55 protein-coding genes and 2 pseudogenes (1 of these 57 cut by a window edge) are annotated in these 44,520 nt (G+C 37.0%); 20 read left to right on the top strand and 37 right to left on the bottom strand.

The genetic code is table 11. The features are described from left to right. Nucleotides 1-114: 114 nt before the first annotated feature. The 3 genes and pseudogenes from IQ226_RS04705 to IQ226_RS04695 form a co-directional block, all read right to left on the bottom strand. A complete protein-coding gene (locus IQ226_RS04705) occupies nucleotides 115-3,219 on the bottom strand; it encodes a TIR domain-containing protein (protein ID WP_193892691.1) in 3,105 nt (1,034 codons plus the stop codon). Beyond that, nucleotides 3,212-3,721: a hypothetical protein gene (locus tag IQ226_RS04700; protein WP_193892689.1), complete on the bottom strand. Its 510-nt coding sequence runs from the start codon at nucleotides 3,719-3,721 to the stop codon at nucleotides 3,212-3,214. Before IQ226_RS04700 ends, IQ226_RS04705 begins: the two co-directional genes overlap by 8 nt. A 433-nt stretch (nucleotides 3,722-4,154) precedes the next feature. Next, nucleotides 4,155-4,289, bottom strand: a pseudogene (locus IQ226_RS04695) (HAD family hydrolase); the annotation flags it as partial. A 562-nt stretch (nucleotides 4,290-4,851) separates the two neighbouring features. Here IQ226_RS04695 and uvrB point away from each other — a divergent pair. Both uvrB and IQ226_RS04685 read left to right on the top strand, forming a co-directional pair. Beyond that, nucleotides 4,852-6,849, top strand: coding sequence for an excinuclease ABC subunit UvrB (gene uvrB / locus IQ226_RS04690; protein WP_370567081.1), 1,998 nt, complete (start codon nucleotides 4,852-4,854; stop codon nucleotides 6,847-6,849). 87 nt (nucleotides 6,850-6,936) lie between these two features. After that, entirely contained in the window at nucleotides 6,937-7,497 is a 561-nt protein-coding gene (locus IQ226_RS04685) for a Uma2 family endonuclease (RefSeq protein ID WP_193892685.1), read from the top strand. A gap of 46 nt (nucleotides 7,498-7,543) precedes the next feature. Here the strand turns inward: IQ226_RS04685 and IQ226_RS04680 are convergent, their stop codons facing one another. The 11 genes from IQ226_RS04680 to IQ226_RS04630 form a co-directional block, all read right to left on the bottom strand. Further along, on the bottom strand, nucleotides 7,544-8,173 hold the full coding sequence (locus IQ226_RS04680; protein ID WP_193892683.1) for a hypothetical protein: 630 nt from the start codon (nucleotides 8,171-8,173) through the stop codon (nucleotides 7,544-7,546). Between the two features lie 3 nt (nucleotides 8,174-8,176). Continuing rightward, nucleotides 8,177-8,524: an STAS-like domain-containing protein gene (locus tag IQ226_RS04675; protein ID WP_193892680.1), complete on the bottom strand. Its 348-nt coding sequence runs from the start codon at nucleotides 8,522-8,524 to the stop codon at nucleotides 8,177-8,179. Between the two features lie 18 nt (nucleotides 8,525-8,542). Next, entirely contained in the window at nucleotides 8,543-9,481 is a 939-nt protein-coding gene (locus IQ226_RS04670) for a hypothetical protein (protein ID WP_228039239.1), read from the bottom strand. A gap of 233 nt (nucleotides 9,482-9,714) precedes the next feature. Next, complete coding sequence (locus IQ226_RS04665; RefSeq protein WP_193892678.1) at nucleotides 9,715-9,972, bottom strand: hypothetical protein; 258 nt, start codon at nucleotides 9,970-9,972, stop codon at nucleotides 9,715-9,717. 74 nt (nucleotides 9,973-10,046) lie between these two features. Next, nucleotides 10,047-10,316 carry a hypothetical protein gene (locus IQ226_RS04660; RefSeq protein ID WP_193892676.1) on the bottom strand — a complete coding sequence of 90 codons (270 nt, stop codon included), beginning with the start codon at nucleotides 10,314-10,316 and terminating at the stop codon, nucleotides 10,047-10,049. Nucleotides 10,317-10,455: 139 nt separating this feature from the next. Then, nucleotides 10,456-11,991, bottom strand: a complete 1,536-nt coding sequence (locus IQ226_RS04655; RefSeq protein ID WP_193892674.1) for an HlyD family efflux transporter periplasmic adaptor subunit — start codon at nucleotides 11,989-11,991, stop codon at nucleotides 10,456-10,458. A gap of 65 nt (nucleotides 11,992-12,056) precedes the next feature. Further along, nucleotides 12,057-14,777 carry a peptidase domain-containing ABC transporter gene (locus IQ226_RS04650; RefSeq protein WP_193892672.1) on the bottom strand — a complete coding sequence of 907 codons (2,721 nt, stop codon included), beginning with the start codon at nucleotides 14,775-14,777 and terminating at the stop codon, nucleotides 12,057-12,059. Nucleotides 14,778-14,798: 21 nt separating this feature from the next. Further along, entirely contained in the window at nucleotides 14,799-15,395 is a 597-nt protein-coding gene (locus IQ226_RS04645; RefSeq protein ID WP_193892670.1) for a helix-turn-helix domain-containing protein, read from the bottom strand. 1,368 nt (nucleotides 15,396-16,763) lie between these two features. Then, nucleotides 16,764-17,147 carry a HetP family heterocyst commitment protein gene (locus tag IQ226_RS04640; protein WP_193892668.1) on the bottom strand — a complete coding sequence of 128 codons (384 nt, stop codon included), beginning with the start codon at nucleotides 17,145-17,147 and terminating at the stop codon, nucleotides 16,764-16,766. Nucleotides 17,148-17,618: 471 nt separating this feature from the next. Continuing rightward, complete coding sequence (locus tag IQ226_RS04635; RefSeq protein ID WP_193892666.1) at nucleotides 17,619-17,855, bottom strand: hypothetical protein; 237 nt, start codon at nucleotides 17,853-17,855, stop codon at nucleotides 17,619-17,621. Nucleotides 17,856-19,673: 1,818 nt separating this feature from the next. Then, a complete protein-coding gene (locus tag IQ226_RS04630) occupies nucleotides 19,674-22,061 on the bottom strand; it encodes a GH116 family glycosyl hydrolase (RefSeq protein ID WP_193892664.1) in 2,388 nt (795 codons plus the stop codon). Nucleotides 22,062-22,394: 333 nt separating this feature from the next. On the opposite strand from IQ226_RS04630, the gene IQ226_RS04625 reads away from it, so the two are divergent. The 6 genes from IQ226_RS04625 (at nucleotide 22,395) to IQ226_RS04600 (ending at nucleotide 25,589) form a co-directional block, all read left to right on the top strand. Beyond that, nucleotides 22,395-23,672, top strand: coding sequence for a hypothetical protein (locus IQ226_RS04625; RefSeq protein WP_228039238.1), 1,278 nt, complete (start codon nucleotides 22,395-22,397; stop codon nucleotides 23,670-23,672). A gap of 529 nt (nucleotides 23,673-24,201) precedes the next feature. Further along, nucleotides 24,202-24,489 carry a type II toxin-antitoxin system Phd/YefM family antitoxin gene (locus IQ226_RS04620; protein ID WP_193892662.1) on the top strand — a complete coding sequence of 96 codons (288 nt, stop codon included), beginning with the start codon at nucleotides 24,202-24,204 and terminating at the stop codon, nucleotides 24,487-24,489. After that, nucleotides 24,473-24,814: a type II toxin-antitoxin system RelE/ParE family toxin gene (locus IQ226_RS04615; RefSeq protein ID WP_193892659.1), complete on the top strand. Its 342-nt coding sequence runs from the start codon at nucleotides 24,473-24,475 to the stop codon at nucleotides 24,812-24,814. Before IQ226_RS04620 ends, IQ226_RS04615 begins: the two co-directional genes overlap by 17 nt. Before the next feature lie 3 nt (nucleotides 24,815-24,817). Continuing rightward, entirely contained in the window at nucleotides 24,818-25,012 is a 195-nt protein-coding gene (locus tag IQ226_RS04610) for a hypothetical protein (RefSeq protein ID WP_193892656.1), read from the top strand. 80 nt (nucleotides 25,013-25,092) lie between these two features. Further along, nucleotides 25,093-25,302, top strand: coding sequence for a BrnT family toxin (locus IQ226_RS04605; RefSeq protein ID WP_228039237.1), 210 nt, complete (start codon nucleotides 25,093-25,095; stop codon nucleotides 25,300-25,302). 86 nt (nucleotides 25,303-25,388) lie between these two features. Continuing rightward, complete coding sequence (locus IQ226_RS04600) at nucleotides 25,389-25,589, top strand: hypothetical protein (protein ID WP_193892653.1); 201 nt, start codon at nucleotides 25,389-25,391, stop codon at nucleotides 25,587-25,589. Here the strand turns inward: IQ226_RS04600 and IQ226_RS04595 are convergent. Beyond that, entirely contained in the window at nucleotides 25,564-25,737 is a 174-nt protein-coding gene (locus IQ226_RS04595; RefSeq protein WP_193892650.1) for a hypothetical protein, read from the bottom strand. The genes IQ226_RS04600 and IQ226_RS04595 overlap by 26 nt on opposite strands. A 7-nt stretch (nucleotides 25,738-25,744) precedes the next feature. Between IQ226_RS04595 and IQ226_RS04590 the strand changes: the two genes are divergently transcribed. Then, nucleotides 25,745-25,966, top strand: a complete 222-nt coding sequence (locus IQ226_RS04590) for a hypothetical protein (RefSeq protein WP_193892647.1) — start codon at nucleotides 25,745-25,747, stop codon at nucleotides 25,964-25,966. Beyond that, nucleotides 25,954-26,397: a PIN domain-containing protein gene (locus IQ226_RS04585; RefSeq protein ID WP_193892644.1), complete on the top strand. Its 444-nt coding sequence runs from the start codon at nucleotides 25,954-25,956 to the stop codon at nucleotides 26,395-26,397. The genes IQ226_RS04590 and IQ226_RS04585 overlap by 13 nt, the downstream gene beginning before the upstream one ends. Here the strand turns inward: IQ226_RS04585 and IQ226_RS04580 are convergent. Continuing rightward, nucleotides 26,382-26,573: a hypothetical protein gene (locus IQ226_RS04580; protein WP_193892641.1), complete on the bottom strand. Its 192-nt coding sequence runs from the start codon at nucleotides 26,571-26,573 to the stop codon at nucleotides 26,382-26,384. The genes IQ226_RS04585 and IQ226_RS04580 overlap by 16 nt on opposite strands. A 15-nt stretch (nucleotides 26,574-26,588) precedes the next feature. Next, nucleotides 26,589-26,801 (bottom strand): type II toxin-antitoxin system HicB family antitoxin, encoded by a 213-nt coding sequence (locus tag IQ226_RS04575; protein WP_193892638.1) that lies wholly within the window; start codon nucleotides 26,799-26,801, stop codon nucleotides 26,589-26,591. 13 nt (nucleotides 26,802-26,814) lie between these two features. Here IQ226_RS04575 and IQ226_RS04570 point away from each other — a divergent pair, with 13 nt between their 5' ends. From IQ226_RS04570 to IQ226_RS24895, 5 genes are all read left to right on the top strand, one after another. Then, nucleotides 26,815-27,003 (top strand): hypothetical protein, encoded by a 189-nt coding sequence (locus IQ226_RS04570; protein ID WP_193892634.1) that lies wholly within the window; start codon nucleotides 26,815-26,817, stop codon nucleotides 27,001-27,003. A gap of 40 nt (nucleotides 27,004-27,043) precedes the next feature. Then, nucleotides 27,044-27,259 carry a hypothetical protein gene (locus tag IQ226_RS04565; RefSeq protein ID WP_190384060.1) on the top strand — a complete coding sequence of 72 codons (216 nt, stop codon included), beginning with the start codon at nucleotides 27,044-27,046 and terminating at the stop codon, nucleotides 27,257-27,259. Then, nucleotides 27,260-27,559, top strand: coding sequence for a type II toxin-antitoxin system RelE/ParE family toxin (locus IQ226_RS04560; RefSeq protein WP_228039236.1), 300 nt, complete (start codon nucleotides 27,260-27,262; stop codon nucleotides 27,557-27,559). A 354-nt stretch (nucleotides 27,560-27,913) separates the two neighbouring features. Continuing rightward, nucleotides 27,914-28,147, top strand: a complete 234-nt coding sequence (locus IQ226_RS04555; RefSeq protein WP_027402781.1) for a hypothetical protein — start codon at nucleotides 27,914-27,916, stop codon at nucleotides 28,145-28,147. A 134-nt stretch (nucleotides 28,148-28,281) separates the two neighbouring features. Next, entirely contained in the window at nucleotides 28,282-28,425 is a 144-nt protein-coding gene (locus IQ226_RS24895) for a hypothetical protein (RefSeq protein ID WP_228039235.1), read from the top strand. A gap of 89 nt (nucleotides 28,426-28,514) precedes the next feature. Here IQ226_RS24895 and IQ226_RS04545 read toward each other — a convergent pair whose 3' ends face one another. The 6 genes from IQ226_RS04545 to IQ226_RS04520 form a co-directional block, all read right to left on the bottom strand. After that, nucleotides 28,515-29,090: a Uma2 family endonuclease gene (locus IQ226_RS04545; RefSeq protein WP_193892631.1), complete on the bottom strand. Its 576-nt coding sequence runs from the start codon at nucleotides 29,088-29,090 to the stop codon at nucleotides 28,515-28,517. Nucleotides 29,091-29,141: 51 nt separating this feature from the next. Beyond that, entirely contained in the window at nucleotides 29,142-29,477 is a 336-nt protein-coding gene (locus IQ226_RS04540) for a XisI protein (protein WP_193892628.1), read from the bottom strand. After that, entirely contained in the window at nucleotides 29,465-29,686 is a 222-nt protein-coding gene (locus tag IQ226_RS04535) for an element excision factor XisH family protein (RefSeq protein WP_228039234.1), read from the bottom strand. Before IQ226_RS04535 ends, IQ226_RS04540 begins: the two co-directional genes overlap by 13 nt. Nucleotides 29,687-29,718: 32 nt before the next feature. Continuing rightward, entirely contained in the window at nucleotides 29,719-30,135 is a 417-nt protein-coding gene (locus IQ226_RS04530) for a hypothetical protein (RefSeq protein WP_168357577.1), read from the bottom strand. Nucleotides 30,136-30,147: 12 nt separating this feature from the next. Next, entirely contained in the window at nucleotides 30,148-30,525 is a 378-nt protein-coding gene (locus IQ226_RS04525; RefSeq protein ID WP_193847906.1) for a papain fold toxin domain-containing protein, read from the bottom strand. A 68-nt stretch (nucleotides 30,526-30,593) separates the two neighbouring features. Beyond that, nucleotides 30,594-30,854 carry a hypothetical protein gene (locus IQ226_RS04520; RefSeq protein ID WP_193892626.1) on the bottom strand — a complete coding sequence of 87 codons (261 nt, stop codon included), beginning with the start codon at nucleotides 30,852-30,854 and terminating at the stop codon, nucleotides 30,594-30,596. On the opposite strand from IQ226_RS04520, the gene IQ226_RS04515 reads away from it, so the two are divergent. Further along, entirely contained in the window at nucleotides 30,845-31,180 is a 336-nt protein-coding gene (locus tag IQ226_RS04515) for a hypothetical protein (RefSeq protein WP_193892623.1), read from the top strand. The two genes, IQ226_RS04520 and IQ226_RS04515, sit on opposite strands and share 10 nt — an antisense overlap. An 89-nt stretch (nucleotides 31,181-31,269) precedes the next feature. Next, complete coding sequence (locus IQ226_RS04510; protein ID WP_190385501.1) at nucleotides 31,270-32,067, top strand: hypothetical protein; 798 nt, start codon at nucleotides 31,270-31,272, stop codon at nucleotides 32,065-32,067. A 13-nt stretch (nucleotides 32,068-32,080) separates the two neighbouring features. On the opposite strand, the gene IQ226_RS04505 is transcribed toward IQ226_RS04510, so the two are convergent. The 13 genes from IQ226_RS04505 to IQ226_RS04445 form a co-directional block, all read right to left on the bottom strand. Beyond that, the gene (locus IQ226_RS04505) at nucleotides 32,081-33,256 is read right to left on the bottom strand and encodes a DNA cytosine methyltransferase (RefSeq protein WP_193892621.1); all 1,176 of its coding nucleotides are present in this window, start codon (nucleotides 33,254-33,256) and stop codon (nucleotides 32,081-32,083) included. Nucleotides 33,257-33,387: 131 nt separating this feature from the next. Then, entirely contained in the window at nucleotides 33,388-33,963 is a 576-nt protein-coding gene (locus IQ226_RS04500; protein ID WP_193892619.1) for a Uma2 family endonuclease, read from the bottom strand. 18 nt (nucleotides 33,964-33,981) lie between these two features. Next, on the bottom strand, nucleotides 33,982-34,281 hold the full coding sequence (locus IQ226_RS04495) for a HigA family addiction module antitoxin (RefSeq protein ID WP_193892617.1): 300 nt from the start codon (nucleotides 34,279-34,281) through the stop codon (nucleotides 33,982-33,984). Then, a complete protein-coding gene (locus tag IQ226_RS04490; protein ID WP_193892615.1) occupies nucleotides 34,274-34,522 on the bottom strand; it encodes a hypothetical protein in 249 nt (82 codons plus the stop codon). Before IQ226_RS04490 ends, IQ226_RS04495 begins: the two co-directional genes overlap by 8 nt. A gap of 417 nt (nucleotides 34,523-34,939) precedes the next feature. After that, nucleotides 34,940-35,152, bottom strand: coding sequence for a type II toxin-antitoxin system HicB family antitoxin (locus IQ226_RS04485; protein ID WP_027402776.1), 213 nt, complete (start codon nucleotides 35,150-35,152; stop codon nucleotides 34,940-34,942). Between the two features lies 1 nt (nucleotide 35,153). Then, nucleotides 35,154-35,402 (bottom strand): type II toxin-antitoxin system HicA family toxin, encoded by a 249-nt coding sequence (locus tag IQ226_RS04480; protein ID WP_193892613.1) that lies wholly within the window; start codon nucleotides 35,400-35,402, stop codon nucleotides 35,154-35,156. A gap of 135 nt (nucleotides 35,403-35,537) precedes the next feature. Continuing rightward, the gene (locus IQ226_RS04475; protein ID WP_190384061.1) at nucleotides 35,538-35,876 is read right to left on the bottom strand and encodes a type II toxin-antitoxin system HicB family antitoxin; all 339 of its coding nucleotides are present in this window, start codon (nucleotides 35,874-35,876) and stop codon (nucleotides 35,538-35,540) included. A 53-nt stretch (nucleotides 35,877-35,929) separates the two neighbouring features. Next, nucleotides 35,930-36,190: a type II toxin-antitoxin system HicA family toxin gene (locus tag IQ226_RS04470; RefSeq protein WP_039203745.1), complete on the bottom strand. Its 261-nt coding sequence runs from the start codon at nucleotides 36,188-36,190 to the stop codon at nucleotides 35,930-35,932. A gap of 50 nt (nucleotides 36,191-36,240) precedes the next feature. Then, nucleotides 36,241-36,486 carry a hypothetical protein gene (locus tag IQ226_RS04465; RefSeq protein ID WP_193892611.1) on the bottom strand — a complete coding sequence of 82 codons (246 nt, stop codon included), beginning with the start codon at nucleotides 36,484-36,486 and terminating at the stop codon, nucleotides 36,241-36,243. A 52-nt stretch (nucleotides 36,487-36,538) separates the two neighbouring features. Then, the gene (locus IQ226_RS04460) at nucleotides 36,539-36,751 is read right to left on the bottom strand and encodes a type II toxin-antitoxin system HicB family antitoxin (protein WP_027402776.1); all 213 of its coding nucleotides are present in this window, start codon (nucleotides 36,749-36,751) and stop codon (nucleotides 36,539-36,541) included. Nucleotide 36,752: 1 nt separating this feature from the next. Beyond that, a complete protein-coding gene (locus IQ226_RS04455; protein ID WP_193892607.1) occupies nucleotides 36,753-37,001 on the bottom strand; it encodes a type II toxin-antitoxin system HicA family toxin in 249 nt (82 codons plus the stop codon). Nucleotides 37,002-37,051: 50 nt separating this feature from the next. After that, the gene (locus tag IQ226_RS04450) at nucleotides 37,052-38,854 is read right to left on the bottom strand and encodes a DUF262 domain-containing protein (protein ID WP_193892604.1); all 1,803 of its coding nucleotides are present in this window, start codon (nucleotides 38,852-38,854) and stop codon (nucleotides 37,052-37,054) included. Between the two features lie 65 nt (nucleotides 38,855-38,919). Beyond that, entirely contained in the window at nucleotides 38,920-42,906 is a 3,987-nt protein-coding gene (locus tag IQ226_RS04445) for a magnesium chelatase subunit H (RefSeq protein WP_193892601.1), read from the bottom strand. Nucleotides 42,907-43,237: 331 nt separating this feature from the next. Here IQ226_RS04445 and IQ226_RS04440 point away from each other — a divergent pair, with 331 nt between their 5' ends. The 3 genes and pseudogenes from IQ226_RS04440 to IQ226_RS25545 all read left to right on the top strand — a co-directional run bounded on the left by IQ226_RS04440 (nucleotide 43,238) and on the right by IQ226_RS25545 (nucleotide 44,387). Continuing rightward, on the top strand, nucleotides 43,238-43,711 hold the full coding sequence (locus IQ226_RS04440) for a hypothetical protein (protein WP_193892598.1): 474 nt from the start codon (nucleotides 43,238-43,240) through the stop codon (nucleotides 43,709-43,711). Then, a pseudogene (locus IQ226_RS25840) lies at nucleotides 43,710-43,784 on the top strand (Uma2 family endonuclease); the annotation flags it as partial. The gene IQ226_RS04440 and the pseudogene IQ226_RS25840, both read left to right, overlap by 2 nt. A gap of 480 nt (nucleotides 43,785-44,264) precedes the next feature. Next, the gene (locus tag IQ226_RS25545; RefSeq protein ID WP_255539950.1) at nucleotides 44,265-44,387 is read left to right on the top strand and encodes a hypothetical protein; all 123 of its coding nucleotides are present in this window, start codon (nucleotides 44,265-44,267) and stop codon (nucleotides 44,385-44,387) included. 22 nt (nucleotides 44,388-44,409) lie between these two features. On the opposite strand, the gene IQ226_RS04435 is transcribed toward IQ226_RS25545, so the two are convergent. Further along, nucleotides 44,410-44,520, bottom strand: the final stretch of a protein-coding gene (locus tag IQ226_RS04435) for a hypothetical protein (RefSeq protein ID WP_193892594.1). It continues 135 nt past the right edge of the window; only the last 111 of its 246 coding nucleotides appear in the window; the start codon falls outside the window, past its right edge; the stop codon is at nucleotides 44,410-44,412.

Genomic DNA, 44,520 nt, shown 5'->3' with positions numbered 1-44,520 from the left:
CAAGCACTTAATATTTTTTGTCTTATATCAGTCGAATATGCTGCTGCCATATATCTCAATTATTTTCTTTTTTTTACATCTTTAAAGTTTACCATCTTTGTACCGCGTTTGATCTCAAACTGCTGTAATAGTCTGATCTTGTCCACAACTAATAAGTCTTTGTCCATCAGGAGTAAATACTACAGATTCTACAGCACCTTTATGTCCTTTGAGTTGCTTGATCTGTTTTAATTCATATTTATCTTCTTTCTCAGTTTTTTTTATTTCCCATAGTGTAATAATGCAATTATGCCCAGTACTAGCAACAATTGGTTTTGTGGGGTTACACGCAACAGAAAGTATTCTTTGACCTTCATTCACATAGCATAGTTTATTCATCTGGGGATTCTCATTATCAGAATTAATCTCCCATAGTATTAGTTGCCTATCAAAACCACCGCTAACCAAAAGGTATCTATTTTGTGATTCTTGTTTTTCTGAAGACAATAAACTTTGAGTGTTTGTAATAAAAGCAATACTATGAACTTGATCTTGATGACAACTCTCCTCTTCTCCCAGAACAGTCTGCTTCATCTCATTAGCTGATTTTAACTCCTGGTTATTGTCTAAAATTTCTATCAGCCTAATAGTTTTATCACGACTACTATTAGCTAAGTAACGACCATCTGGACTAAAAGCTAGGGATAACACTCGGTCGGTGTGATTCGTAAATCGGGATAATACTTCTATATTATTCAGATTTGTTAGATCCCATAGAATAACTATATTATCATTCCCTGTACTAGCTAAAATATTTTTTGTAGGATGAAAAGCAACACATCGAACGCGTTTATTATGTTTTGTGTTAAGTGGGTGGTTTGTTTGTGATCTATCTTCTGGTTTACAATTTATATATTGCCACTTGTTATCTTTGAACTGCCACTGCCACAGGCCAATAGTCTTATCTTCACTAGCACTAGCTAGAAGTGTTCCATCATGGTTGAAAGCTACAGACCAAACCCAATCAGTATGTTTGGAAGTGGGGTGAATAGGAATAGGAATATGTGTGCGATCATTGTAATTCCAAATATAGATTTTATTATCTTCACACCCACAAGCAAAAATTTGTTTGTTGCTAGAAAATGCCACCGACCAGACGCGATTAGCATATCCTCTCAAATTATCTTGACAGTTCCATTTTTTTTGGTCTTTATTCCAATCCCAGAGTTTGACAGTGCGTCCATCACCACCGCTTATTAAAAATCGAGGTTTATCAGTGTTAGGACTAAATGCAATGCTTCTGATCAAATGTGTATGACCATTGTGGTCTTGGTTTTCTGAACGAGAATTATCCAATGTGTCAATCAGTTTCCATTTGTCTCCAGTTAAATCAAACAGCAGAATTTTATGCTCACTCTTATTTTTATCCTCACTCTTATCTTTATCCTCACTTTGTTCAGGGGTATTCTTACAAATACATCCAATTGCAAGAATACTCCCATCGCAACTAAATGCTAGTGTACGTATTTCCTTAATATTTTTTTTATAGTCATATTTTTGTTTATCTTCGTCCAATAGCTCCAATTCTTCTAAGTTTGTTCTAGTGTTAGTATGGAAAATTTTCAATTCTCCATCTTCAGATCCAGTAGCTATAATTTCTTTTGTTGCATTAAACGCAATACAACGTATTAATTTTTTATGCCTCTTACGTTCTTGGTAAAATATTTGAGGATTACGTGTACTTAAATCCCAACCAATAAAATCTCCCTCTTGGCTACAACTATAAAGAATACTGTTATCAATAAAAGTCATACAAGACACATTACTGGCTGCCAAATGTATCATCTCATTCTCTTTAATTCTATAGACAGTTATTGCATTATTTCCATCTCCTCCAAATGCCAGAATATTGCTTTCAGCATCAAGGCTAAAGGCTACTGATAATACACGTCCTGTTTCACGCCATGAGTGGGTTTCCTTAAAATTGAGTTTGCCTGAAGTAAGGTTTTCAATCTCGAACAACTTAACGCTACCATCTTCTGCTGCTAATGCAAATCGTTGAGAATTAGTTCCTAAACTAAAAGCCACTGACCAAATCTGATTTCCTGCTCCCTTTTCAAAAAAGCACAGGGCCAAATTTTCTGTATTATGTACTCTAATTAATCCATGAGCATCGCCTGTAGCAAAATAATTACCATCAGCATTAAAAGCAATGGAGTGAATACATCCTAAAGGTTGAGTAAAAATACAGTTCTTCAGGTCAGAGTCATTAAAATCCACTCCTGTTAAGATAGCGTCTCGGAAGTCAACACCCCAAATATCCATTTCTGATAGATCCCGGTATTTAAAATCTTTTTCCTCGTATAATTGCAACAATAAGTTGAGAATATTTCCTGCTGTATAGTTGTTTTTCAGAAATTTATGTTTTTCCATAGTGTCTTGTTCATTGAACAATAGTTTTCTGATTATCTTAACAATTTCTCCTTTACTTTTTCCTTTTTTTTCTAGCTTATTTTTAATTTGATTCATAATGTATTTATTTATCAGTAATTCTTGAGAATTTCTATATGCAGTAAAAATAGGAATTTGACCCAATAATGGCAATATTTTATCTTTGCTTTTATCGTTATTTTCTGAAATAGCATCAACCACATTATCAATAATTTTTTCAATAGCTTCAAACCATATTGTAGCGTCGGTGTAGGGATTATCCTTTCTATCATAAATATCTTGAATTACTAAGTCTACTAACTTTTCTTTATTCGGTATTTTTCCTGGTTTTGGTTTGATCTGTTGTGCTGGAATATCTTCTGATTTTTTACCCGTTATGCCCCATTGTAATAAATCTAAAATACGTTTATTGACAATTTTATTGACTATCTCACCGTCATAAATATTTATATAATTGAATTCTTTCAAAAAAAGCATATCCGGGGGTAAGTCGGACACTTCTGGCAATAACACAGGAATTACTGGTATATTCTGTTTTAAACACATTGACAAAATTACTTTTAATTCCAGTCCTTGCCACATTCCTAATCCACTTTTTCCAATAAATATAGCGGCTGATTTACTTAATGGAATTCCTTTTTGTATTGCATCTTGAAATAAACTTCCTGGACGAATTTCTTCTCCATCTAACCACGAGGTTATACCACGCTTTTTAAGTGCTTCATAAATAACTTTAACTACAGGCTTATCTATACTATTGTGAGCTAAAAAAACATCAAATTCAGCCATTGTTCACTTCCTTTTGTTTTTCCTTGACTCCAGCAATTTCCGCTAATGCGTTGGCATATTTTTCCAAGTCTTTCCTCAGTAATTCTAACTCAGCCCGCAATTTTGTTTCTTCAGACCAATTGCGCTCATGTTCTTTCGCACTCAGATGAGGAGGACGCTGTGCTTCCCATGTTTGTAAGAGAGGATGCCACTTAGCAAGGAAAGGACGCAAACCGTTATTTAAGACTGCGATCGCAATTCCTCCCACTGATCCCACATCAGGACCTGCTTGCTTTAAAACTTCTCTTGTTATAGAGAACAAGTCGTGTAGAGATTTCAAAGCTTCCCGTAAAAGTCCTTGGTCAGTTTCCAAAGGCTCTACTGCAATGCGGGTAACAAGTTCAACATAGATTGACCATGCGGCCTTACTCTTTGTTGGGTCAGGTTCCAATTCAACAGAACCAATACCAAAGGGAAGGCTGAATGATAGTTTTTTGATTTTGAGAAACTTAAATATACGCATAAATTTATGGACGATGCTGTTTGTCATACATAGGACTTACGCAAGTGTCACACTAAAAATCTGTTATGGGGTGCGTCAGATATCAACAATCTGTTTATTTCCAGGATTTATGCAGTCTGACGTACCCTACCAATGTGCCAGTTGCGTAAGTCCTGATATATTTAAATCTAAATGATGGATGTATTTATTTATGTAAACTCTAATTCATTTTCTGAATTTATTTGAGATATAGATGTCAATATCAGTTACAGATATTCTTTTAGTACGCAAGTATATTTATCTTCAGTATAAACTACCGATTTTGGTTAATTTTGACTAAATATGTCATATTACTTAAAAATCAAACTTTAGATAGTTGACGGGTAGGACGAGAGTATCAAATTGCAGTTCTCGGTAATGAATAGGCGGAACTGCTTGCAGCAGCGCTTCACTATCGCCCTGTAGAGTAGACTATCTTTGTCCCATATTGTTGACGATGTTGTTGCAAGCGATCGCTCAACTGCAATAATGCCTGATCATCCCCAACGAAGGTATGATCTAAATCGGTTACGAATAAGAACTTAGTCACAGTTAACTCCTGTTGTGAGGTTAATTCACAAAAAGTGTATGCTGTTTTGGCACTTAGCGCAGAATTGATGAATTTAGCCCCGTATCCTCTGCCTCAACTTGTCACAAAACTAACTAAGGCTTACCAATCAAAAATATTGATAAACTCTTTAGCAGTGATCATCGGACAAGAAAAATTATCTTTTAAACTGAGTAAATCGCGATTGCCTGTCACAAGATTCGACAAAGAAAAATACACCTGTTTTGAGACACCATCAGCCAAAACCTGAACTTTTTTGTGATAAAAATCCGCGAAACCCTTATTAATAAATGGTTTTAGCTTTATTTAGCCATCCCTAAATAGAAAAAAATTTTTTTTTGGCTTCTGGGGGGTTGACTTGTGCGGCGCGCGGTGATATTGTAGTAATGGGAATTTGTGCTTTTATAAAAATTTTATCTACACTCCATTATATGAATGTAGCACATCGCCGGCGATATTACAAGCCAATCCCTGAAAAAAAATTTCGCGCCAAACGTAAAACTGAGAAATTGTGTAGAATTGCTAGGTGTAACCTTGAAGCTAGATAATGGATTTTAATCTGCAAGCACCTTTTGTCCCCACCGGTGATCAACCACAAGCGATCGCTCAACTTTCTGCTAGTATTCAAAAAGGAAATCATTATCAAACATTACTGGGTGCGACAGGAACCGGGAAGACATTTTCCATAGCCGCGGTCATTGAGAAAGTCAGTAGACCTACCCTAGTATTAGCACATAATAAGACATTAGCCGCCCAGTTGTGTAACGAACTGCGGGAATTTTTTCCTAATAATGCAGTTGAGTATTTTGTCAGTTATTACGATTACTATCAACCGGAAGCATACATCCCTGTTACTGATACTTATATAGAGAAAACATCAGCGATTAATGAAGAAATAGATATGTTACGACATTCCGCCACCCGTTCCTTATTTGAACGCAAAGATGTGATTGTCGTCGCCTCAATTAGTTGTATTTACGGCTTAGGAATGCCTGCGGAATACCTGAAAGCCGCAATTCGGTTACAATTGGGAATGGAAATTGATCCGCGTCAAATTTTACGGGATTTAACCGCAGTTCAATATAGTCGTAATGACATCGAAATGGGTCGAGGAAAATTCCGAGTTCGGGGTGATGTTTTAGAAATTTCTCCTGCTTATGAAGATAGAATTATTCGGGTTGAATTTTTTGGAGATGAAATTGATGCTATTAGATATGTTGATCCTGTTACTGGCGAAATTCTCCATAGTTTAGAAGCAGTAAATATTTATCCTGCGCGTCACTTTGTTACCCCCAAAGAAAGAGTAGAAATAGCTTGTGAAGATATCGCCACCGAATTAAAACAGCAACAACTAACATTAGAATCAATGGGTAAATTAGTTGAAGCACAACGCATTGATCAACGCACACGTTACGATTTGGAAATGTTAAGAGAAGTGGGATATTGTAACGGCGTAGAAAATTATTCCCGTCATTTAGCAGGTAGACAAGCAGGAGAACCACCGGAATGTTTAATTGATTATTTTCCCAAAGATTGGTTATTAGTAATTGATGAATCTCATGTTACTGTTCCCCAAATTCGCGGAATGTATAACGGAGACCAAGCGAGAAAAAAAGTATTAATAGATCATGGTTTTCGACTTCCCAGTGCGGCGGATAATCGTCCTTTAAAAGCCGAAGAATTTTGGCAAAAAGTCAATCAATGTATTTTCGTTTCTGCGACTCCAGGAAATTGGGAATTAGAAATTTCTGAAGACAATATTATTGAACAAGTAATTAGACCAACGGGAGTAATTGACCCAGAAATATTTGTGCGTCCCACAGAAGGACAAATTGATGATTTATTAGGAGAAATAAAAGATCGAGTTGACCGTCAGGAAAGAACTTTAGTTACCACATTAACTAAACGCATGGCGGAAGATTTGACGGAATATTTAGAAGAGAGGGGAATTAGAATCAGATATTTGCATTCGGAAATTAATTCCATTCAACGTATCGAAATTTTACAGGATTTACGAAATGGTGCTTTTGATGTGTTAGTCGGTGTCAATTTACTGCGGGAAGGTTTAGATTTACCGGAAGTTTCTTTAGTTGCAATTATGGATGCAGATAAGGAAGGATTTTTACGGACTGAACGTTCTTTAATTCAAACTATCGGGCGTGCTGCACGTCATGTTAAAGGAAAAGCAATTTTATATGCTGATAAATTAACAGATAGTATGATTAAAGCCATTGATGAAACTGATAGAAGAAGAGGCATCCAAATGGCTTATAATAAACTACATGGAATTACACCGCAACAGATTATTAAGAAACAAACTAATTCGATTTTATCATTTTTAGATGCTTCCCGACGATTAAATGCCACCGATTTGAAAATAGTTGATGAACATTTAGATGAATTATCCTTGGAAGATATTCCAGAGTTAATTACTTTGTTAGAAAAACAGATGAAAGAAGCTGCGAAGAAGACGGAATTTGAGGAAGCGGCAAAATTGCGCGATCGCATTAAACATCTGCGGGATAAAATGTTAGGTAGGTAAGTGATAATGGGGATTTTTTCAACTAACCACAGAGGCACAGAGGACACGGAGAGAGTGAAAATTTAAACTAAATCTTTACTAAAATCTATGTTAACTAACATTCGTCAAATCACGGTTAATGAATATCACCAAATGGCGGAAATGGGTATATTTCACCCAGAAGAACGCTTAGAGTTAATATCAGGACAAATTATCAAAATGGCTGCTAAAGGAACTGCACACGAAGCTGCTATAACCCGCACACAAAGAATCTTCAATCAACGTTTAGGTAATCAAGTTTTAATTAGAACTCAGTCACCAATTAAACTTGATGATTACTCAGAACCAGAACCAGATATTGCAGTTGTTAAAACCAATGCTTTAGATTATGAAGATCATCATCCCCAACCATCAGAAATCTTTCTAATTATTGAAATTGCAGATTCTAGTCTGAAATATGATCGAGAAGTAAAAACTTCAGCTTATGCTAAATCAGGCATTATTGACTATTGGGTTTTAGACCTTAACGGGCGTAAATTATATGTATATCGTTTACCCAATGCAGAAGGTTATCAAAGCGAAAGTATTTTGGGAGAAAATTTAACAATATCACCTTTAGCTTTTCCTGATTGTCAAACTAAGATTAGGGATTTTTTGATGAAGGTTTAAAGTAATCACAAGGTAAAATTTTAGGTATATAAACTTAATTGTATGATTAACGCACTATTAATTTTTTCTGTTTAGTAGCTTCCTGAATTACATAGGAGTTGCTGGTAAAAATCTGAATACCAGGAACAACACTATAATCTAAATCATCAGTAATGATTTTAACTGTTCCTGCTCCTGCTCTACTAATTGCTTCTAGAAGTAATAAATCATAACCATCAACTGCTTGAGTTTGAAACCGTTTGAGTGCTGCATCAGTCGTAGAATCATCTACTGTTAAATCAATAGGAATTGCAATTTTTTTGATTCGTCGCCAAGTAAACTGAACTTCAGCTACAACATTGGCTCTTTCTGTTGGATAATTATGCCGATATTCCTTAATGGGTAAATATCCATTAGATTGAACATAAATCTCATATTCAGTTTTCTCAATAATATGTGCAAGTTCAGCTAAAGTTAGTCCTGAATAAGTTAACGTAGCTCCATTTAACAGAGCTAAATTAAGATAGTTAAAGTAATTTCTTCTCTTTTGTCGTTGAGCAGGTTTAGCATTAAATCCAGCGTTGGCGTAGGTTCGCCAAAACCATACGTTTGTATCTACCAAGAAAATATCGCTTTTCTGTGGAATGTCATTTCTAATATCTATCACATCAGCTAGAATGTTTAAATTAATTGGCATATATCAAATACTTTCAGCCATATCTGTCATTACAGCATCCACAGCATGACGATATTTTTCATCTGAATAATACCGTTTTGCCTTAGTCATTATATATTGTAGAACATCCCATCCATCATCATTAAGAGAAGTAAATTCTATAAGTTGATTCAGTTTCTCTGGAGAAATGTCTTTCAACAATTGACCAAACGCAAAGTTCATAAATGGAGAAGCAAAAACTTTCACCCCCGTAAAATCTAATTCTACTGGTTCGCCACGTAGTAAGCAGGGATGAATAATTTCATACAGTTTTTGACCAGGCTCCTCAGTAGTTGCTAATTCCCCAACCATATTGTAAATGTTATGTATCATATCTTTACCTCCTCTTTTCTAGAATATTCGCCTCTTAAGTTGAGAAACTATGGCTTCGCCACGTAAACTATCAGAAGCTAAACAGTAGTATTTCTCGTCACATCGAAAGGCTATATTAACCAGCGTTCCGGAGAAATTAGTACATACGTTTTCATATATAGTACCATTATCGCTTATGTTGACGTATCCGTCATTACTGAAAATCATCAAATTTCCACGATTTTTGAGTATAAATTGCTCTAAAAGGTGTAAACCTGCACCTCTATCTATGTCTTTATCATTTTTAGTGCTATTTCCTGACATAAATGCCCACTCTATGGCTTCAATAGCTGTCATTGTCGTATTTTCGGATAAAGTTCGAACACTTTCAGGAATACCAATACCAAAATCAACGACTGTTAACTGAAAAGTACCAGCTTTAGGATAGTGTTGACCGCAGCTATAAACACCGATTTGAGATTGGCTGTGTTCAAAAGCATTAAGATATATTTCTAAAACTTTTCCTGTAATAGCATCTTGTAACCTGGAACTAATATTTACCCAACCCCTACCTAACCACTGATATCTTAGATAATCACCGATTATTTGTTGGTCATATTGGTGATCACTTCTATAGGGTATAGAATTACCATCCCAAGGTTTTTGATAGTGACCAAAATCACTCAGGAATCCATTTTGAGCCAAATTCACACGAATTTCTTCTAGAAGTGTCTTCCAACGAAAAGTGACATTTCCACCCCTATATTCAAATAGACGAGCTATTCCCCCTAAAAAGGTAACACCGATGTGTCCCAGGAATCCGCAATAGTGGAAATCAATTATCAATTCCAAGCAATCTTCAGGGAGTTGCAATATATCATACCAGTCTTTCAAAAGCATCTCTACATGACGCGGATAGTCTTTTATCGTATCTACATACAAAACTGGCGGTTGGTTTTTGGTAATTACTAATGACAAAATAACTCCAAATAATTATGATTCTCTAGAATTTTGACCATTAGATGTCAATAATACTAGATTTCACAACTTCATTGGTTATTTTTGGCTAGAATAATATATTTTTCTCCCTCGCATTAAGCATCTGCGAGATAAAATGTTAGGGAGATAAACTATCAGCTATCAGCAGGAAAAAAAGAGGAAGTTTTTACTTCCTCATAAGTAAGCGTTAAAAATAATTACCTAAAAATTGTTCACAATACTAAATAGACAGCGCTTCTAGCCAGATCAAGAGTAAAAATCTTATTATCGTAAAAACTCAATGGACCACGATATGCTGTTTCTAAGTTATTTATACCATCATAAACAGTCGTTAAGGCAACATCAGCACCACGTCCACCTAAGAAGGGTAAAGGTATAATACCAGTACCTAAAATTTGTTGTATTTGCTCTGAATTTAAGTCATCCAAAAATATCTTTTCCCGTAAGTCAGAAATTATGATTGTAGCCATGATCTTATTTCCTCATCAAACAGTGAACAGTTTTGGTAAGTGTGACAAAATCGCCCTTGAATCTGCTGAAATAATTAACGATTTACCCAAGCATTAACTGTCCGAGCGTAATCTATCGTATTGAATTTATTATCATGAAAGTTACCTGCTCCTTCATAAGTGGTTGATATGGTATTTATACCATCATAAACAGTGGTTATAAAAACATTAGGACTGAGTCCTAAATAGGGATAAAATCCTCCTAAACCTCTTCCTAATAAAACACCTAATTCTGGTGGCTTTAAATCATCAACAAAGGTTAATAAATGACTAGAATATAAGTCATTTATCACTATTTTCTTCATTGCTTTATCCTCTACATCTTTAATGGGTTTAACTATTTAATTCTGACATTTATCTGTTAAGAATAATCAAAAAGTTGCATATTAACACCTTTAAAAAAAGACATAACTTATTAAATTATGTCTTCAATAATCATTTTATTTAAAGCTCTAACCCACTCTTTTGCAACTTCTTAAATGGATCTAAAATGAAGTCAATAACATGACGCTGACGAATAATTACTTCCGCACTTGCTGTTTGTCCAGGGGTGATAGGAATCCGTTTGTTACCGACTTGAATATAAGGGTTTTCCAAAGCGATATCTAATTCATAAGTTTCTATGCGGTTAGAACTATTTTCTTGAACTCTAGAGTTAGGTGAAATCCAACTAATCCGTCCTGACACAATTCCGTATTCTTGGAAAGGATAAGCATCAAATTTAATTTTGACTGGCATTCCTGCCTTGACAAAACCACTATTTTGACTAGGCATACGTGCCTTCAAGATCAAAGGAGCATTTTCGGGAGCAATTTGAGCAATCATTTGTCCAACTTGGACAACAGAACCAGATTTTTTAATAGGTAATTCAAAAATTATGCCATCAATAGGAGAGCGGATAGTTCGCTGTTTTAGTTGTAAATTTAAGGCTGTAATCTGTCCTTTCGTCTGCATCATTTCTGATTGAAGAGAAATGATTTGATTTTGCATGTCTTTAAACTGTTCTTGACTTTTTAATAAAACTAATTCTCCGCCTTGCAGAGAACTTTTATAACTACTTTCTTCTTCTTGTAACCGTAGTTTTGCTTGTTCAATATCTGAACTAACTTGATTCATTAGTGACTGATAACGACTGACTTCTTCCTTTAGTCTTAACTTTGCTGTTTGCAGATTAAATTTTGCTTCTTCTTGGGAACGTTGACTTTCTTCAGCAATTTTTTCCAATTCTACTATTTTAGTTTGAGCAATTATTCCTTCCTTTAATAGCAGACGATAACGTTTAAGTTCAGAAATATCTCGACGTAAGCGACTTGTAGCTAATCTGTAGTTAGTTTGACTAGATTGTATATTCTGTTTTGCCTGATCAATTTGAGCTAATTTTTCCAGATTTTGGAAATTATAAGCACTTTTTTTAGTCTCAAATATTTGTTGAGCCTGATTAAGTTGGGCGATTTTTTCTAATGATTGAGATTGATTTTGCTGACGTTGAATATTAATTGACATCAGGACTTGATTTTTTAATATTTCTAGTTGAGATTGGCGATTAATTAGCCCCTCTAATTTGGATTGTGCTTGTTGAAGTTCTGTTTGTAAAATCTCAGATTCCATTGCTAATAAAACTTGTCCAGCTTTAACAGTTGCACCTTCTTTAACATTAACATTAATAACACTACCAGTTACCGCACTATCTAATTTTTGTGTTGCACCTTTAGGTTCTATTCTCCCACTCGCATTACCCGTTTCATCAACTTTAGTTAACATTGCCCAAGGTAAAATAATGGCAGCAAAACTGACTAATAAATACAACATGGAACGAGTCCATGCTTTTGGTAAAGCGTCTAATAATTCCTCTGTGCCATAAAACCAATCCTTGGCTTTATCTAATATTTGGATTTGTTGATTCGGATTAAAAGTAGTAGATTCAGGTTGATGCGGCGGATTTATAGTAGTTGTTGGTTGGGTGTAAACTGACTGTGGCATAAATAATTAGATAATTTTGGTGATATATCCCCGACTTCTTCAAGAAGTCGAGGATATGGTGAAAATTAATTTGTTTGTGCTAATTGTTGTTGATTAAGATAGAAATAATGTCCTCTTTTAGTGATTAATTGTTCATGTGTACCGCTTTCTACTAAAACACCACGATCTAAGACTAAAATTAGATCAGCATGACGAACTGTGGAAAGACGGTGAGCAATAATTACACTTGTACGTCCTTGCAAGATTTTTTTGAGGTTGTTCTGAATAATCCGTTCTGATTCGGCATCAAGATGACTGGTGGCTTCATCTAATATTAAAAGTCGGGGATTTCCTAATAATGCGCGGGCAATTGCTAACCGTTGGCGTTGTCCTCCAGATAACATTCCTCCCCCTTCACCAATTTGAGTTTCATAACCCATTGGCATTCTTTTAATAAATTCATCTGCACCTGCAAGTCTGGCTGCTTCCATAATCTCTTCTAAGGAAGCTTCTGGATGAGCAATTGTGATATTTTCCCGAATTGTTCCTCCAAATAAAAAGGTATCTTGGTCAACAACTCCAATTTGCGATCGCAAGGAATGTAAGGAAATACTAGTAACATCTTGATTGTCAATCATAACTCTTCCATCTGTCGCTAGATATAAACCCAAAATTAACTTAGAAAGTGTTGTTTTTCCCGAACCACTGCGACCAACAACTGCTACAGTTTGTTCAGGCAAGATTTCAAAACTGAGATTTTCTAAAATATTAATCTCACTTTCAGGATGATAGCGAAAGGTAACATTATTAAAACTAATTCTCCCCATTAATCTGGGGAGAAATTGTCGAGGTTTCTGTTCTAGATCTTCCTCTGGCTGTGCTTCTAAGACATCATTAATTCGTTCTGTGGCGACAATTACTTCCTGTAACTGATTCCACAAAATAATTAATCTTTGGAAAGGCTGAATAATATTGCCTAATAACATATTAAAGGCAACTAATTGACCAATGGTAAGTTGATTTTGAATCACCAACCAAGCTCCAAACCATAATAATCCTGTACTTGCCAAAGATTGAATAGTAGAACTAACTAATTGCAGTTGATTACCAATTACTTGACCACTAAAGTTCTTTTTGATTAAATTATTTAGCAATTCTTCCCAACGCCAACGTACCGTTTGTTCAATAGCCATTGAGCGAATCGAAGAAATGCCAGTCAAGCTTTGAATTAAATAACTATTTTCCAGTGTTCCTGCTGTAAATACCTCCCGACTAATCCGCCGCAAAAATGGTGTAGCAAAGAATGTTAAAATTACAAATGGCGGCACAATTGCTAGTGTCATTAATGCCATTGGTGGACTATACCAAAACATTAATCCCACATAAACAAAGACCGTTAGTAAATCCAATCCAATAGAAAGAGCTTCACCAGTGAGAAAACGTTGAATTTTCTGATTTTCTTGGACACGGGAGACAATATCCCCGACATAACGGGATTCAAAAAATGCCAGCGGTAGACTAAATGTATGTTTAATAAAACCTACCATTAAGGCGACACTAATGCGGTTGGCTGTGTGATCTAGTAAATATTGTCTTAAGCCATTAATAGCAACCCGAAACAGACCAAAAATTAACAATCCAAACCCGACAGTATTTAAAGTTAACACACTGCCTTGAACAATGACTCTATCTAATAGAAGTTGCGTAAATAAAGGCGTGATTAATCCAAATATTTGAATTAAGACCGAAGCCAGAAATACTTCTAGGAGAACCTGAAAATGAGGTTTAACTAAATCCAATAACTGCCAAAATGGCGTGTTAGCTTCTGGGGTTTTTTTGAGGGAAGCTGTAGGTTGTAATAGTAAAGCGTAACCAGTCCAACCTGCGAGAAATTCCTTAGTAGTCAGCCGACGTTGACCAATGGCAGGATCGGCAATAATTACCTGTTTTTTGGTAATTTCATAGACAACAATGTAATGTTTACCTTGCCAATGAGCGATCGCAGGTAAAGGCTGTTGAGCAAATTTATCCAAACTGGCTTTTACCGGACGGGTAGCAAAACCAAGGCTTTCCGCCGCTGCACTCAAACTTCGCATAGATGCACCACTCCGGCTAATATTAGCCAGATCCCGCAGCCGATTAATACTCAGATTTTTCCCCCAATAACGACCAACCATAACTAAGCAAGCAGCACCACAATCCGCTGCACTTTGTTGTTCAAAAAAGGGATAGCGTTTAGTAAATTTCCGCCACCAATTGCCAGCAATAACAGTAGGAATAGGAAAATATTGAGAGGGTTTCTTTGTTAATGTTGGTGCGGGAACAATTGGTTGAGAAAAATTAACAACTTTGCCATTTTTTGGCAATTCAACAATCGGAATGTCTGGAGATTTAGGACTGTTAATTAACTCTGCCTTATTCAGCAAAAGATTATAAACAGGAGGAAATTCTCCCATAACCTTTTTCACCGTTTTTTCGGGAAGATAGGCAACCTTTAAATTCACAGAAGCTCTAGCAACATAACTGCTAAAATCTTGGTCTGGAAATAAAGTTAATTCCCCAAATGATGATCCTGGCGTGAGAGTATTAATTAAATTGTTGGAGCTATCAAGCAATCTTACCTTACCCGACAGCACAATATAAATTCCCGGATTGGCTGTAGTCGCTTGCCAAAATTGCTTTGCTACTGGCGGCTCAATAATTTCTAAAGCCTGGATACAATCTGTAACGACTTGATCTGATAATCCATCACCCAAGACTTGCTTAATATATGTAGCTAACTGTTCCTGAGAAAACGCTGATAGCATTTCCTAACCTCCAAAACACTATTACTTATTGGTCTGCATGAGATTAAATGACCAATGAAAACTAGGTTCAGGTAGAGAATGCAAATCACTAATTTTAATTGCCAAATCCTGATTTTCAGTAGTTATCAATGGGGAACTTTTACGTTTGGTAGACAGTCCCATTTGTTTAAGGAGGCGATTAATGTGGCGATCGCTAATTTGAATTCCCAACTCCTTCGCCAAATGTTTACTCAACCATTGCGCCGTCCAATCACTAAAAGCATAGCCATATTCACGGGGACTACAATTAACTAATTCCTTCAATCTTTCAATATATTCATCATTAACAATCTTTGGTCTACCCAATGGTCGCTGATTCCATTTATGTGCCATCCCCGCCTCAGCAATACCGATCCAGTATCTCGCCATCTCCTGAGAACAACCAATCATTTCACAAATATGAGTTTGCGACTTTCCCATATCTGCTAACAACATAATCTCAATTCGTCGCCGATATTCTGGTTGCGAATTATTTTGTAAATTTTTGAGCAACACCTTCCGCTGAAAAGGTGTTAAAAACTTACTTTCATAAGTATCGTAAATATTCACAACCTGATGTTGATGAGAATAAGATGACATAATTCTTACCAGTTGCTTTCTACTTTCAAATTCGGGCAAATTCATCTATTACATCTATTGCTAAAATCCAGATGCAAAAACTTTCACAGATATGCAATGTTTAATCTGTATGATGTTTCCTGAATATTCATTTAATTCTTAATATCTATGTAACAGGCATAGCTGTTATGTCCCCCCAATAAACAGCATTGTCTGGCAAAACACCCATAAATAAACTCCCAAGATTTAGCTTGCTAATGCCAAAAATCTACATAGGGAATGATATTACCCCTAATTGAGATGGGAGTCTATTGATAAATACTGGTATTTCAGTTAATTAATTTATGCAGTAACTCTTCAAAAATTGTAGCCTCACACTAAATAAACTTAAGCAGGATGTAATCTATCTCTTACACTATCCTAAGAATAGAAAACTCTCATCAGCAAACTTTCTTAAATATGAAATTGTTTGTCTGATAGCATGGCCTTAGTCATTTAGTTTAGATAAAAACGTGACAAAGCCTCAGTTCTTATCTTTAAATTCTGCTATATCTTCTTCTAAAATTTATATAAAAAATAAAATCTTCATCTAAACTTCATGAAAACTTTATAGAAAATTCATATTAACTTAAAGCTGATAAAAATATATCGAGTAAATTTCCGAAAATCCTCTTGTAGAATCTTATATACATAAACAAGCACGTGGAAAATTAAGTAGGTGAACACAATAAAACCAAACTGTGTAAAGAAACGTAAAATCGCTGAAAACTTGTTTAATCTTGCCTCTTGCCTTGCTATAACGACAACTCTCAACGCCAACCTACTTATGACAAATTATCAATACCTTATCCATTTTCTGCTTTGTTGGGTTAAGCGACAGCGCAAGCCAACAAATGCGTTAGGTTGAAGCATGAAGCCAAACCTACAAATCAAAGCTTTTCCAATTTAGACAAAGTATTGATGATAATTACTGTTATATCAATTGCCAGTTGACATAACAGCAAAAATTTGTAAGTAAGAGCATGATCTGACCATAATCTTTCCCTTTCCCCATCTACCTTAATAACTAAAGTTAGCCAAACCTTAGTTACAGAAAATTTGGTAGTAGAAGTTATCTAGCCATATCAATTTTATTAGGGTAATCCACCACCCCAATTGAACAGCATTCAGACTTCTTAGGAAAAAGAACCACCTTTAGTTATGGTTCATCAGTCTTAATGAAGAATTTATTTAATTAATCAGAAACTGAATGCCAATTTCTAATCTATAGGATGTTATCAGTGTGTATTTGCCATTCTGGCAGATTTTTACAACGAAGTCAGTAATTGCAGTTACTCACATTTCCAATCAATTGATCTGAGTAACAAGCAATTACGAGATTATCAGCAACTATGCCGACTTTTTTTCCCTACTGTTAGCGCGTGCTTCAGCATGATGCTTACCTCCCACTTCCATATAGGCTATATCCTTAATCTTACTTAAACAGTTAGATGCCAGATTGCCTTCGGATCTTTTCTCTGTGGTGGGTTTAGCAATTTTGAGAGTTTCATTATTTTGGGGATTGGAGCGACTCGTACGAGCATTTTCTTTGAGAATGCGGTTATAAGTCCGATAAGGGATATAGTGCATTGGATTATAGCCTACGAATCGTAACATTAAAACACAAGCCCAAGAATACTTCCCTGCTAAAATCGCTTCAACTACTTGGTCTAACTGTTCGGGATGGATTTTTGGTTCTAAGTTGTTACCACTGCCAGCAATATCTTGATTCATAATCTTAGTTATTCTTGAATTGAGTAAATTAGTCCAGTTTCTGCAAATGCGATGGTCTTCAGCCTAGCTGTTGCGGGAATGACCAGAACCTATAAATAATCAATTGGTGGCAGATGTGAAAAATAGTAACAACTTGCTGCAAAAATACGGTAATTGCGAACACGGATACCTGGATAGAACGGATTTCAGAGAACTGCATCCCTAAAACTACCCGTTGAACTGAGCTAAAAAACGCATTTGACCTGATGATTTTTTTCATAACCTGACCTGTGATTGAAAACCTGATTGTTTTTAATCAAGCCTCTGTACTACTGTGCTGTCCGTGTATACTCTGATTTTCTAGGCAGTTTTACAGTTTTCAATTAGTAATATCTATAGCTCACTCCAGATAATATGTATTAATTGCTTCTGGGCTTCAGATTTATACTTACTAATGAATCAAAGGTAAAAATTTACCAAATTTTCTGCTTTCTACCGAGAGGAATTGAGTTCGACGTAGCTTTTCGTAGATGCCGTTGTGTACTGTTGAAACTTCCAAGTGGAAATTTTTGGCTTCGCCCTAGTTACTGCTGTATAACTTCTTACCATTGCCTTTGCTGCTTCTGCTGTAAAAGCCGACAATTGCACCAGTGGAATCAGGAAAACCATTAATTTCTCAATTTCAAAAGCCACATTTTTATTTATACTATTTTTTGTCGCTAATGTCATCTGCCAAGGTGGCAAGATTTAAGTTAAATTTACTGAACTTATCTAGATATTTACTTATGTCTTGTGCAAGTTTGGGTTTTGTCCCCACTTGGCAAAAAATGAGGGGTGTTACCCCCCACTTTAATCTCAATAGCAGATGTTATCATTGTCATACAAGACAGAAACACCACTAATATGGTTGATCTAAGCTCCTGAAATATAAATAGTTTTGATCAATGGTTATATTCAAAAAAATTAAATTTTTATGAAAACAAAAGAAATGTTTAAATTTACATTTTGCTTGGATATAACTCTTGTTGTGTAAGCATTTCATTGATTTGTAATCTTGATAAATAGATATAAATATCAATTAATAAACAATCCAGAAATCAGCAAAATCTTTTCTTGTCAATACTCTAATATTGCTGGGTAATTAATTTTATCAAGATGGTTGCTTTTGGACGAAGAAGACATCCAGCTAGATGTGGATAATAAAAACTGTATCAACATGAACCTTTAGCTATTATCTTATTTGGTTACTTATAGCTATTTATTTATTAGGCAGTATGGCCATTAACTGGAATTGGTAAACTGCTAATGACATGTATACAATTTATTACTATAAGTAAGATCACAGGATATTCATCAAGCTAATTCGGTAGGAATAACTATCATTATCTATTGTCAATGTCCGGGGATTCTTGTGGTTAAAGCCGATACTCCTTGACTCAGGATTGAGTCCCTATGGCTAAGTAGTTCTTAATTAAATTGGCTAAAACGGATGTGAACTGCTGCTGTTCAGGGTTGAGTAGGAATGACCTACGCGGATGTTCTGGATAACTTCCCCAAAAATGGATAAGGTAATTGCTTGACAGATAAGAATGAGGAGGTTATAGTGTAATTCCCAAGCTGTTTAAGCTTTTAAGCGACGAGGGTATTTTGAAGGCGATAGCGCTGCTTGCAGCAGTTCGCTCTGAATCAAAATTTTTGAATATTTGCAAACTAACTGGGAACTTATCACCAATACTGCCAGTCGTAGATGTCAACAACCGCGTTTGAACCTGACCAACCTGACTAAATAGCTTGATAAAGCTCCTGCTGTCCTTGCTTTATTCAACTATCCTGCAACTACTCATATTTTTATACAATTGGAGTCTACCGATAAATTCTCGTCTGTTGTCAACTAGACTGGAGAGTTTTTTCGAGCGGGTAATTTTAATCTTTTAAGCTACCATAGCCCTAAATCAAGTGGGGAATTGGTGATTAGGCTGTTACGCAGCTAAATTTGATAAGCATAATTTACTTGAACTTTGTGGTGCACGCATCTTGCCCGCTAGAATTTACAAACTAAATGCACAACAGCTTATGTTTATGTAGGGCTTGCTGAAAAAACGTAAAACGTAAATGAATCAAAGGTTTGAGGTTGATAAGCGTTCCGAAGGGATAGACATGAAGAACACGAAGGAAGAAGAAAAGAAGATAGGTAATCTTTCACCTGGAAGGGAGTAGCTAATTGCTGACTTCTGACTTTTGACTTTTGACTTTTGACGAACGCCTTGCGGTACTAGTTCGCTAGTTAACCCTATAATACTTGAGTAGAAAATTTATCCATATTTGGTGAGAACGACTAATTTTATGTTCTGTGTGGGTTTAGAAGTTATTCTTGTGGCTAAATAAGGGAAAAAAGTGTATCTTAAGACATTTGTTTTCAGATTTAAGTTCCTCAACTTTTAACCATTACTGATTTTTTAGCGCAATTCCGGAAACAACAGGAAAATAAAATTGAATAACAATATCCCCGACTTCTCTAAGAAGTCGGGGATATAAAGAACCTTGGATTTAAGGAATTAGCAAATAAATTCCCCAAATAGCCATAGCGCGGAGATAGGTACTAGCGCGGAAAGTGCCATTAGCGGTGATAGCTTCCGGGGTGCGAAATTGTAAGCCATTGTCGTAAATTTGCTTAACTACAGCCTCAGTTAACCGCATGGCTTCATTTTTCATGTCCATTTGCACCAAGAAAGCTGCTAGACCAAAATTGATGCCTGTCCAAACTTCCAAAGGATGGGTAGAATGGGGATTTTCTGGTAAACCATTGGGAAGAACACCGTTAGCAGCGCCAAATTTACCATTTTGGAATTTGAGAAAACAGGCATCATATACTTTTGTTAAGGCGGATAAAGCGCGATCGCTGGGGACAATATCTGGTAAACTCAATAAACGAGCGTAGAATTGCCCACACAATTGGTCAGCCATAACTACCTGAGAACCACTTTCACTATCCAACCGGTAATACTCACCATTCCAAAGCTTCTCCTGATAAATTGGTTTTGATTGATTTAACCAACCTTGATAAATAGACCCTTGTACCTCTACCTCTGCGTCCTCCGTGCCTCTGTGGTTCGTTAAAATCTTAGAAATAGCAATAGCAGCCTCCAAAGCAGCTAACCACAAACCACCACAATAGGCACTGACACCTTGCAAGCGCCAATCATCGAAAGTTTGGTCAGGTGCGCCAGAATTTTCTGGTATACTGTCACCATCGAGATCAAAAGTTTTCACATAATCGAGAGTTTGGACAATAGCGTCCCAACAATCTGCTAAAAACGCAATATCATTTGCACCGGTAAGCAGAAAATCTCGATATACCTGCAAAACAAAATCACAACCTAAATCTTTCCACAGATTGCAATCTTGATAACTGGTATAATTGGTTTTTTCCCAAACGTGTTCATTGGGTGCGCCTAAATCATGGGGTGTCGCACCGGCAATTTTCCGAACTGCGTTGGGACTTTCCGATTTGATAGTCAGATAATAACCGATAATTCTAGTTCTATCATCACTTTGGGGAATAGCTCTAGCAAAGGCGCGAATTACCGACTTTTCCAATTCTGGGAATAACATCAATAATCCAAAAGAACCGTATAACCGCACATCTAGACTTTCGTACCAACGGTAATCTAAACATTCTAACACGGCAAATTGACCAACGGGATCAATTTCCGAGGACGCACTCCAGAGAGTTCCGCCGCTAGTTAAATCGTAGAGTTCGTTAAATAAAGCCATTTTGAACCAGTCAGGCAAATCTGACTTTTCTAAAATGGGGGTTTGCCAATTTTCGATGAGCGATCGCCAATTCTGATATTCTTTAAGAGCAGTAGTGGCAATTTGCCAAGCATTCTCACCATTACAACCAAAAAAGTCTGTATATCTGCGGTAATAGTTCACCCCCGCTGCAAATTCCGTAACGGGGAAATCCCAACTGAGGACAAAAGGAACTTCTAAATTTTCCCCAGGTTGCAAAGTAAAACGCACCGCAATTGCTGCACCTAAGCGAGTATTTTCATCTGCGGGAGTTTCATCTAGATAATTAGGTAAAGAACCATCTGTAGAGAAACTTTGCCAAACATCTTCACCATTACCCACAGGATTAAATCGGCAATGATGAAATATTTCCACTTGGGGATTTTTAGTAGTCGCAATACACCAAGTTCCGTCCCCTTCTTGAACAGTTTGACTATTAGAAACTTGACCTAAAACGCAGCCAAAATATTGATGATCTTCAGCTAAACAATTATAATTTCCTTGACTTTCTCCCCAGGGTGGTAGATAGTCATAAACTGGACTACCATCATCTCTAACTTTAACTTCAGGAGATTTTAAAGTATTAGTAAACCAACCCACCATATTTTCCCAAGTTAGCATAATGCTAATAGTAATTGGTGCAGTCGTGGGGTTATGTGCTTTCCACAAAAAAACCGCGACAGGATAACTTGTTTCTTGATAATTATCTGCCCAAATTGGTGAAAATTGCTCGCAGATTAATTGAGTTTTTAAGACATTTTCATAAACAAACCAACTGCGGGGATAAAGCGCGTGATATGTACCTGAGTTCTGTTCCTGAGATTGTGGATACCATTGCCAAGATTGCAGTGTATGATCTTCTGAGGGTTGGGTAGATAATGCGTAGGCTTGTCCCGATTCAAAAATACTAAATTGACAAGCGGGAACGGTTTTGAAAGTATGTTCTCCCCCGTCAATGTGCCACAGGTTAAAGTCTCCCCGTGAAGAACGTCCTATACACCCTGCACCAAAGCCACCAAGAGGTATTCCGTGCCAGGGACCATCATCAATATTACTAGGATAACGGACGGTGTAGGGTTTATCCCAGCCTAAGCCAATGGGACGTTTCCAGGTGCAGGAGGGTATTTGGGCGTGCTTTGTCATGGTTTGAGTTTTACGGGTTGACGCTATGAAGACTAGCGCGATGTGTGATTTTTCTCAAGTGAATCATGAAAATATTTTTATTTAATTACAGTTCCTAATCTTTGATTATATAACTAAATTGCGATCGCTTCGCTCACCATCGGTAACGCTTTTTTTATTTCCTTTGCGGTATTTATCCAACACACCACGCAAACGTTAAAAAACATTTCACTATATTGTCAAGATACAACACTATAAGGATAATTAACTAAGCATGGTTATGTGTTGCAATATCAAATAATATACAGGCTTATTGTATAACGCTGTTGAAGTTTTTACAACTAGGGAAAAATTATGATACCAATTCAAGTTACCTTTGCATTAGCAGATTGGGTTGCTAAAGGCTTACAAGATGGAACATTTGAACGGGTTGGGTGTGTAATTCGGGATGTAGCAAGTAAGAAAATTGTAACTTGGTTGCGAGACACTAATTCAGTTGCTCCTCCAGATCCCACCTTTCTTCCTCCGGTGATACAAGCACTTGATCCTGTTACTGGCATACTTAACTTAATTGCTTCAGGCGCGAATGTAGCAATTTCAGCTAAAGGATTTTCTGATGTGAATCAGAGTTTAGATGTTCTTGAAAATCAGATTACTTCAGTTGGGCAAACTTTACAATTTTCTCAAAGTATTTTGCAAGTATCTACTGCTGCTAGTATTCTCAATCTTGGTGTTTCAGTAATGGGTTTTGCTGTCATAGCACAGCGATTAAAAGAACTAGAACAAAGACTACAAAAAGCAGAGGAGTTATTAAACAAAGTTAACCGTAAAATTGATTTGAGCTTCTACGCAAATTTTCGTGCTGCACTAGATTTAGCTATGAATGCTTTTACCATGACTAAGGTTGAGAATAGAAGGGATAGTGCATTACAAGCTATCAATCGTTTTTTAGAAGCTGAACATATTTATACTAACTTCACAGATATAGAAATCGAAAAACAAAGCCAGATTGCGGATGAATATTTATTAACTTTATCTTTAGCTTATCTAGCCGAAGCACGATGTTATTTAGAATTAGAAGAACATGATACAGCAATTCGTAGATTTCAAGAAGGGCAAAAAGTTCTTCAATCACGTATTCATAAATATATCAATATTTTACTGACATCTAATCCAGCAGTCTATCTACATCCAGAATTTCAAGGACAAATAGACTTAAAGAGATTAGCAAAAATTTATCAATGGATAAATTCGGATTTAGATGAAAATGCTGTATTTGAAAATCAACGTAACAATCTATTTAAAATTGCCAAAGATCATACACAATGGATTGATTCATTACCACCAGCAATTTTAGATCGTGTCGAAATTCAAGGTACGTGGTTCGGTCCGAATCACGATGAATTAAAGCAAGCAGCTTTTACAAGACTTCCCCAAGTATTTGAAGTCATGGAATCAATGATTGAAACTAACAACAGATTTGAATCTTATCAAACAGAAATACAAGCAATATCTCAATTAGGAATTAGTTTTCATGAATGGCTACAATTAAAACCATCTACAGAACAAAAACCAGAAGGTGCAGAATTAATGTTTATTATTCCTTCTCAACCTTTAGAATTACCTGGTTAACCCGGATTTCTCACCAAAATCCTCAAACCCTTATAAAATCTCGATTCTGGGTTTTCACACTGCATCAAAAATCAACTCCGTGAAAAATGCCCGAAACCGTTTCTCTATAAGGATTAGATAGATTGCGATAGCGTTCGCGGTAGCGTCTCGTTCGCATAGCGTTCCGAAGAAATAGAGATAGCGCGACCTAGGAATCGCATTGTTTGTGAGAAATGCGGGATCCCCACATCCTCAAACAGCGAACTGCTTGCAGCAGCGCAACGCTTACGCATCCCTACAACCCCAAAACAGCGATTCCTAGGTTGCGCTTCGCTATCGCTCTCCCTTCACACCTCCAACAAGCGATTCCTAGGTCGTGCTTCGCTATCGCGCTCCCACAAACCCAACACCCCACATATCCAAACAGCGAACTGCTTGCAGCAGCGCTTCGCTATCGCACTCCCCACATCCCAAAACAGCTATATCTTCCCTTGACAAAATATTTTCATACAATTAACATGAAATTATCAAATAATTTGTTGAAATTATTATGTTTAGCCTAAGCGATATTCACCCCTTATCAGAATTTCAGCGTGGAGCAAAGATGTTTCTGGATAAGTTAAAAGAAACTAAATCTCCCATTGTGCTGACTGTGAATGGTAAAGCTGCTGCTGTGGTTCAAGATGCTGAAAGTTATCAAAAAATGATTGATAGACTGGAAGTACTAGAATCTGTTGCTAAGATACGTAAAAGTATAAATGAGTTTGAACAAGGTGAGGGTATGCCCTTAAATCAAGCATTTGCAGAATTTAAGGAAAAATATGGCATACCGGATTGAGATTTCACCTAGTGCTATTGCTGATATTGAGAGTATTTTCCTGTGGATAAAAGAGGAGTCACAGGAACGAGCTTTTCGTTGGGTGCGGGGATGTTATGAAATTATGCTGACGTTGGAAAATTTTCCCCAACGTTGTTCTCTCGCTATAGAAAGTAAGTATATGGGGATTGATGTTCGACAACTTATTTACCAAAAACAATTTTTAATTTTATTTACGGTTAAAAATCTTGGGGAAGAGGAAGAAGTTGTATATATTCATCGTGTTCGTCATGGTTCTCAGCAGAGATTGGAAAATATACAGGATTTATTAGGAGATGAGTTATAAAATTTGACACTCAATAGCGATCGCATTCCCCCAAACCCAAAAAGCGATCGCATCCCACATTCTCAAAAGCGATCGCAAGAAGTGAGCGCACTCCAACATCCCCAAACAGCGATTCCTACGGAGCGCAACGCTTACGCACTCCCAACATTTTCAAACAGCGATCGCATCCCACATTCCCAAAAGCGATCACTACGTTAAACTACTGATAATACTGTCAAAGTATAAAATTATGGTATAATTATGGTATCAACTTATTTAATCTCTTGTAATTTATAAATTTGCGTTATAATTTTGATTGGAATCCAGCAAAAGAAAAACAGAATATTCGTAAACATCAAATCAATTTTCGTTTAGCATCAACTGTTTTTCGTGATCAATATCAATTAAGTTTATATGATGAAGAGCATAGTGATTATGAAGACAGATGGATTACTATAGGTTTAGATGAAACGGGTATTTTAAGGGTTGTTATTCATACTTTTGAATAAACAGATGAAGACTCGTGTTTGATTCGCATTACTTCAGCACGGAAAGCAACTTTTAATGAACAGCAGTATTATCAAGGAAGAAATCTATGAAAGCAGAGTATGATTTTTCACAAGCTGAACAAGGTAAGTTTTATAATGCTGATGCGACTTTTCATTATCCGATTTACCTTGAACCAGATGTTGATAATTTTCTCAAGAAAATTGCTCAGAAAAAAAACATTGATGTGCAAACTTTAGTCAATGAATGGTTGAGAAATAATATTAAATTAATTGAAAGCATTCAGTAAAAGCGATCGCACCTCCACAAACCCCAAAACAGCGAACTGCTTGCAGCAGCGCTTCGCTATCGCACTCCCACATCCCCAAAAGCGATCGCATCCTCACAAACTCAAAACAGCATATAGTTAAATTAGGCTTAAAACTATAAATAAGCAAAAAATGTATGTCTAACTATCAAGAATTGTTACAACAGGCTAAAAATCTGACTCCAGAAGAACAACTTAAATTAGTTGAAAATTTATCTATCTTAATTCGTCAACAATTGAAAATGACATCAAAACCAAAGCGTAATATTTTAGAATTGCGTGGTTTAGGTAAGGAAATTTGGGGAAATATTGACGCTCAGGAATATATTAATCAGGAGCGTGATTCATGGAATGGTTAAATGAATTACAGGGTAAAATTATAGGTTTAGATACAGCACCGCTAATTTATTTTATGGGAGAAAATCCTAGTTATTTAGAAGTTACAGATGTTTTTTTTACAGCCATGTATAGAGGTGAGTTTAGTGTTGTCACGTCGGTTTTAACTATATCAGAAGTTTTAGTTTATCCTTTACGTGCAGGAAATACAATATTGGCTCAACAATATCGTGATATTCTCTTCAATTCTCAAGGTTTAACAACTATTGAAGTTTTACCAGATATTGCTGAAAATGCAGCCAAATTAAGAGCAGATTACAATTTAAGAACACCGGATGCTATTCAAATGGCTACTGCTATTTATGGTAATGCGTCTTTTTTCTTAACTAATGATATACGTTTACCTTCTTTACCAGGGTTAACTGTGTTGGTTTTAAATCAGTTGATGAGTTGAGTGTTTTTGAATACAGCGATCGCACTCCCAACATCCCCAAAAGCGATTCCTACGGAGCGCTTCGCTATCGCACTCCCAACATCTCCCAAACAGCGAACTGCTTGCAGCAGCGCTTCGCTATCGCATCCCCACATCCTCAAAAAGCGATACCTTCGGTCAGCTTCACTATTGCACATCCCCAAAAGCATCAATTAAGCAGACATTAACCGCTGTGTAGGTTCAGGAATTTTTCGATCTAACTCTTGAGCAGTTTCTATCCATTCCTGCATAATAATTTCTATATTTTGCAGTGCTTTTTGATAAGTTTCTCCATCAGCAGCACATCCCGGTAAATCTGGAACTTCTGCGATAAATGATTGGTCTTCTTCACTCCAATAGAGATTAATTTCATAGCGCAGAGTCATCTTAACCTCCTAAATGTTTATAATAACAGATTTTAGCGATCGCACCTCCCTACATCCTCAAAAAGCGATTCCTACGGAGCGCTTGCGCTATCGCACACCTCCACACCCCCAAAACAGCGAACTGACAAGTCAGTGCTTGCGCTATCGCATCCCCACATCTCCAAAAGCGATCGCCTTGAGTTATCCCACTATTTTCTCTTAACTGGTATAATCATTCCTATAGTTCACTGTTTAAAGCAACTATGCAAATTAAAGAAATGACGGCGGAACAGTTACAAAACTTAATCCGTACTACTGTAGATGAAATGCTAGATGAATACTTCGGTGATCCTGATGAGGGTAGGGAAATCAAAGAATCATTTAAGCAGAGTTTATTGGAAATCCGGCGTAAACGTCAAGAAGGAAGACCTACTATTCCTCTAGACGAAGTTTATAAAAGGTATGGGATAGAAGGTTAAATGAGTTATTCTGTAAGTTTTGAATCAGAGTCTATCACTGATTTAGATAATTTAGATCAGGTTGTGCGTCTGAGGATTCTGAATAAAATTCAATGGTTAAGTCTCAATTTTGAGCAGATAACTCCTCTATCTCTTACAGGTCAATGGTCAGGTTTTTATAAGTTAAGAGTGGGTGATTATCGAGTTATTTATGAGTTAGATATAGAAGAACAATTAATCATTATCATTAGAGGATGTTTGAAAAGTTTCCGGCGATTAGAAATCGCTACTACACAAACAAAGTCCACCTGCGTGGACTAACGAAAAATCAAGGCTTTTGAACCCACGTTCGCGTAGCGTTCCGAAGGAATAGGTGGGTTTCGTCTGTGTAGCTGCGACTTCTAGTCGCCCTTGCAAGTAATAAATTAGACTTTTCAAACACCCTCTTAGAATTGGTCATCGTAGGGAAATTTATTAGATCAACATCCCCAAACAGCGAACTGCTTGCAGCAGCGCTAGTTCCCTCCGGGAGGCTCCGCGAACGCTATCGCACTCTCAACACCCCCAAAACTAAAACAGCGATCGCAAGCATCCCCACATCCCAAACAGCGATTGCTTATCTATAGTGTATAGTTAAAGTAATAACATCAGCTAAATTGGCTCACGGTAAAAATTATGTTGCAAGCAATTGAAGGAATTTATAAAGATGGTAAAGTAGAACTTAAAGAATTACCATCTGATATTTCAGAAAGTCTGGTTATTGTCACTTTTTTAAAGTGGGAAAAAAATCACCCAAAAAATAAAATAATGAAGTTTGGTATGTTTTCTGGTAATAACCAGTCAACAGAAGCGGATTTTGAAGTTGCTGAATTTCATGGGGATAGTGAGGACAGTTTAGACTGGTCATAATAAATTATGAAATATGTCCTAGATACTCATGCTTTAATCTGGTTTCTTGAAGGTAATTTAAAGTTAGGTGCAAATGCTAAACTTATCCTCGTGTGGTAATTTATCCTCTTGATCAAGATGTAATTGAAATGACTATGAACTTATCTGCTATTAATGAAATGCACGATAGACAAATTGCGGCAACTGCGTTAGTTTTAGCTAGTAAAGGTGAAGTTGTACGGTTATTGACGTGCGATAAAAATATAACTACGTCGGGTTTGGTTGCTATTGTTTGGTAGTTTGTAACAGCTATTCCTATGTCGCGCTAGTTCCCTCCGGGACGCTTTGCGAACGCTATCGCACTTCCTCCACATCATCAAAGAGGATATTACCAAATCATCCCCAAATTCAACACAAAACCATTTAAAACATTTTCCCCCGAAACCGTAGCAGGAGAATCCAAAACCTCAACCTCCTTTCCTGGTCTATAAATCTCCACTTGACGAGATTTCCGATTAATTAATATCCCCAAACGCACACCATTATCTATATATTCCTTCATCTTTTCCTGTGTAGTCTTCAAACTATCACTAGGAGAAAGTAACTCAATGACAAAATCAGGACAAATAGGAGGAAACTTTTCCTTTTCCTCATCAGTTAAAGCATCCCATCTTTCTAACTTTATCCAAGCAGCACTAGGAGAATAAATAGCAGCATTTGCTAAAATAAAACCGACATCAGAACCAAAAACTACACCTTGTGATTTGTTATCGTTCCAATTTGCTAATTGAGCAGTTAAACCAGCATTAATATTGCTAGTTATACCACCCAACAAAGGTTTTAATATCAGACTACCATCAGCATTACGTTCAATTTTGATTAACTCATTAATTTGACATAATTCAAAAAATTGATTATCAGTTATTTGAAGTGATGAAGGTAAATACAATGTGATATTATCCATATAATTTGTTAGAGAAATGAGTTTGATGCTGAATTAATATTCGTTAAATAATTAACCCACAGCATACTCTGTAAACTTCCTCATAAAAGGAGACTGAAAACCTAAGACAATATCCTCTTTACTCACTCCAGCAGCCACTAAATCAGCAGCAATATCATCTTCTGTACCATTCCATTGCAGCCAAATTTTGCCACCTTTAATATCAATATGAATGATACAACTATGTACCCAATCTTGACCTTCCCAACCCACATGAACTATTTGATAATGATCACGTTGTGTATCAAAAATTGTCTCAACTTCTATATTGCCGTAAGCTGGTTGTGCTTCACCATATTCTTTTAATATTTCTTGGACAATTTGGCGGTATTGAGTTAATTTATCCATTGAAAAATCACCTCTTTCTCTACATCATAAATTACCATTTTTACACTATTTTCTAAAATCATATCTTTGGGAAAATCTAGTTGAAAAAATGTTTTGTAAGTTGTTAAAGGTACTGCTAAATATAAAACACGCTCCGGTTCTAATCTTTTCAATGCACCAATTACAGTACCAAAAAGCGAACCGCTTACAGCAGTGCTTCGCTTACGCATCCCTACATCCCAAATAGCGATATCTCAAGTAATTATACAGTCACTCTCTCTTGTGTTAGTGAAAGATTTGATTCAGTAAGTTTTTCTTGACTCATCTCCTCTCTTGTAGCACTTTCGCTATTACAAAATTGATCAAATAATTCAAAAAAGTTATTTAGTGCATCTCTTTCATCCGCAGAATAAAAAAGAATAATACTATCCCATCCATGCGAAGAACTAATTTTAAATCTTGTCTGTACCCATTCTTGAAATTGATTAAATTCTAGCTCTTGTTGAGTTGGTGGTAAACCTAAATCTGACCTAGATCCCATATATCCATCTAAAAAAGCTCTTAGTCGAGTAATTGAACATTGACCTAGAAACATTCCTGGTCTTTGTTTAATTCTTTGGAGCATTTCATAGAAATATTCATCGGGAATTAGAGTAATACTATGATGATTATTTTCCATAATCTTTAACACCTAAAAAGTTTCTTCTGTGGTTTGGAACTGCTGCCCGTTATACAGTTTATTATAAAACAGTAAGTTGGCTAACCATTGATTTCTAGTAATTCCATCAGGATGATGATTATCAAATATCATTTCTACTCCATCTATTATAATCATAATCCCTTGATGACGACCATTAATAGAGATTGCATCCCCAGAAACACTTTCATCATAGATATAACTATCGCGTCCTATTCCTGAACCTGTATAAAGTTTTAGCCGCTTTCCCGAAATTCTCTGTGATACCAAGTAATCTTGGATAGCTTGAGCGCATTCAACACATTCCAGATTCTTATATTTGGCAATAATTTCTTTAACTTTGTAGATTTGCTCAATACTAATTGGAATCAAGTTTTCTCCTAAAGAGTCAAAGATAAGTGGTTATTTTATCACTAAAGCGATCGCTGCGGAGCATTTCGCTACACCCACAAAAAGCAAACTACTTGCAGCAGCGCAACGCTTACGCACTCCCACACCCCAAAACAGCGATCGCACCCCTCCACATCCCAAAAAAGCGAACTGCTTGCAGCAGCGCAACGCTTACGCACTCCCACACATCCCCAAAAAGCGATTCCTACGGAGCGCTTCGCTATCGCACTTCCCAACATTCCCGAAATAGCGATCGCACTCCCAACATCCCTAAACGCGATCGCACCCCACATTCCCAAAAGTGATCGCACTCCCACACATCCCCAAAAAGCGATCGCACCCTCCACACTCCCAAAACAGCGAACTGCTTGCAGCAGCGCTTCGCTATCGCACTTCTCACACATCCCAAAACGCGATCGCACATCCCCATATTGCTTATTCTATAATTACATTACCAGGAAGCGATCGCACTCCCAACATCCCTAAACGCGATTCCTACGGAGCGCTTCGCTATCGCACTCCCACATCCCCAAAAAGCGAACTGCTTGCAGCAGCGCTTCGCTATCGCACTCCCAACATCCTCAAAAAGCGATCACTCTTGCATAGTAATTTTGTACTTATTAATATTTTACACTAACAATCAAATACAATTTCCGTAGATATGACAGTTTAGGGGGTAATTTTGGGTAATACTAAGAAAGCTCAATAAGTTAAATATAGCTTTGTATGTCTACTGAATTAACTGCTGAAACTTTAATCCCACTTTCTGTCCAAGAACGGAAAGCACTAATTTTGCATCATGCTTCATTAATTGATGTGACTCACATCGCAGATGAAGATTTACACATAGCATATAAATATGGAATAATTATATCCTCAATAGCACCAGCTTACTTTCAATATCAAATTGCACAAGACAAGCAGAATGGATCTGTTTTAGAATTAGATAGACAATCTCAGTTAATTAGTAGTAAAACTGAAAAATTTGCAGACGATTTTATTGAGTGGTTAAAACTTGACTTTGAAAAGAAAAATTCAATAATTAAGGATCATCCTAACCCATCCAATCTTTTTGAACTCTGTGGAGCTAAATTGCTAGTTACTAGCAACTCAGTGACAAGAAGTCTGAGTACAACAATGGGAAGTCTCTGGGAAAAGATATCTGATATTAGTCCTTATATTATTAACCCAGAATTTGAATTTGGAATTAAAATTACTGGAATTGATATTCTACTCTTTTCGGAAGAAACAGTTAAGTTTGCACAACTAAAAACCCTAAAAGGAACATTGACTGGTTCGCAAGTACCAAGAGCAAAAAAAGAATTAAGCATTCATAAAAACTCTTTGTTTATAGCAGCTTTTGATTTAGGTAAATGGACTTTTTCAAATAGAAGTAACATTCCTCGTATTGCTGGTAAACCATTTTGGAATATGATTTGCATGGATTATGATCTAGTTGAAAATCATATCCGAGATATGTTACAGAAAATTGATCAAGCATTTGCTGAATTAGCCACAAAATAAATAGTTACCAAATCTATAGAGAAAAAAGTGAAAGTTGTTCAGATATCTCTTTACCTTTTGCTTTGTTTCCTTGAATTAAGTTGAAAAGATAACTCCCAAGTTCTTTCGCAAGTAATACCGGAACTGCATTACCAATTTGTTTGTATTTAGAACTGACAGAACCATAAAAAATCCAATCATCAGGAAAAGTTTGAATTCTTGCAGATTCACGGACAGTTAAAGAACGTAATTCTACAGGATGACACATATCTGTAGCTTTTTGGTGTGGACTTGTTGTAATTGTTGGAGAAGGTTTATCCCAAGATAATCTTCTATAAAAACCCACTTTTCCACCTCCCGAATTATAAGCACCTCCCATAGCTTCTTGTTTTAATTCTTCTGGTAAATGCTTCCAGTTTTGTCCAGCTTCCAATAATCTTAAATATTTTAAGCGACTTTCTGGATAAGCCATAAATTCTTGTTCTGTATCAACTAAATCTGTTATAGCATCTTCTAAAGTTCGCCATTTAGGTAAAATTTTACCATCTTTGCAATATTTCGGAATGGGAAATGTAGCAGCTTCACCATCTCTAGAACCAATAAATACTACACGCGATCTATTCTGTGGAACGCCATAATCTGCGGCTTCTAAAAGGTTATAAACGACGTTGTAGCCTATTTCCTTCATTTCTGATAATACTACTTTTAAAGCAGCACCAGCTATTTCATCAGTTTCTAAGGGTGGGTAATCTTTTCCTCTTTGGTTAATTGGTCTATGACGAAGTGGAGCAGAAAGCAAACCTTTGACATTTTCCATTAAGAAAAAACGGGGTTGGACTTCTTCAACGATGCGAACAAAGTCCATGAATAAACTACCGCGAGGGTCCATAACTGAACCTCTTTTCCCTGCGGTACTAAATGGCTGACAAGGTGGACCACCAGTTACTAAATCTACTTCTCCTGGTTGTAAAGCACGTCCTAAATTTAAAACCATTCCCCCTTCTTCAAGTAATTCTTGAGAACTGACGTTTTGTATTTCTCTGGGAATAGCACTTTCCTGCAAAAATGGACGATTAAGCGCAATTGTTTTTGTAGCATCACGGTCTTTTTCTACTACACTTACTGTATGAAATCCTGCTTGTTCCATACCCAAATCTAGACCAAAAGCACCTGTAAATAAGGAAATAGAAATAGCTTTACCATCTATCATTCTTGTCGTTCCCCAACAATTACTAAAATCAATAGTTATATAATGAGATGTATAAGGAACTTGCTCATATATGACTAGTTAGATTAAGTGTATCACTTTTTGGAGATAAATAGATTTAATAATTGTAAACATTACCAAATCATCCCCAAATTCAAAACAAAACCCTTTAAAACATCTTCCCCCGAAACCGTAGCAGGAGAATCTAAAACCTCAACCTCCTTACCTGGTCTATAAATTTTCACCTGACAAGATTTACGATTAATTAATATACCCAAACGTACACCATTATCTATATATTCCTTCATCTTTTCCTGTGTAGTTTTCAAACTATCACTAGGAGAAAGTAACTCAATGACAAAATCAGGACAAATGGGAGGAAACTTTTCCTTTTCTTCTTTAGTTAAATTATTCCATTTTTCCAACTTTATCCAAGCAGCACTAGGAGAACGAATCGCACCATTTGGTAAAATAAAACCGACATCAGAACCAAAAACTACACCTTGTGATTTGTGATCGTTCCAATTTGCTAATTGAGCAATTAAACCAGAATTAATATTGCCAGTTATACCACCCAATAAAGGCTTTAATATCCGACTACCATCAGCATTACGTTCAATTTTGATTAATTCATTAATTTGACATAATTCAAAAAATTGATCATCAGTTATTTGAATTGATGGAGGTAGATAGAGAGTGATAAAATCCATATTTATTCTACACTAATGTCATAACTTTATTATATTTTCCTGATGACTTTGCAAAGCATCCCAAACATCAACTTTTTGCTGAAGATTCAACCACAGTCTCGGTCCATTACCTAAAGCCTTACCAAGACGAATAGCAATATCTACAGTAATGGATTTTTCACCATTAATAATTTCTTGAATTGTTTGATGAGATATTCCTAAAACTTCGGCAAAATCGTGATAATTAACTTCTAAATCATCTAAAGTATCTGCAATTACTTCACCTGGATGTATTGGTCTTGCTAATCTCTCATCAGTAATATTTTGCCAATTATTCATAATTAATACTCCTTGAATATTTCAGCCCACAGCATATGCTGACATACATATCTATCATTACTCCCGGTTCGCTCATTTTTTTTGGAGTTCGAGAAATTGCCAAAAAAATAGAAAATCTAGATTTCGTAATGGTTTTAGCGATTTCCCGAAATTTAGCTTGAACTACCCTCGGTGCTAAAAACTCTATTTTTATGCGAACTGCTTGCAGCAGCGCTTCGCTATCGCCTACGTCATAGTACATTTGAATTACAGGCTAAAACCCCTATTAAATCGTTCAGGTTTTTTCTAACTCAATTTAAAATAGGCGAACCGGGAGTCATTGTATTGCTTATTCCATAATTACAGTACCAAAAAGCGATTCCTACGGAGCGCTTCGCTATCGCACTTCCCAACATTCCCGAAATAGCGATCGCACCCCCAACCCCAAAAGCGATCGCACCCCACATTCCCAAAAGCGAACTGCTTGCAGCAGCGCTTCGCTATCGCTCACAACCCCCTAATTTTAAGTGATCGCAATTTCAACTTACTCCTAAACAGCGATCGCACTCCCACACCCCAAAAACGATTCCTACGGGGCACTTCGCTATCGCACCTTCCAAACCTCAAAACAGCGATACCTTCGGTCAGCTTCACTATCGCACATCCCCAAAAGCATCAATTAAGCAGACATTAAACGCTGTGTAGGTTCAGGAATTTTTCGACCTAACTCTTGTGCAGTTTCTATCCATTCCTGCATAATAATTTCTATATTTTGCAGTGCTTCTTGATAAGTTTCTCCATCAGCAGCACATCCCGGTAAATCTGGAACTTCTGCGATAAATGATTGGTCTTCTTCACTCCAATAGAGATTAATTTCATAGCGCAGAGTCATCTTAACCTCCTAGCTGATATTTAAGTAACATTTCCCGGACTTGTTTAACTTGATATACTTTGGCTTTTCCTTGTTTGGGTTGAAGGTTCAAGATTTCTTCAACTCCTTCTTTTGTAAAAATGTGGTGACTACCACGAATTCTTTCATCAAATCCTAATCTGATTAAGAGTTGACACAATTGCTCAAAGGATATATTTGTGTCAGATGCGCCTGATAGTATCTTAGCTAATAGCTTGTCTTGTTGACTCACAAGTTATGATTTTGTTAACTCAAATGTTTATAATAACCGAAAGCGATTCCTACGGAGCGCTTCGCTATCGCACCCCTCACATCCCCAAAAGCGATCGCACCCCAAACATCCCCAAAACTTAGAAAAATATTGAATCTATGCTTTGACTGATTTTTCAGCAGCATTAATTAGTATTTCATCCATCCAAGCATTGATACTTTTTCCAGCTTTTTTAGCTGCAATAAAAATTTTTCTGTGATGTTCTGGAGTAGTTCTAAATGGCAATTTTCCAGAAAAAGGTTTATCCGGTTCTTCTCCTAATTCTTCACAAAAAGCTAGATAACCATCAATAGAAGTTTCAAATTCTTGACGTGCTTCTTCTACCGTTTTAGCTTTAAAAGTAATTACATCATTAATATCAAGAACACGACCAAAAAGTATTCCTGCTTCTACATCTACTTCAATTGATGCTGTATATCCTTTGTAAGTCAACATAATTTTAATAATCCTCACTCAGTTTTTTTGTGGTTGATTTTACTACAAACTATTTATGGTTCAATTCCTGCTTTTATCAAAAATTCTCTCACTGATTTCACTGCTCCTTTATCGGTTTCTTTTTCTGGATGTGGTTCATGGAAATAACCTCTAACATCATTTAATTTAACTCTTACTCGTGAACCGCTACCTTGACTAATATCAGCACCTAAAGCTGTAAATAAATTTTCTATATCTTGCCAAATAATGTTTGCTGGTACGGGATTTGTAAAAATTAATTCTAAAATCTTTTGCTGTTTATTATTAAGATTCATCCTTTTTTACTTTTAACAGAAGCTAATATATAACATATCACATTATGATATCATGTCAACAAATAATCTACAGTTACTCGTCTAAAAAGCGATCGCACCTTCACACCCCCAAACGCGATCGCACCCCACATCCCTAAAAGCGATCGCATCCCACACATCCCCAAAAGCGATCGCATTCCCACACCCCCAAACAGCGATCGCATCACCCCCACATCTCCAAACAGCGATCGCACCCCCAACATCCCCAACGAGCGATTCCTACGGAGCGCTTCGCTATCGCACATCCCCATACCCATAATAGCGATTCCTACGGAGCGCTTCGCTATCGCACATCCCCAAAAGCATCAATTAAGCAGACATTAAACGCTGTGTAGGTTCAGGAATTTTTCGACCTAACTCTTGTGCAGTTTCTATCCATTCCTGCATAATAATTTCTATATTTTGCAGTGCTTCTTGATAAGTTTCTCCATCAGCAGCACATCCCGGTAAATCTGGAACTTCTGCGATAAATGATTGGTCTTCTTCACTCCAATAGAGATTAATTTCATAGCGCAGAGTCATCTTAACCTCCTAGCTGATATTTAAGTAACATTTCACGAACTTGTTTAACTTGATATACTTTGGCTTTTCCTTGTTTGGGTTGAAGGTTCAAGATTTCTTCAACTCCTTCTTTTGTAAAAGTGTGGTGACTACCACGAATTCTTTCATCAAATCCTAATCTGATTAAGAGTTGACACAATTGCTCAAAGGATATATTTTCATCAGATGCGCCTGATAGTATCTTAGCCAGGAGTTTATCTTTTTGGCTCATGGATTGTTATGCCGTCTTAATATTTATATATCGACTAAAGAAATCTCCTGTTATTGAAATAAGCTATACACGGCACTAATTTTTTCCCCTGATAATTCTTGAGATTGCTTTTCATGTCCATCCCTTATGTAAAGTTTGTTGTCATACCATACAGGCTCTCTTCCTGCGTGTATTTCAATCATCAATACTGTATGGTCATGATATGTAATAGGGGTTAATGAGGTATTAATGCTAGTTTTTAGCCATTCCGGTAATTTAGAGTCTCTAATTTTTCTACTAATTTGTAGTATATACTGATCGAGAGTTATGTTTTGAATATTTGCCTCTCTCTCTATTCCTACAATACCGAAAGGAAAGAATCTAGGTGCGGATATTCCATCAAGCTTTTCAATTTGTTTCGTATCTTTTTCTGTATCAGATATTCCTAAAAATATGTATCCTTTTTTCTCTTTGCCTAGATTTGCCATAGCTGCTATATTCTGACAAATTTTCTCAAAACAATCTTGATCAAAACTTCGATTAGCAGGATTTAATAAAACTAACCCTTGCTTAAAATCATAATTTGGAGCTTCTGTTTTTGAGCGTCTTAGGTAATTTTCTAAATCTATAGCATAAGAGCCACTACTACGAGTTGTAGATGTTGATATTTTAAAATAACTTTGAATTAATCCTTTAGTTAAGTTAATATTTTTAGTCCTTTTATCCGTTGTAATAGCTGAACTGACTTCTATTTTTTCCATCAGTCCCGTCACCGCATTAAAAATTTCCTGACAATTAAAAGGTTCTTTAGATTCTTTGATAATTAGATCATAAAAAGCCATAAATAATGTATAAAATGGCTCTTTTACTGGATTGCTAACTTTTCCCTCACGACTCAGAACTCTTCTAAGAAAGTTTTTCTCAGCAGCTATATCTGGAGATACTACAGAATTAACAGCATTTTTTATATATGATAATACACCTTTAATATCTTTTCTTAGATTTTCTATTCCATATCTTGTAACTGCTAACTCTATTTCATCTGATTTATCTGTATCACCTTTACCGTAATAAGAGTCAAATCTATCTTTTTTTGCTGGAAATGGTTTTCCCAAAGCTATAGAGAGTAATATATCTGCTAACAATTGTTCATCTGCACTTTCTCGTAAATCAGAATTACTAATAATACCTTGATGACACCAAAATGTATCTTCTGCAAGCACTCCATATCCTAAATTAATGGATTTATAATCAACACTTATTTCTGGCATTTCCGTCAGAGGAACAATTTCTCTGGAGACATCACCTCGTATTTCAGAAGCTAATGATCTCACTAATTCTGCAAACTTACTTGTAACTCCAGCTTGTCTTACTTCTTGTGCTGATAAATGTTTCCCATTAGAGTTTATTCTATTAAATACATCTTCTATTTGTTTATTACTTTCAGCCTCATAAATAGTAACTGCTAATGAATATTCTAAAAAATCTACGCATTCTTGAGCAGTGAGTAAATTTTCTGTCGTGGTTTGTATTGGTTGAAATACTTTTTGAGTGCTTAATTCATTAGCTAATGGATGCTTTGTAACATCAAAAAATTTGTTATTTGTAGAAAAGTGATTTTCTATAAAACTAAAAATAGCGTTTAATCTTTGCATACCATCAATAATTTCATACATATCTCTTCCATCTTTCTTAAATTTGCCAAACAAAATTAGTGGAATAGGATATTTTAAAAGTATGCTTTCTATTAAAGATGCCTTCTCTGATTTAGCCCATACCAGTTTACGTTGGTATCTTCTATTTACAATAAGATTATTTTCTCTATAAAGACGATATAACTCTAATATACTAATTCCTTTGGGTGTAATACTCATAGTTTCTTTTATTAATTCAAAATTTAAGGTGGGCTATTTACCCACCTTGTGTACTATATCACAATCTACTCAATTCCCTCAATCCGATTTTCCACCTCCTGATACAACTCTCTCAACCGGTCTAAATTCTCCTCGCTAGTCTCCCAATAACCGCGTCCATTCATTTCCAACAAAGTAGAAACAATCTTGCGGAAAGAATGAGGATTGAGATTCATCAACCGCTTTTGCATTTCCTCATCTTTGATGAAAGTTTCGTTTGTGTCCTCATAAATCCAATTATCCACAGCGCCAGCAGTCGCACTCCAACCAGTGGTATTAACCAACCGTTTAGAAAGTTCCCGCACACCTTCATAACCGTGAGATAACATCCCCTCATACCATTTGGGATTTAACAACTTAGTCCGCGCATCTAAACGCACAGTTTCTGATAAAGTTCTCACCTGTGCATTCGCGGTAGTTGTATCTGCAATGTAAGAGGATGGTTTCTTGCCATCTGCACGCAGACTTGCTACTAACTTAGTAGGATCAGAGTCAAAATAGTGGGAAACATCTGTTAAACTGATTTCCGAAGAATCGAGATTCTGGAAAGTTGCATCAGCAGTTTTCAAAGTCGTTTCAAAAATCTCCCGCGACTCATCCATAACCCCAGGATTATCAGAATTGAAAGAGAAAGATTTCCGTTTCAAATACATTTCTTGTAACTCAGCTTCACTATCCCAAGTGCTATTCTCCACCGCTAAGTTAATGTTAGAAGAATAAGAACCAGAAGCATTAGAGAAAACGCGAGTTGCAGCTTGACGCAGATTTATCCCCATTTCTTCCGCTTGTTTTAAAGCGTGCTTGCGGACAAAGTTCATTTCCAAAGGTTCATCAGCTTCAGCAGCCATTTTCACACCTTGGTCAAGCAGGTTCATTTGGTTAATGAACAAGTCGCGGAATACACCAGAACAGTTAATAACAACGTCAATTCTGGGACGACCCAATTCTTCCAAAGGTATCAATTCCAACTTGTTCACCCGTCCCAAAGCATCGGGAACTGGACGCACTCCCACCATCCACATAATTTGGGCGAGGGATTCACCGTAGGTTTTGATGTTATCTGTACCCCAGAGGACACAGGCAATGGTTTCCGGCCAATTTCCATCATTTTCAGACTTGTTCCGTTCCAACAACCTATCAACGACGATTTTCGCAGATTGGACTGCGGCGGAAGTGGGGATAGATTGGGGATCTAAAGCATGAATATTTTTACCAGTGGGTAATACGTCAGGATTACGGATAGGATCACCACCGGGTCCGGGTAAAATATATTCACCGGCTAAACCTTGGAGAAGTCCACCCAGTTCGTTATCTGCACAAACTTGTTTTAAGCAAAATTCCAAATATTCAAACAGGGGTTTTAACGCAGAGGTGTCAACTTTGGGATAACCTGATTGATGCAGTGATTCCACCCAAGGTTCTTTTCTCCCCATGTTGAAGAAGTTCAACTTGGAAACAGCTATCACTCTACCTTCTGCGTCAATTTGTTCTTGGACTAAAGCTGTGACAGCCGCACGGGTAGCGAGGGTGATATCTTGTAATAATTGCACATCTGCCAAAATGCCGGCATCGTTGTTTTTGTAGATATCTTCAATGTTGCGTCCCATACTTTTGGCAATAATTCCGGGTAAACCTTGAATTTCTTCCTCTTGTCGGTCTAAACTGGCAATATTGACTAAAGTGGCGATCGCTTCTTCGGCAGTAGGAGGTTTACCAATCACGTGCAGTCCACAAGGTAACAACCGTGATTCAATTTCCATCAACCTGCGATAAACGCTACCAACAATATTATCCCGTTCCTCCGGTGTCATATCCTTAGAATCGGTTTCTGGTAACTCAATATCCTTGTCTAAGTTGACAATGCGGCATTTATCCATGATGGAATTGACAATGGAAACGCCGCGTCCTGTGTCTTTCAAAGTTTGGTAAGAAGCAATTAACTCGCTAAGTTCCTTCAAACCCTTGTATAAACCAGCATTTTCCGCAGGTGGTGTCAGGTAAGAAATTGTTTCTGCATAACTGCGACGTTTGGCAATTGTGGCTTCACTGGGGTTATTGGCTGCGTAATAATACAGATTGGGAATTGAGCCAATTAGTTGATCTGGGTAACAATCACCAGACATTCCCATTTGCTTACCGGGCATAAATTCCAATGAGCCATGTGTCCCAAAGTGTAACACAGCATCAGCGCCCCAAATCCGTTCTAGATAGGTGTAGTAAGCTGCAAAACCGTGATGAGGACTAGCAGAACGGGAGAATAACAACCGCATGGGGTCGCCTTCATAACCAAATGTTGGCTGCACACCAATGAAGACATTACCAAATTGTTTCCCGTAAATCAAGAGATTTTGTCCGTCGCTGTTGAGGTTTCCGGGTGGTGGTCCCCAGTTTTCTTCTAAGCGTTGGGAGTATGGTGTCAGTGCTTCATATTCTGGCACAGACATTTTGTAAGCAACGTTGAGTTCAGGACTGTTGTATTGTGCTTGTGCGTCGTGGATGACTTGTTCTAGCAACTCTTGGGGAGTTTCGGGAATGTCCTGCACGTCGTAACCGTTGTTTCTCAGTCCTTTCATAACTTCATGGATAGAACCGAATACATCTAAATATGCGGCTGTTCCCACGTTACCTTTATCGGGAGGGAAACTGAAAACGGTGATAGCGACTTTTTTGATTAATTTAGGTTTGCGGCGCAGACTTGCCCATTTTAATGCCCGTTGGGCAACAATTTCTACACGGTCTTGGAGGGCGATCGCTTTCCCAGTTGCCCCATCTTTACCTGATAAGATAATCGGCTCAATTGCCCCGTCTAATTCAGGTATAGCAATCTGTAAAGCCACTTGAATGGGATGTAACCCCAAATCGCTATCTAGCCATTCTTCGGTGGTTTGGAAGACCAAAGGCAAGGCAACCATGTAGGGACGATTTAACCGTTTTAATGCTTCAATAGCTTTAGGATGATCTTGTCTCGCTGGTCCACCCACCAAAGCAAAACCAGTTAGAGAAACTACCGCATCTACTAACTGTAATTTAGTTGTAGGTTCATAAAAGTAAGCTTCTATTGGTTTAGAGAAATCCAAACCACCAGCAAACACAGGCAGAACTTTTGCACCTAATGATTCCAATTCCTGGACAATTGCCACATAATGGGCATCATCGCCGGTAACTAGGTGAGTTCTTTGTAAAACCAAGCCTACACATGGTGCAAGAGGATCTTTGAGATTTCTAGAAATATCTCTGCGGACAGCATACCAGTTCAGATATTCTCGCACATCCTCAAACATACTCGGCGCTAAAGGATGCCAAATTCCCATGTCGGGATAAACAACTGGTGCTTCGTACTTAGCAGCAGCAAAGCTTTCTTTTTCCGCGCCTTTCAATACGTATTTATCAGCCAGCATCAGCAAGAAGTTTTCCAGGTTTTCCGCTGAACCACCTAGCCAATACTGAAAACTGAGCATGAAGTTTCTCGCGTCTTGTGCTTTTTCCATGGGGAGGAATTTCAGCACTTGGGGAAGTGTCCGCAACAACTTCAACATTCCGTCTTGGAAACCAGCGCCAGATTTTTCTTTGCGCTTTTTCATGAAGTTAGCGATGACGCTCTTGGATTGTCCTAACTGCGCCAAAGAGAAGCTACCCATTTTATTGAGGCGCATAACTTCGGGCATGGAGGGAAAGACAACCGACACATCTAGATTATCACGATGGGGTTCAACTGCGGCAACTACTTTTTGTGCTAAGTCTTCAATAAAAATCAGAGAAGCAATGAATATATTAGCACTGGCTATATCGCGTTTCAACTCCTCATAGTTTTCAGAGTTGCGTAGTTCTTCAATCAAGTATCCACTGATTTCTATGGCAACGCTGGGATGATTAGCGTTAATTTCCCGTACCGCTTGCGATAATGCACTTTGGTATTGGGATTCTAGCACGACATAGACAACCTTGATTAATTTACGTCCCCGTAAATTGTCAGGTGCAATATGTCGAATCGTGGACTTGACTTGGGTAAACATTCAAATAAGCTCCTTTAAGGCGTGTTCTCATGAAGTTAGTCGCGGCTAATATGGCCGTTTGTAACTGCAATTATTTTCGGCAATAAGAGTTTTTTAGCAGAAAACTCGGATTCTGTGGGGGTTTTGTCCTATATCTGACACAAAATGATATAGAAAACAACATATTTATTCATGAATCTTAACAAAGAATGCAGGTTTTCTCACCTGTTTTTAAATTTTGTTTACATACTTGTTTCAGCATCTAGTGCTAGTGATAAAAAAATAAGTAAATACTTCTGTATAATTAAGGTACTATTAAAAATAGTCGTCTTTTTAGCTTGGTGAGTACCAAATGAGTGACCTCAAGAAAATAGATACCAATGCCTATGTGACAGTACAGGGACAATATGCTGTGGTCAATGAAGGTGCAGGTTACGCAATTATCAACATTCAAACAAAGCAGATAGTTGCTCGTAATATTTCATCTTTCCTTGACTGTGTAAAAACGCTGGAATACATTGTTGGAAAGGGTGAATCTCAAGATCCAATTCAACATTCTACGTCTAACGAAAATCCACCTCAAATACAATATTCTACGTCTAACGAAAATCCACCTCAGATACAATTAACTAACTTTGGTGTTAAACCAGATGTACAACGACTTATTGAAATCTACGCTCCAGCTACAGTGAGAGTGGAGAAGAAGGTGCATTGGAACCGAAGCCGATACAAGTGCTACGATCTATCTGGTAACTGTCTTGGACGGGTTAAAGGAAAACAAGGAGATCGCTATTGGGAAGACATAAACGGTAATAAACATTACTAAGAGAAACTTTCCTCCCATTTGTTTTGTAATTGAGTTACTTTCTCCTAGTGATAGTTTGAAAACTAGACAGGATTTACAGATTAATCAATAATCAAGAATTGGTTTGTGGTCAGTTATGATTTTTTTGTCTGAATCAGGATAACCAGGATTAAAGGATTTACAGGATGTTATTTAATAATTGTTGGTGAAAATTTGGGGATGATTTTGTTTATTCTGATATGGCTAACGCCACGCTACGCTATCAAACAATTACAACATTAACTACCAACAAACAAATGAGCAATTACATCCTGTACATCCTCAAATCCTGGACATCCTGATTCAGACAAAAAATCCGCGTTTATCTGCGTTTATCAGCGTTCACTCCTGAATCAAGGATCAAAAATAGGCGATCGTTTAAAATTAGGGTTGTGTGCGATCGCTGTTTGGGGATGTTGGAGAGCGATCATCTAAAATTGGGGTGGTTGTGAGCGATCGCCATTTAGGAATAAATTAGGAGAGTGATAGTTTAAAATTAGGGGGTTGTGAGCGATCCCTGTTTGGGGATGTTGGGGTGCGATTGTTTAAAATTGGGGTGGTTGTGTGCGATCGCTGTTTGGGGATGTTGGGAGAGCGATCGTTTAAAATTAGGGGTTGTGTGCGATCGCTGTTTAGGAATAAGTTGGGAGAGCGATAGCGAAGCGCTCCGTAGGAATCGTTTAAAATTGGGGGAGTTGTGAGCGATCGCTGTTTAGGAATAAGTTGGGAAAGCGATCGTTTAAGATTGGGGTGGTTGTGAGCGATCGCTGTTTGGGGATGTTGGGAGTGCG

The sequence above is a fragment of the Dolichospermum sp. LEGE 00240 genome (assembly GCF_015207875.1).
Classification (GTDB): domain Bacteria; phylum Cyanobacteriota; class Cyanobacteriia; order Cyanobacteriales; family Nostocaceae; genus Dolichospermum; species Dolichospermum gracile.
Note: the sequence above shows the minus strand (reverse complement) of the source record. Positions and strands in the feature narration are given on the sequence as shown.

Coding starts and splice junctions, on each gene's coding strand:
- IQ226_RS04705 (WP_193892691.1), bottom strand. CDS start 3,219: ATGGCTGAATTTGATGTTTTTTTAGCTCACAATAGTATAGATAAGCCT.
- IQ226_RS04700 (WP_193892689.1), bottom strand. CDS start 3,721: ATGCGTATATTTAAGTTTCTCAAAATCAAAAAACTATCATTCAGCCTT.
- IQ226_RS04685 (WP_193892685.1), top strand. CDS start 6,937: ATGTTAACTAACATTCGTCAAATCACGGTTAATGAATATCACCAAATG.
- IQ226_RS04680 (WP_193892683.1), bottom strand. CDS start 8,173: ATGCCAATTAATTTAAACATTCTAGCTGATGTGATAGATATTAGAAAT.
- IQ226_RS04675 (WP_193892680.1), bottom strand. CDS start 8,524: ATGATACATAACATTTACAATATGGTTGGGGAATTAGCAACTACTGAG.
- IQ226_RS04665 (WP_193892678.1), bottom strand. CDS start 9,972: ATGGCTACAATCATAATTTCTGACTTACGGGAAAAGATATTTTTGGAT.
- IQ226_RS04660 (WP_193892676.1), bottom strand. CDS start 10,316: ATGAAGAAAATAGTGATAAATGACTTATATTCTAGTCATTTATTAACC.
- IQ226_RS04655 (WP_193892674.1), bottom strand. CDS start 11,991: ATGCCACAGTCAGTTTACACCCAACCAACAACTACTATAAATCCGCCG.
- IQ226_RS04650 (WP_193892672.1), bottom strand. CDS start 14,777: ATGCTATCAGCGTTTTCTCAGGAACAGTTAGCTACATATATTAAGCAA.
- IQ226_RS04645 (WP_193892670.1), bottom strand. CDS start 15,395: ATGTCATCTTATTCTCATCAACATCAGGTTGTGAATATTTACGATACT.
- IQ226_RS04640 (WP_193892668.1), bottom strand. CDS start 17,147: ATGAATCAAGATATTGCTGGCAGTGGTAACAACTTAGAACCAAAAATC.
- IQ226_RS04635 (WP_193892666.1), bottom strand. CDS start 17,855: ATGACATTAGCGACAAAAAATAGTATAAATAAAAATGTGGCTTTTGAA.
- IQ226_RS04630 (WP_193892664.1), bottom strand. CDS start 22,061: ATGACAAAGCACGCCCAAATACCCTCCTGCACCTGGAAACGTCCCATT.
- IQ226_RS04625 (WP_228039238.1), top strand. CDS start 22,395: ATGATACCAATTCAAGTTACCTTTGCATTAGCAGATTGGGTTGCTAAA.
- IQ226_RS04620 (WP_193892662.1), top strand. CDS start 24,202: ATGTTTAGCCTAAGCGATATTCACCCCTTATCAGAATTTCAGCGTGGA.
- IQ226_RS04615 (WP_193892659.1), top strand. CDS start 24,473: ATGGCATACCGGATTGAGATTTCACCTAGTGCTATTGCTGATATTGAG.
- IQ226_RS04600 (WP_193892653.1), top strand. CDS start 25,389: ATGAAAGCAGAGTATGATTTTTCACAAGCTGAACAAGGTAAGTTTTAT.
- IQ226_RS04590 (WP_193892647.1), top strand. CDS start 25,745: ATGTCTAACTATCAAGAATTGTTACAACAGGCTAAAAATCTGACTCCA.
- IQ226_RS04585 (WP_193892644.1), top strand. CDS start 25,954: ATGGAATGGTTAAATGAATTACAGGGTAAAATTATAGGTTTAGATACA.
- IQ226_RS04580 (WP_193892641.1), bottom strand. CDS start 26,573: ATGTGCAATAGTGAAGCTGACCGAAGGTATCGCTTTTTGAGGATGTGG.
- IQ226_RS04575 (WP_193892638.1), bottom strand. CDS start 26,801: ATGACTCTGCGCTATGAAATTAATCTCTATTGGAGTGAAGAAGACCAA.
- IQ226_RS04570 (WP_193892634.1), top strand. CDS start 26,815: ATGTTTATAATAACAGATTTTAGCGATCGCACCTCCCTACATCCTCAA.
- IQ226_RS04565 (WP_190384060.1), top strand. CDS start 27,044: ATGCAAATTAAAGAAATGACGGCGGAACAGTTACAAAACTTAATCCGT.
- IQ226_RS04560 (WP_228039236.1), top strand. CDS start 27,260: ATGAGTTATTCTGTAAGTTTTGAATCAGAGTCTATCACTGATTTAGAT.
- IQ226_RS04555 (WP_027402781.1), top strand. CDS start 27,914: ATGTTGCAAGCAATTGAAGGAATTTATAAAGATGGTAAAGTAGAACTT.
- IQ226_RS24895 (WP_228039235.1), top strand. CDS start 28,282: ATGAACTTATCTGCTATTAATGAAATGCACGATAGACAAATTGCGGCA.
- IQ226_RS04545 (WP_193892631.1), bottom strand. CDS start 29,090: ATGGATAATATCACATTGTATTTACCTTCATCACTTCAAATAACTGAT.
- IQ226_RS04540 (WP_193892628.1), bottom strand. CDS start 29,477: ATGGATAAATTAACTCAATACCGCCAAATTGTCCAAGAAATATTAAAA.
- IQ226_RS04535 (WP_228039234.1), bottom strand. CDS start 29,686: ATGCGTAAGCGAAGCACTGCTGTAAGCGGTTCGCTTTTTGGTACTGTA.
- IQ226_RS04530 (WP_168357577.1), bottom strand. CDS start 30,135: ATGGAAAATAATCATCATAGTATTACTCTAATTCCCGATGAATATTTC.
- IQ226_RS04510 (WP_190385501.1), top strand. CDS start 31,270: ATGTCTACTGAATTAACTGCTGAAACTTTAATCCCACTTTCTGTCCAA.
- IQ226_RS04505 (WP_193892621.1), bottom strand. CDS start 33,256: ATGATAGATGGTAAAGCTATTTCTATTTCCTTATTTACAGGTGCTTTT.
- IQ226_RS04500 (WP_193892619.1), bottom strand. CDS start 33,963: ATGGATTTTATCACTCTCTATCTACCTCCATCAATTCAAATAACTGAT.
- IQ226_RS04495 (WP_193892617.1), bottom strand. CDS start 34,281: ATGAATAATTGGCAAAATATTACTGATGAGAGATTAGCAAGACCAATA.
- IQ226_RS04490 (WP_193892615.1), bottom strand. CDS start 34,522: ATGTACTATGACGTAGGCGATAGCGAAGCGCTGCTGCAAGCAGTTCGC.
- IQ226_RS04485 (WP_027402776.1), bottom strand. CDS start 35,152: ATGACTCTGCGCTATGAAATTAATCTCTATTGGAGTGAAGAAGACCAA.
- IQ226_RS04475 (WP_190384061.1), bottom strand. CDS start 35,876: ATGTTGACTTACAAAGGATATACAGCATCAATTGAAGTAGATGTAGAA.
- IQ226_RS04470 (WP_039203745.1), bottom strand. CDS start 36,190: ATGAATCTTAATAATAAACAGCAAAAGATTTTAGAATTAATTTTTACA.
- IQ226_RS04465 (WP_193892611.1), bottom strand. CDS start 36,486: ATGGGTATGGGGATGTGCGATAGCGAAGCGCTCCGTAGGAATCGCTCG.
- IQ226_RS04460 (WP_027402776.1), bottom strand. CDS start 36,751: ATGACTCTGCGCTATGAAATTAATCTCTATTGGAGTGAAGAAGACCAA.
- IQ226_RS04455 (WP_193892607.1), bottom strand. CDS start 37,001: ATGAGCCAAAAAGATAAACTCCTGGCTAAGATACTATCAGGCGCATCT.
- IQ226_RS04450 (WP_193892604.1), bottom strand. CDS start 38,854: ATGAGTATTACACCCAAAGGAATTAGTATATTAGAGTTATATCGTCTT.
- IQ226_RS04445 (WP_193892601.1), bottom strand. CDS start 42,906: ATGTTTACCCAAGTCAAGTCCACGATTCGACATATTGCACCTGACAAT.
- IQ226_RS04440 (WP_193892598.1), top strand. CDS start 43,238: ATGAGTGACCTCAAGAAAATAGATACCAATGCCTATGTGACAGTACAG.